At 57.2% G+C, this 57671-nt stretch carries 48 protein-coding genes and 1 pseudogene (2 of these 49 running past the window's edge); 35 read left to right on the top strand and 14 right to left on the bottom strand.

Annotation, left to right across the window (positions count from 1 at the left end; genetic code table 11):
- The 9 genes from AC1DFB_RS05150 to AC1DFB_RS05110 form a co-directional block, all read left to right on the top strand.
- Positions 1–120 carry the 3' portion of a hypothetical protein gene (locus AC1DFB_RS05150; RefSeq protein ID WP_170393309.1) on the top strand. It extends 30 nt beyond the left edge of the window, so only the last 120 of its 150 coding nucleotides appear in the window; the start codon falls outside the window, past its left edge; the stop codon is at positions 118–120.
- A complete protein-coding gene (locus AC1DFB_RS05145; RefSeq protein WP_170635616.1) occupies positions 110–1636 on the top strand; it encodes a hypothetical protein in 1527 nt (508 codons plus the stop codon). Before AC1DFB_RS05150 ends, AC1DFB_RS05145 begins: the two co-directional genes overlap by 11 nt.
- A 2-nt stretch (positions 1637–1638) precedes the next feature.
- A complete protein-coding gene (locus tag AC1DFB_RS05140) occupies positions 1639–2595 on the top strand; it encodes a site-specific tyrosine recombinase XerD (protein ID WP_480922259.1) in 957 nt (318 codons plus the stop codon).
- Positions 2596–2658: 63 nt separating this feature from the next.
- Positions 2659–3966 (top strand): HlyC/CorC family transporter, encoded by a 1308-nt coding sequence (locus tag AC1DFB_RS05135; protein ID WP_170393312.1) that lies wholly within the window; start codon positions 2659–2661, stop codon positions 3964–3966.
- A gap of 105 nt (positions 3967–4071) precedes the next feature.
- Positions 4072–6489 (top strand): GcvT family protein, encoded by a 2418-nt coding sequence (locus tag AC1DFB_RS05130; RefSeq protein WP_480922258.1) that lies wholly within the window; start codon positions 4072–4074, stop codon positions 6487–6489.
- A 31-nt stretch (positions 6490–6520) separates the two neighbouring features.
- Positions 6521–7135, top strand: coding sequence for a nucleotidyltransferase family protein (locus AC1DFB_RS05125; protein ID WP_480866672.1), 615 nt, complete (start codon positions 6521–6523; stop codon positions 7133–7135).
- Between the two features lie 747 nt (positions 7136–7882).
- A complete protein-coding gene (locus tag AC1DFB_RS05120) occupies positions 7883–9319 on the top strand; it encodes a Do family serine endopeptidase (protein WP_480922257.1) in 1437 nt (478 codons plus the stop codon).
- Between the two features lie 163 nt (positions 9320–9482).
- Entirely contained in the window at positions 9483–10163 is a 681-nt protein-coding gene (locus AC1DFB_RS05115) for a response regulator transcription factor (RefSeq protein ID WP_170393316.1), read from the top strand.
- Positions 10120–11526: a sensor histidine kinase gene (locus tag AC1DFB_RS05110; RefSeq protein WP_480922256.1), complete on the top strand. Its 1407-nt coding sequence runs from the start codon at positions 10120–10122 to the stop codon at positions 11524–11526. Before AC1DFB_RS05115 ends, AC1DFB_RS05110 begins: the two co-directional genes overlap by 44 nt.
- Positions 11527–11561: 35 nt before the next feature.
- On the opposite strand, the gene AC1DFB_RS05105 is transcribed toward AC1DFB_RS05110, so the two are convergent.
- Complete coding sequence (locus AC1DFB_RS05105; protein ID WP_480922255.1) at positions 11562–12785, bottom strand: cytochrome P450; 1224 nt, start codon at positions 12783–12785, stop codon at positions 11562–11564.
- Positions 12786–12877: 92 nt separating this feature from the next.
- On the opposite strand from AC1DFB_RS05105, the gene AC1DFB_RS05100 reads away from it, so the two are divergent.
- Positions 12878–13225: a TfoX/Sxy family protein gene (locus AC1DFB_RS05100; protein WP_480922254.1), complete on the top strand. Its 348-nt coding sequence runs from the start codon at positions 12878–12880 to the stop codon at positions 13223–13225.
- Here the strand turns inward: AC1DFB_RS05100 and rpiB are convergent.
- From rpiB to AC1DFB_RS05085, 3 genes are all read right to left on the bottom strand, one after another.
- The gene (gene rpiB, locus AC1DFB_RS05095; RefSeq protein ID WP_480922253.1) at positions 13222–13671 is read right to left on the bottom strand and encodes a ribose 5-phosphate isomerase B; all 450 of its coding nucleotides are present in this window, start codon (positions 13669–13671) and stop codon (positions 13222–13224) included. The two genes, AC1DFB_RS05100 and rpiB, sit on opposite strands and share 4 nt — an antisense overlap.
- Positions 13672–13789: 118 nt before the next feature.
- Positions 13790–14212: a nucleoside-diphosphate kinase gene (gene ndk / locus AC1DFB_RS05090; protein WP_008757405.1), complete on the bottom strand. Its 423-nt coding sequence runs from the start codon at positions 14210–14212 to the stop codon at positions 13790–13792.
- Between the two features lie 104 nt (positions 14213–14316).
- Entirely contained in the window at positions 14317–15519 is a 1203-nt protein-coding gene (locus AC1DFB_RS05085) for a multidrug effflux MFS transporter (RefSeq protein WP_480922252.1), read from the bottom strand.
- A gap of 105 nt (positions 15520–15624) precedes the next feature.
- On the opposite strand from AC1DFB_RS05085, the gene AC1DFB_RS05080 reads away from it, so the two are divergent.
- From AC1DFB_RS05080 to AC1DFB_RS05050, 7 genes are all read left to right on the top strand, one after another.
- Complete coding sequence (locus AC1DFB_RS05080) at positions 15625–17478, top strand: ABC-F family ATP-binding cassette domain-containing protein (RefSeq protein ID WP_480922251.1); 1854 nt, start codon at positions 15625–15627, stop codon at positions 17476–17478.
- Positions 17475–18095: a MarC family protein gene (locus AC1DFB_RS05075; RefSeq protein ID WP_170393323.1), complete on the top strand. Its 621-nt coding sequence runs from the start codon at positions 17475–17477 to the stop codon at positions 18093–18095. The genes AC1DFB_RS05080 and AC1DFB_RS05075 overlap by 4 nt, the downstream gene beginning before the upstream one ends.
- Positions 18096–18136: 41 nt before the next feature.
- Positions 18137–18718, top strand: coding sequence for a TIGR02281 family clan AA aspartic protease (locus AC1DFB_RS05070; protein ID WP_170405245.1), 582 nt, complete (start codon positions 18137–18139; stop codon positions 18716–18718).
- A 49-nt stretch (positions 18719–18767) separates the two neighbouring features.
- Entirely contained in the window at positions 18768–19394 is a 627-nt protein-coding gene (locus tag AC1DFB_RS05065; protein WP_170405242.1) for a hypothetical protein, read from the top strand.
- 43 nt (positions 19395–19437) lie between these two features.
- A complete protein-coding gene (locus AC1DFB_RS05060) occupies positions 19438–20652 on the top strand; it encodes an MFS transporter (RefSeq protein ID WP_170510367.1) in 1215 nt (404 codons plus the stop codon).
- Positions 20649–21245 (top strand): YceI family protein, encoded by a 597-nt coding sequence (locus tag AC1DFB_RS05055; RefSeq protein ID WP_480922250.1) that lies wholly within the window; start codon positions 20649–20651, stop codon positions 21243–21245. The genes AC1DFB_RS05060 and AC1DFB_RS05055 overlap by 4 nt, the downstream gene beginning before the upstream one ends.
- Positions 21246–21325: 80 nt before the next feature.
- Positions 21326–22549 carry an MFS transporter gene (locus AC1DFB_RS05050; protein ID WP_480922249.1) on the top strand — a complete coding sequence of 408 codons (1224 nt, stop codon included), beginning with the start codon at positions 21326–21328 and terminating at the stop codon, positions 22547–22549.
- A 31-nt stretch (positions 22550–22580) separates the two neighbouring features.
- Here AC1DFB_RS05050 and AC1DFB_RS05045 read toward each other — a convergent pair whose 3' ends face one another.
- The 3 genes from AC1DFB_RS05045 to AC1DFB_RS05035 form a co-directional block, all read right to left on the bottom strand.
- Complete coding sequence (locus tag AC1DFB_RS05045) at positions 22581–24254, bottom strand: flotillin family protein (protein ID WP_480922248.1); 1674 nt, start codon at positions 24252–24254, stop codon at positions 22581–22583.
- 35 nt (positions 24255–24289) lie between these two features.
- Complete coding sequence (locus tag AC1DFB_RS05040) at positions 24290–25006, bottom strand: OB-fold-containig protein (RefSeq protein ID WP_170393710.1); 717 nt, start codon at positions 25004–25006, stop codon at positions 24290–24292.
- A gap of 206 nt (positions 25007–25212) precedes the next feature.
- Positions 25213–26139, bottom strand: coding sequence for a hypothetical protein (locus tag AC1DFB_RS05035; protein WP_480922247.1), 927 nt, complete (start codon positions 26137–26139; stop codon positions 25213–25215).
- A gap of 210 nt (positions 26140–26349) precedes the next feature.
- Between AC1DFB_RS05035 and metG the strand changes: the two genes are divergently transcribed.
- From metG to AC1DFB_RS05020, 3 genes are all read left to right on the top strand, one after another.
- Positions 26350–28068, top strand: a complete 1719-nt coding sequence (gene metG / locus AC1DFB_RS05030; RefSeq protein WP_480922246.1) for a methionine--tRNA ligase — start codon at positions 26350–26352, stop codon at positions 28066–28068.
- A 291-nt stretch (positions 28069–28359) separates the two neighbouring features.
- Entirely contained in the window at positions 28360–29541 is a 1182-nt protein-coding gene (locus AC1DFB_RS05025; protein ID WP_170393332.1) for an efflux RND transporter periplasmic adaptor subunit, read from the top strand.
- A complete protein-coding gene (locus tag AC1DFB_RS05020) occupies positions 29541–32678 on the top strand; it encodes an efflux RND transporter permease subunit (protein WP_170626018.1) in 3138 nt (1045 codons plus the stop codon). Before AC1DFB_RS05025 ends, AC1DFB_RS05020 begins: the two co-directional genes overlap by 1 nt.
- Positions 32679–32756: 78 nt before the next feature.
- Here the strand turns inward: AC1DFB_RS05020 and glpD are convergent, their stop codons facing one another.
- Entirely contained in the window at positions 32757–34334 is a 1578-nt protein-coding gene (gene glpD / locus AC1DFB_RS05015) for a glycerol-3-phosphate dehydrogenase (RefSeq protein ID WP_480922588.1), read from the bottom strand.
- A 190-nt stretch (positions 34335–34524) separates the two neighbouring features.
- Between glpD and AC1DFB_RS05010 the strand changes: the two genes are divergently transcribed.
- The 4 genes from AC1DFB_RS05010 to AC1DFB_RS04995 all read left to right on the top strand — a co-directional run bounded on the left by AC1DFB_RS05010 (position 34525) and on the right by AC1DFB_RS04995 (position 38464).
- A complete protein-coding gene (locus AC1DFB_RS05010; RefSeq protein ID WP_170421208.1) occupies positions 34525–35283 on the top strand; it encodes a DeoR/GlpR family DNA-binding transcription regulator in 759 nt (252 codons plus the stop codon).
- A gap of 89 nt (positions 35284–35372) precedes the next feature.
- Positions 35373–35735: a DUF3302 domain-containing protein gene (locus AC1DFB_RS05005; RefSeq protein WP_170393336.1), complete on the top strand. Its 363-nt coding sequence runs from the start codon at positions 35373–35375 to the stop codon at positions 35733–35735.
- Positions 35736–35756: 21 nt separating this feature from the next.
- A complete protein-coding gene (locus AC1DFB_RS05000) occupies positions 35757–36902 on the top strand; it encodes an HlyD family secretion protein (protein ID WP_480922245.1) in 1146 nt (381 codons plus the stop codon).
- Between the two features lie 11 nt (positions 36903–36913).
- Positions 36914–38464, top strand: a complete 1551-nt coding sequence (locus AC1DFB_RS04995; RefSeq protein WP_480922244.1) for an efflux transporter outer membrane subunit — start codon at positions 36914–36916, stop codon at positions 38462–38464.
- A gap of 3 nt (positions 38465–38467) precedes the next feature.
- Here AC1DFB_RS04995 and mprF read toward each other — a convergent pair whose 3' ends face one another.
- Entirely contained in the window at positions 38468–41074 is a 2607-nt protein-coding gene (mprF, locus tag AC1DFB_RS04990) for a bifunctional lysylphosphatidylglycerol flippase/synthetase MprF (protein ID WP_170405209.1), read from the bottom strand.
- A gap of 90 nt (positions 41075–41164) precedes the next feature.
- On the bottom strand, positions 41165–41593 hold the full coding sequence (locus tag AC1DFB_RS04985) for an Lrp/AsnC family transcriptional regulator (RefSeq protein WP_170393340.1): 429 nt from the start codon (positions 41591–41593) through the stop codon (positions 41165–41167).
- 86 nt (positions 41594–41679) lie between these two features.
- On the opposite strand from AC1DFB_RS04985, the gene rocF reads away from it, so the two are divergent.
- The 3 genes from rocF to AC1DFB_RS04970 are packed head-to-tail and all read left to right on the top strand — an operon-like array spanning position 41680 to position 44570.
- Entirely contained in the window at positions 41680–42600 is a 921-nt protein-coding gene (gene rocF, locus AC1DFB_RS04980; RefSeq protein ID WP_480922243.1) for an arginase, read from the top strand.
- Entirely contained in the window at positions 42600–43520 is a 921-nt protein-coding gene (gene ctlX, locus AC1DFB_RS04975) for a citrulline utilization hydrolase CtlX (RefSeq protein ID WP_170393342.1), read from the top strand. The genes rocF and ctlX overlap by 1 nt, the downstream gene beginning before the upstream one ends.
- Before the next feature lie 6 nt (positions 43521–43526).
- Complete coding sequence (locus AC1DFB_RS04970; RefSeq protein ID WP_480922242.1) at positions 43527–44570, top strand: ornithine cyclodeaminase; 1044 nt, start codon at positions 43527–43529, stop codon at positions 44568–44570.
- Positions 44571–44620: 50 nt separating this feature from the next.
- Here the strand turns inward: AC1DFB_RS04970 and AC1DFB_RS04965 are convergent, their stop codons facing one another.
- Genes AC1DFB_RS04965 through AC1DFB_RS04955 form a run of 3 tightly spaced genes read right to left on the bottom strand, consistent with a single transcriptional unit; the run spans position 44621 to position 47733 of the window.
- Positions 44621–46024, bottom strand: a complete 1404-nt coding sequence (locus tag AC1DFB_RS04965) for a TRAP transporter large permease (protein ID WP_170393344.1) — start codon at positions 46022–46024, stop codon at positions 44621–44623.
- Positions 46025–46027: 3 nt separating this feature from the next.
- Positions 46028–46657, bottom strand: a complete 630-nt coding sequence (locus AC1DFB_RS04960) for a TRAP transporter small permease subunit (RefSeq protein WP_170393345.1) — start codon at positions 46655–46657, stop codon at positions 46028–46030.
- A gap of 59 nt (positions 46658–46716) precedes the next feature.
- A complete protein-coding gene (locus tag AC1DFB_RS04955) occupies positions 46717–47733 on the bottom strand; it encodes a C4-dicarboxylate TRAP transporter substrate-binding protein (protein ID WP_170405200.1) in 1017 nt (338 codons plus the stop codon).
- 408 nt (positions 47734–48141) lie between these two features.
- Here AC1DFB_RS04955 and acs point away from each other — a divergent pair, with 408 nt between their 5' ends.
- The 8 genes and pseudogenes from acs (at position 48142) to AC1DFB_RS04915 (ending at position 57533) form a co-directional block, all read left to right on the top strand.
- Positions 48142–50106 carry an acetate--CoA ligase gene (gene acs / locus AC1DFB_RS04950; protein WP_480922241.1) on the top strand — a complete coding sequence of 655 codons (1965 nt, stop codon included), beginning with the start codon at positions 48142–48144 and terminating at the stop codon, positions 50104–50106.
- A 7-nt stretch (positions 50107–50113) separates the two neighbouring features.
- Positions 50114–50797, top strand: coding sequence for an adenylate kinase (locus tag AC1DFB_RS04945; protein ID WP_480922240.1), 684 nt, complete (start codon positions 50114–50116; stop codon positions 50795–50797).
- Positions 50798–50979: 182 nt separating this feature from the next.
- The gene (locus tag AC1DFB_RS04940; protein WP_010439512.1) at positions 50980–51264 is read left to right on the top strand and encodes a DUF4212 domain-containing protein; all 285 of its coding nucleotides are present in this window, start codon (positions 50980–50982) and stop codon (positions 51262–51264) included.
- A 5-nt stretch (positions 51265–51269) separates the two neighbouring features.
- The gene (locus AC1DFB_RS04935) at positions 51270–53054 is read left to right on the top strand and encodes a sodium:solute symporter family protein (RefSeq protein ID WP_170393349.1); all 1785 of its coding nucleotides are present in this window, start codon (positions 51270–51272) and stop codon (positions 53052–53054) included.
- A 108-nt stretch (positions 53055–53162) separates the two neighbouring features.
- Positions 53163–54986, top strand: a complete 1824-nt coding sequence (locus AC1DFB_RS04930; protein WP_170405191.1) for a DUF294 nucleotidyltransferase-like domain-containing protein — start codon at positions 53163–53165, stop codon at positions 54984–54986.
- A 27-nt stretch (positions 54987–55013) separates the two neighbouring features.
- Positions 55014–55531: pseudogene (locus AC1DFB_RS04925) on the top strand (hypothetical protein).
- 2 nt (positions 55532–55533) lie between these two features.
- Complete coding sequence (locus tag AC1DFB_RS04920; RefSeq protein ID WP_170405188.1) at positions 55534–56946, top strand: 3'-5' exonuclease; 1413 nt, start codon at positions 55534–55536, stop codon at positions 56944–56946.
- 86 nt (positions 56947–57032) lie between these two features.
- Complete coding sequence (locus AC1DFB_RS04915; RefSeq protein WP_170405186.1) at positions 57033–57533, top strand: flavin reductase family protein; 501 nt, start codon at positions 57033–57035, stop codon at positions 57531–57533.
- Here AC1DFB_RS04915 and AC1DFB_RS04910 read toward each other — a convergent pair.
- A protein-coding gene (locus AC1DFB_RS04910) for a DUF6505 family protein (RefSeq protein WP_170405182.1) crosses the window boundary here: on the bottom strand, positions 57530–57671 show its 3' portion. The gene runs 338 nt beyond the window's last position; the window shows 142 of its 480 coding nt (coding positions 339–480); its start codon lies beyond the right edge, outside the window — the gene reads right to left on this strand; its stop codon occupies positions 57530–57532. The genes AC1DFB_RS04915 and AC1DFB_RS04910 overlap by 4 nt on opposite strands.

Here is a 57671-nt window from a genome sequence, read left to right as displayed (position 1 = left end):
CTCATCTGCCTGTGTTTCATCGGGCTGGTTGGGTATGCCTATGTCGGGCCGTTTTTTGGTGCGGACTTTTCCGCTCCTCAAAGTGAAGTCCGCGAACCGGTCATCTTGAATGCCGACTAGAACCACTCTTCTGGCGTTTTTTCTGGCCGGAACTGCGCAGGCACAATCGACGGAGCCCTTGTCGATCATTGACTGGCTGACCGACCCCCCAGAAAATCTGCCGGGCACAGTGCTGATGGAACCGCCTGTGACCCAGACAGGGTTGCAGCCGGATATTCAGGTCACCCCGCTTGAGGCGCTGTCGCCACCGCTGGGTTTGGTGGCCTCTTCCGTCACGGGTCTGCCGGTCAACTTGTGGCAGAACAGCGATGCAGATCGCTTGGCGGAACTGATCGCGCAGGTGCGGGTCAAGTCCAACCCCGCTATGCAACGGCTGCTGTTCACCCTGCTCCTTTCCGAGGCACGTCCCCCGAGCGGAGGACAGGCAGAAGACAAATTGCTGATGGCGCGACTGGACCGCCTTATGCAATTGGGCGCATCCGATCCGGTACAATCTCTGGTTCAGCTGGCCGGTCCGACCGATACGCAAGCTCGTTTCAAACGCTGGTTCGATGCGACGTTGCTGACGGGTGACGAAGACCGGAGTTGTACGGCGCTGATCGCGCAGCCGAATTTGTCTCGGGATTACGCAGCGCAAATATTCTGCAAGGCCCGTCGTGGAGATTGGGCGTCAGCTGCGCTGACACTCGAAGCCGCTCATGCGCTGCAGGTGCTGCCCGAAGACCAGCTTGCGTTGCTCGATCGCTTTCTCAGCCCGGAATTGTTCGAAGGGGCTGAGTATCTTCCTCAGCCCGACGACCCGAATCCGCTTACGTTCCGTCTGTTCGAAGCCATTGGTGAACGTTTGCCCACGGCTTCGCTGCCACGGGCGTTCGCCAATGCCGATCTGCGCGATGTGGCGGGCTGGAAAGCCCAGGTCGAAGCTGCTGAACGATTGACGCGGATTGGGGCGCTGACACCCAATCAGTTGCTTGGCCTGTATACCGAACGTTCGCCGGCTGCTTCGGGCGCCGTGTGGGATCGCGTGGCAGCCATTCAACGGTTCGAAACCGCATTGGGAACCGGAAATCCCGATGCGGTTTCCAAGACTTTAATTGAGGTTTGGGCCCAGATGAAGTCAGTCGGGCTTGAGGTTCCGTTTGCCGAACTTTTTGCCCCGCGTCTGGCAGCAATGAAACTATCTGGTTCGGCCGCCGAGAATCTGCGGTGGCGTATTCTGCTGTTGTCCGAGCTTTATGAAGACGCGGCGCAAGATGTGCCCGAAGGTTCCGATGCGAATATGTTTCTGGCCGCCCTGGCACAGGGCGATCCGCAACGCGCGCCGTCGCCAACCCCTCTGGCGGATGCCATTTCGCAGGGCTTTGCCTGGTCCGCGCCCATCCCTTCGGATATCGACGGGCTTCTGAGCAACGATCAATTGGGCGAAGCCATTCTGGAAACGATGCAATTGTTCGCCCATGGCGCGCGCGGCAATCTGGTCGACCTGACCGCTGCAATCGCTGCGTTCCGCCGCGTGGGTCTTGAAGACACCGCACGTCGGGCCGCGTTGCAGTTGATGATCTTGAACGGGGCTTGAGCATGACCGCGCCCGCGTCTCAGGAGCTGTGGATTTCCACCTTCCTCGAAGCGCAAGCTGCTGAGCTTGGCGCCGCCACCAACACCCTGCTCGCCTATGGCCGGGATCTGAAAGATTTCTCTGATTGGTTGACGCGTCGGAAATCGGGCTTTTCCGAAGCGGATCGCGATCGGATCGAAGGTTACCTGATCGATTGCGATGCGCAGGGCCTGTCGCGCTCGACAAGGGCACGGCGGTTGTCGGCGATCAAACAATTGTACCGATTTGCTTTCGAAGAAGGCTGGCGCGAAAGCAACCCGGCCATCCAGATCAAGGGACCAGGGCGCCCCAAGCGATTGCCAAAAACACTGGACGTGCCCGAAGTTGACCACCTGCTTGCAGCAGCGCGGCGCACGGGCCGTTCCGACGCAGACAGAATTCGCAACACGTGCCTGATGGAACTGCTCTATGCGACGGGGATGCGGGTGACAGAGCTGGTATCGCTGCCGGTCGGTTCAGCCAGAGGTGATCCCCGCATGCTGCTGGTCCTCGGCAAAGGCGGGAAAGAGCGGATGGTTCCGCTGTCCCCCCCTGCCCGCGAGGCGTTGGCTGACTGGCTGAAAGCCCGCGATACGGCGGAGGAAAAAGCCATTTCCAAAGGGGGGCAAGCGTCACGTTTCCTGTTCCCGTCGCGCGGGAAATCCGGGCACCTGACGCGGCATCGCTTCTTTCTGCTGGTCAAGGAACTGGCCGTCGAAGGCGGTGTTTCGCCTGAAAAAGTCACACCTCACACGCTGCGCCATGCGTTTGCGACGCACCTGCTTGCCAATGGCGCGGATCTGCGCTCGATCCAGACGCTGTTGGGCCATGCAGATGTGGCGACGACCGAGATCTATACGCATGTTCTGGATGAGCGATTGTCGGAACTGGTGTTGGAACACCACCCGCTGGCTAAAGACGACACCACAGATCAGGGCTAACCCCTTGATTGGCCGGGCCCGCACCCCCATAACGAATGCAGCAACACGAACAACCTAGGACCAATGGAACCCACTCCTTCTCTGCTTGATGGCGCATTCTGGATCACGACAGGATCCATTCTTCTTCTCCTTGTCCTATCGGGCTTTTTCTCGGGCTCCGAAACTGCGTTGACCGCATCATCGCGCGGCAAGCTGAGAGCGCAGGCTGACAAAGGCTCGCGCGGGGCGAAAAAAGCGCTGGAAATCACCGATGATAACGAACGTCTGATCGGCTCGGTCCTTCTCGGCAACAACCTTGTCAACATCCTAGCCGCTTCGTTGGCGACTGCCCTGTTTACCCGCCTGTTCGGCGAAAGCGGTGTGGCGCTGGCGACGCTCGTGATGACCCTTCTGGTGCTGATCTTTGCCGAGGTGCTGCCCAAGACCTACGCGATTACCAACGCCGAAAAAGCCGCCGCCTTGGTGGCACCCGTTATCAGCGTCGTCGTAACGGTGTTCTCTCCGGTGGTGGCTGCCGTCCGACTGCTGGTGCGCGGTGTATTGCGCCTGTTCGGCGTACAGATCGACCCTGATAGCAACATCCTTGCGGTCCGTGAAGAAATCGCTGGCGCATTGCAACTGGGCCATTCCGAAGGTGTGGTCGAAAAAGAAGATCGCGACCGTATTCTGGGCGCGCTCGATCTTGGCGACCGCGCAGTGGAAGAGATCATGCTTCATCGCTCGAATATTGAGATGATCGATGCGGATGACGAACCCGAAGCGATATTGAAACAATGTCTGGAAAGCCCGCACACCCGCCTGCCTGTGTTCCGTGAGGAACAGGAAAACATCGTGGGTGTGGTGCACGCCAAAGACCTGTTTCGCGCAATGTATGCGCAGGTAGGTGGCGCGGATGGTGACCCAGAGCGGCTTAAGAATTTCGACATCGCGAAGGTGGCCAACGATCCTTATTTCGTGCCCGAAACCACCACCCTGGACGACCAGATGCGTGAGTTTCTTAGGATGCACAGCCATTTTGCCTTGGTTGTCGACGAATACGGATCGCTGCGCGGACTGATCACGCTGGAAGATATTCTGGAAGAGATCGTGGGCGAGATCGCAGACGAGTTCGACATCGACGAAGATGTCCCCGTTACCCGATCTGACGACGGCCAGTATCTGGTCGAAGGCGCGATGACCATCCGCGACGCAAACCGCGCGCTTGACTGGTCGCTGCCGGATGAAGAAGCCAACACGCTGGCCGGTTTGGTGATCCACGAGGCTCAGATGATCCCCATTGTGGGCCAAGTATTCTCGTTCCACGGTTTCCGGTTTGAGGTCACGGCCCGCGAAGGCAACAGGATCACGGCCCTCAAGGTCCGTCCTCTCTAAGCCCTACAGCGCGCGTATTCAGCAAACGACGCGCGGTGTCGCGAACGGAACAGTAATACGCCAGAGCCCTCGGCAGGCTCGGCCAAAAGCCGAGGGAGAAACATCGTGAAAACCACCACCCGTGTCGCAGTTATCGGAGGCGGCGTTGTCGGATGCTCGGTCCTCTATCACCTGACCAAGCTCGGTTGGTCGGATGTGATGCTGCTGGAACGGTCTGAGCTGACCAGCGGTTCGACCTGGCATGCGGCGGGCGGGTTTCACACCCTGAACGGTGACACAAACATGGCCGCCCTGCAGGGCTATACCATCCGGCTGTACAAAGAGCTGGAAGAGATCACGGGCATGTCGTGCGGCCTGCACCACGTCGGCGGCGTCACGCTGGCCGACAATCAAGACCGGTTCGACATGTTGCTTGCCGAACGCGCCAAGCACCGATTCATGGGTCTTGAGACCGAGATCGTCGGGCCTGAGGAGATCAAAAAAATTGCTCCGATCACCAACACCGATGGCATCCTTGGTGCGCTGTATGATCCGCTGGACGGGCACCTTGATCCGTCGGGTACAACACACGCATACGCCAAGGCCGCGCGTATGGGCGGGGCTACGATCGAAACACATTGCATGGTGCGCGAGACCAACCAGCGCCCGGACGGAACTTGGGACGTGGTGACCGACAAGGGTACAATTCACGCCGAACATATCGTCAATGCGGGCGGATTGTGGGCGCGCGAGGTCGGTGCGATGGCCGGGATCTATTTCCCGTTGCATCCGATGGAGCATCAATATCTGGTCACCGATAACATACCCGAGATCGAGGCCATCATCGACGCAGGTAGCGAACACCCGCATGTGATGGACCCCGCTGGCGAAAGCTATCTGCGGCAGGAAGGGCGTGGACTGTGCATCGGCTTCTACGAACAGCCCTGCAAGCCTTGGGCGGTCGACGGCACCCCGTGGGAGTTTGGCCATGAATTGCTGCCCGATGACTTCGACAAGATCACCGATAGCATCGAATTCGCCTACAAACGCTTCCCTGTTCTCGCTGAGGCGGGTGTCAAATCCGTCATCCATGGGCCGTTTACCTTTGCCCCGGATGGCAACCCTCTGGTCGGTCCGGTGCCTGGCGTGCGGAACTACTGGTCAGCCTGCGGTGTCATGGCCGGTTTCAGCCAAGGCGGTGGTGTTGGCTTGACCCTTGCTCAATGGATGATCGAAGGCGAACCCGAACGCGATGTGTTTGCCATGGATGTGGCGCGGTTTGGCGATTGGATCAGCCCGGGCTATACGCGCCCCAAGGTGATCGAGAACTATCAGAAGCGGTTCAGCGTCGCTTATCCGAACGAGGAACTGCCTGCAGCGCGTCCCAACCGAACCACACCAATGTACGACATCTTCAGCGATCTCGGTGCCGTTTGGGGGCAGCAATACGGGCTGGAAGTACCAAACTACTTTGCCCAAGGCGATGAACCGGATTTCGAGACACCCTCGTTCCGCCGTTCCAACGCCTTTGAGGCCACCGGCCGCGAAGTTCGTGCCGTGCGTGGAGGTGTTGGGATCAACGAAGTCCACAATTTCGGAAAATACCGCATCACTGGCGCCGGTGCCCGTGCATGGCTGGATCGCATCATGGCGGGGCGCATACCCAAACCGGGGCGCGTCTCACTGACGCCAATGCTCTCGCACAAAGGTAAGCTGATCGGCGATTTCACCGTCTCCTGCTTGGGCGACGACCTGTTTCACCTGACCGCCTCCTACGGCAGTCAGGCATTTCATATGCGCTGGTTCCTGAAAAACCAGGACCATGGCGTGGGCATCGAGAACATCAGCGACCGGTTGAATGGGTTTCAGATCGCAGGCCCCAAGGCCACCGAGGTTTTGTCGGCCTGCACCCGAGAAGCAGTCAACTCGCTCAGGTTCCTCGACGTGCGCGAGATGACACTTGGCATGACGGACTGCATCGTTCAGCGTGTCAGCTATACCGGCGATCTGGGTTATGAGATTTATTGCGACCCAATGGCCCAACGGCAACTCTGGTGGAGTTTGTGGCAAGCGGGTCAAGCTCATGACATGACCCCATTTGGCATGCGCGCAATGATGAGTCTGCGTCTGGACAAGTTCTTTGGCTCGTGGATGCGAGAATTTTCACCCGACTATACAGCGGCAGAAACCGGGTTGGATCGGTTTATCTCATTCTCCAAGAGCAGCGATTTCATAGGCCGAGCAGCGGCCGAGGCCGAGCGCGCATCTGGCGCTGATCGCCGCTTGGTGGCTTTTGAGGTCGACGCGGCAGATGCAGATGTAAACGCGTACGAACCGATCTGGTTAGACGGCGTTGTTGTCGGCTTCTGTACATCTGGTGGGTATTCGCACTTTGCGGGCAAGTCGATTGCCATGGGGTTCCTCCCGACTGAACAGGCCACCGAGGGACGTGCGGTCGAAATTGAAATTCTAGGTCAGATGCGCAAAGCGCGTGTCATCACGACCCCACTTTTCGATCCCGATGGCGCAAGAATGCGGGGATGACTTATTAATCCACCGACGGCATGCTTGCGAAATGACCCAGATTCCCATCATCCTGCTCGCTGCCGGGCAATCCAGCCGCATGGGTGGTGCTGATAAGTTAATGCAACCGATTGAAGGCGTGCCGCTTCTGCGCCGAGTGGCTCAGCGGGCGCTTGCCGCAGGTCAAGTTATCATCGCCCTGCCCCCGGCCCCACATCCCCGATATACGGTGCTACAGGGCCTCGATGTTCAACTGGTCGAAATCCCAAATGCGCAAGAAGGCATGAATGCCAGTTTGAGAGGCGCAATGGCCTCCGTTCCAGCAAATGCACCTGCGGTCATGATCCTGTTATCGGACCTTCCGGACCTCACAACCCAAGACCTGAACAGTGTTCTCCGATCAGTCAAAACCCACCCTGACAATCTGATATGGCGTGGGGCTACTGACGAAGGCGCTCCCGGCCATCCTGTCGTGTTTGATCGCTCTCTATTTTCAGAGCTTTCGGAACTGAACGGTGACAGCGGCGCGCAGATTGTCGTGCAACGCTACAAGGGCAAGGTTCATCTGCATCGCCTGCCCGCCCAGAATGCGCTGCTTGATTTGGATACACCCGCCGATTGGACCCGTTGGAATGCGGGCCGACCGCAAAAGCAGCCCCTCAAATAAACGCGACCCGGTCAATAATGACCGGGTCGCATGCCCAAAAACAGGACTACCACTTTCACCAATCTCTAAAGCGCGGTCAGATCGCCAATCAGGCTTCCCGACGTTGTGCTGCTGAACCTAAACAAGACCCCCTCGTTAACATGCCGCTCAGCGCTATGGAGACTGAGATGCGCCTTTGACACCCCCTAGTGCCTAAGGCCCCCCTCACTTGGGCAACTCCAATGTCGCTGATCCGATGCGTTCAAACAATGTAAAATTGGATGAAATGGTAAATTTCAGCGCAGGCGCACTGGCTTTTGAGCAACATTGCAACACTCTGGATTCTACCAATGGTTGCATCGACTTATACTTTTTCCAGAAGTTTCCGTCAGTTGCGCACTTAGAATACGGCTAACTTACCTATTTCAAAGGCATCGACGGGCGTGTTCGAAATTTGAACACTCCATCTCACGCAACTTTTAGGAGAAGTATTTTTGAGACCGCAAAAGCGTCGTTTCTTTGTTAACAAAAATGAATCAATTCAATGCTTTTTCGAAATTATTGACTTTATCGGCAACAATCCACCGATTCTGCCACATAGCACCCAAGCTGATTCTTGCTACCCGAGCACGTTGAACGGAGTCATTAAAGCGGCGAAACGTGGCGAAATTAAGGTTTCTTAATATTTCTCTCAGGATATCCCAAGGTTGCCAGTGCATCTCCTGTCTCAATGCGCGGGATCAACCGCCGAAATAGACAGGAGTCAAAATGAGCATCCGTAAATCCTCACTGCTTATTCCACGCACATCCAGCTGGATGGGAGCTACCGCACTGGGCGCGGCCATGATGGCCACTACCGCCCTGCCCGCAATGGCAGACGAGGCTCTGGCCGATCTGGTCGAAACCGTCTCGCCTTCGGTGGTCACGATCACCGCCAAGCAAGATGCCAAACCACGCCCCACACAAGGTCAGGAGTTTGACCTCGAAAACCATCCCTTTGGCGAGTTCTTTAAACGGTTCGGCGGTCCTGAAGGATTTGACATGCCGCAGCGAGGCCCCAGCCAGGGTTTGGGATCAGGCTTTGTACTTGATAAGGCGGGATACATCGTCACCAACCACCACGTTGTCGACAACGCCAGCGAAGTGACCGTACGTCTGAGCGATAACCGCACATTCGAAGCTGAAATCGTTGGTACAGATCCGCTTACGGACATCGCCGTGCTTAAAATCGACGCAGGAGAAGACCTGCAAGCCGTTCAAATGGGTGACAGCGATGTCATTCGCGTAGGCGAAGACGTCGTCGCCATCGGCAACCCGTTTGGCCTGAATGCAACCGTTACGACCGGTATTGTTTCCGCGAAGGGGCGCAATATTTCGGAAGGCCCCTACGCCGAATTCATCCAGACCGACGCTGCTATCAACAAAGGCAACTCGGGTGGTCCGCTATTCAACATGGATGGTGAGGTGATCGGTGTGAACTCGGCGATCTATTCGCCCAGCGGCGGCTCAGTCGGACTCGGCTTTGCGGTGACTTCGAATATTGTAGATCACATCACGGCTGATCTGCGCGATGACGGCGAGGTCAGCCGCGGTTGGTTGGGAGTGTCGATCCAGAATGTCAGCCCCGAACTGGCTGCTGCGATGGGTATCGATACGGCAACAGGTGCGCTGGTATCGGATGTTGTACCTGACAGCCCGGCCGATGGCGTACTGCAGCAAGGTGACGTGATCCTGACCTTCAATAACGAAGCCGTTGATTCCAGTAGCGATCTTCCGATCCTGGTTGGCACGACCAAGGTAGGTACTGATAGCACGCTGACTGTTCTTCGAAATGGCAAAGAAGAACAGATCGAACTGACAATCGGTCAGCATCAGTCAGCCTCGGCGGCGACCGATAGCGTGGTTGAAGACAAGTTCGAAGGTACGTCGCTGGGCGTAACCGTGGCACCGCTGACCGAAACCGCCCGCGCCGAGATTGGCGTGGCCGAGAACGTCGATGGTGTTGTTGTCACCGATCTGGAGCCCGAAAGCCCTGCGGCCAAGGCCGGATTGCAACGTGGTGATGTGATCGTTCGACTGGGCAATCTGGATACCGTTACGCCAGACGCTTTGAAAGAAGCGCTGGAGAACGAAAAGACGGATCCAGCTCTGGTTTTGATCAATCGCGGTGGCAACCAGATCTTCGTCGCGGTCGAAATCGCCTAACCCTACACCTAAGCGCGCCACATGATGGGGAAATCTGGAGCGCTTATTCTGGCAGGCACGGATTGTCCACGTGCCGCCGGAACAGCCGGGTGCACCTTTGCACCCGGCATGTTTTTTTCAAAGAGTATGTGTGTTTAAATCCCATTGGGAAGGAGCCCTGACCATGAGCAGACGCTTGTTGATCGTTGAAGATGACCAAGACACACGGGACTTCATTGCCAAGGGATTTGGTGAAGAAGGCTATGTTGTCGAAGTCGCATCAGATGGCCGCGAAGGCCTGTACCACGCAACTGACGGCGGATTTGATGCGGTCGTACTGGACCGAATGCTTCCCGGGCTGGACGGGTTATCACTGATTAAGTCAATGCGTGCGGCTGGGTTGAAAACACCTGTTCTGATGTTAACCGCCATGAGTGCAGTGGACGAGCGAGTCAAAGGCCTCCGCGCGGGCGCAGACGATTATCTGGTCAAACCATTTTCATTCCAGGAACTTCATGCCCGGATCGAAGCCCTGTTGCGTCGACCGCAAGAAGCCGAAGAAACGCCGACCCTTGCCTGCCGCGATCTCGAAATGGATCTGTTGACCCGCAAGGTCACACGCAACGGTCGTGAAATCACCCTGACTCCGCGCGAATTTCAAATTCTGGAGTTCTTTCTGCGCCGAAAAAACCGCGTCGTCTCGCGCACGATGTTGCTTGAAGGTGTGTGGGATTACCACTTTGACCCGAACACCAACGTGGTCGACGTCCATATTTCGAAACTGCGCCGCCAACTTGATGAAGACGGAGCTGACCCGGTGATTGAAACAGTCCGAGGCGCCGGATACATGGTTTCGGATGGATAACCTGCGCCTGTCGCTGAAAAACTCTCGTACTCGGTTGGTTCTGGCCAGCATGGTGCTTAGCACTTTGCTGACGGCGACCGTTCTGACGATGGTGTATTTTACGGCCAATCGCACGATTTCAGGCGAGACGCGTTCGGTCGTTCAGGCCGAGCTTACGGGCCTCGCAGATGAATATGAACGGCGTGGCATGATCGGGTTGATCTCTGCCATCGACCGCCGTTTGCCGACAGCGGCTGAGCGGGATGCCTTGTACCTGCTGACAGGTCGGCAAGGCACGAAACTGGCGGGCAACCTGACGCATTGGCCGGAAGGGATAACTCCGGGCAGCGGCTGGGTCGATCTTCAGCTTCGCAAAGAAGATACGGATCAATATGTCCCGATCTCTGCCGCTTCAGTCCGGCTGCCGGGTGGTGAGAGGCTGCTTGTCGGGCGTGATTCATTGGCCAGACAGCAATTCGACCGGGTTCTGTTCCGGTCTGTCGCGCTGGCACTTGCCACGGCGTTGGCGCTGAGTTTGTTGACCGGCTGGCTGCTGACCCGGCTGGTGTTTTCACGACTGAAAGACATCGCCAATACAGCCGACAATATCGTTTCCGGCGATTTGGCTCTGCGCATGCCACTACGTGGTACAGGCGATGAATTCGATCAGGTCGCGGGCACATTGAACAACATGCTGGATCGTATTGAAGAACTGATCAGCAACCTGCGCACAACCTCCAATTCGATTGCCCATGACCTGCGCTCCCCGCTGTCGCGACTGCGGCAACGGGTCGAATCCCTGGCCGAGCCCGGCAAAAGCGATCAAGATCGCGAAATCGACATGGCGCGCGCGACCGGAGAGATTGATCACTTGTTGCGCGTTCTCAGCCAACTGACCGAGATTTCGCGCGCCGAGGCCGGTCTAGGTCGCGAACAATTTGAGCCGGTGAAACTACTGCAACTGGTCGGTGATGTGGTTGAGCTATACGAACCCGTCGCGTCTGATCAGAACATCAGACTTGAGGTCGTTGGCAACGCGGACCCTATCCAAGGCCATCGCCCACTGCTGTCTCAAGCGCTGTCGAACCTTCTTGAAAACGCTATGCGCTACGCCCCGCCCGGCACGGTGATCACCATCGAAATTCGAGACGACGGCGACTATGCGTTACTGAGCGTTCGTGACCGAGGCCCCGGCGTACCTGAAAGCGATCTGCCCCGATTGCAGATGCCATTTGTCACGCTCGATCCCGCCCGAACCGAACGCAATGCGGGGCTTGGGCTCGCGCTTGTGGCGGCAATTTCGCATATGCACGGCGGCTCTTTTCTGGCGCGTAACCGGAAACCAGGGCTTGAGGCAATTCTGAAGCTGTCACGCAATTCCTGATTACATAAAGATCATCCAGTAGTAGGTTGAATATATTATACTAATGCAGGCAACGAGGCGTATCCGTGAAAGCGAATGCGACCACCCTGCACCCGCTTCCCCTGAATTTGGTAATCAGGAAACCGATTCAGCAACCGCCCCAGTGCAACGCGACCTTCAAGACGCGCCAAGGTCAGGCCAACGCAGACATGCGGTCCGCCCGCGAAGGCCAGATGCCTGTTCGGCTTGCGCGTGATGTCAAACCGCGCCGGGTCGGCAAACACCTCGGGATCACGGTTCGCTGCCCCGATACAGAGATGCAGGTTCGTTCCCTTAGCGATTTGATGTCCTCGGATTTCGACGTCCGCCGTGGTTTCCCGGTTGCCAAATTGGTTGGGTGATCGAAAGCGCAAGACTTCTTCGACCGCAGGAGCAATCAATTCGCCATCGTCCAACAGACTTTGGCGCTGTTCTGGATAGTCATGAAGCAGCGCCAGCCCATTGCCGATCAGATTGGTGGTCGTTTCGTGACCCGCATTCAGGATAAAGATGCAGTTTTGCAGAAGCTCAATCTCGCTCAGCATCTCGTCCGCGCCTTCGCCTCGGATCAGACGCGTCAGAACATCTGTTTCCGGATCTCCCGGATTTGCGCGACGACGGGCAACAAGATCCTGAAGATAGGTTTTGAATTCTCGAACCGCAGTGTGGCCCTTTTCCAGCTGAGTTTCTGTCAAAGCGGGTTCCAAAGCACCAAGGATGGCCAGTGACCAATCGCGCAGAGGCGCGCGTTCATCCATCGGTACATCCAGCAGATTGCCGATGATCTGGATCGGAATGGTCGAAGCAAAATCCGCGATCAGGTCAACCTGCCCCCTGCCCGCCATGTCATCCAGCAGTGCATCGACTGTTTCGATCAGACCCGGCTCCATCCGCGCGATTGCTCGGGGCGTCAGGGCTGAGGTCATGATCTTGCGCACGCGTGTGTGCAGCGGTGGGTCGGAGAACACCAATGACGTTGTATGATGTTCGAACAGCGGCGAGCCAACACCAAATTTAGGGCCAAACGCCGCCTCCTTATCCGAGGAATAAAGCGTCGTGTTGCGATAAATGGCATCCAGATCCGCATGGCGCGACAACAGCACGGATCCGTCCAGCTGGCGCAGAACTGGCGCATGCTCAAGCAGTGCATCGTAAAAGGGGAACGGGTCATCGACAAACCCCTCGGGCGGGTTCATCAGGTCCAGATTTTGCGCGACATTCTCTAGGCTTAGATCGTTCATTCTTGACCCCTCCAACGCTTGGGTAGCGGAAAGGGAAGCTGCAAACAACCTAGAGCAGGTGACAGGCCGCATCGGGCGGGATAAGACAAGGCATGTCTGATCCAATCTCCTCCATCCGCAATCTTGGCCCGGCATTCGAGCAAGCCTGCGCACGTGCGGGCATTATGACAGCTCAGGAGTTGCGAGCGTTGGGAGCAGACGAGGCTTATACGCGCCTGCTACAGGCCGGAACGCGCCCTCATTTCATCGGCTATTATGTACTGGTCATGGGCTTGCAAGGCCGACCCTGGAATGACTGCAAGGGCGAGGAAAAGAAGGCCTTGCGCGAACGGTTCGATGCGATCAAAGCCGGAGTCAGCATAGCGCCAAAGCATCAGATGATTGTCGATCTTGATGCTTTGGGCGTGCGAATTTCAGCCAAAGATTTGGCGGCAGACTAGGCTTCGAGCGCCCCGATCATGTCGACCCGCGTTGCGTGGCGACCACCTTCGAATTCGGATGTCAGGAAAGCAGCCGCGATTTCCAGTGCTTGCTTTTCATCGATAACACGCGCTCCCAGCGAGAGCATGTTTGCGTCATTGTGCTGGCGGATCATCTGGGCCGAAAAGACATCACTGCAAACGCCACATCTGACGCCGTTGATTTTGTTCGCCGCCATCATGATGCCCTGCCCGGTGCCACACAGGATGATACCAAAGCGACAATCACCCGAAGCCACGAGGCGCGCGGCGGCGGCTCCGTGTTCGGGATAATGCGTACTTTCCGAAGTCGTCGGGCCGATATCTACGGCCTCCCAACCTTGGGCTTCAACGTAAGCAGAGATAGCCTGCCTGAGGTCGATTGCAGCGTGATCACTGGAAAGAACTATGCGTTTGTTCGTGCTCATGACGGCATTTCGCTCCTGTCGACTAAAGCAATGCGGACAAACACTCTTGAGCCCTGCCCTCATAAGAAAGGCCGCACCCGATATGGGGTACGGCCCAAAGCTAGGATCTGACGGCCGATTAGCCGACCAGTTCGATGCCCGAGAAGAAATAGGCGATCTCAACCGCGGCAGTTTCCGGTGCGTCCGAACCGTGGACCGAGTTTTCACCGACCGATTCTGCGAACTCGGCGCGGATGGTGCCAGGTGCTGCGTCTGCAGGGTTGGTTGCGCCCATGACTTCGCGGTTCTTTGCAATGGCGCCTTCGCCTTCGAGAACCTGAACAACAACAGGGGCCGACGACATGAATTCGCACAGTTCGTCATAGAACGGACGCTCGGCGTGCACGTCATAGAACTTGCCAGCTTGAGCTTTGGTCATGTGAATGCGCTTTTGCGCGACGATGCGTAGGCCAGCTTCTTCGAACTTGGCATTGATTTTGCCAGTCAGGTTGCGGCGGGTTGCATCGGGTTTGATGATCGAGAATGTGCGTTCCAGTGCCATATTGGCCTCTCCTTGACTTAAGGGCGCGATACCCGCGCCGAAATCCATCGCGCGCCGCCTAACATGGTATTTGCCTCATGAAAAGCGTTATGATTGTTTATCACTCAGATCGCCTCGGGCAGCGGGTCGGTACGGTCAAGCCTTCGGACGTAGAGCACCGCCACAAGGCCTGCGAAGCTGCTGCCGCACATCATGCTCAGCACCAGATATGGCCCGTTTTCAGGGCTTACAAACGTCCCGGTCATCATGGTCAAGACAGCCCCCAGTGCCACGATCAAGGCGCCTGATAATCCAGCCGCGCTGCCGGCCAATTTCGGGCGCACCGACATCACCCCGGCCGAGGCATTTGCATTGGTCAAACCATTTCCGAAACCAACGCAGATGGCGGATCCAAAAAACACCCAGACCGAGCCCATATTGCCGATGAACAGCAGCAGCCCGCAAAATGGCCCAACCGAGGCCACGACCCGACCGAACAAGATCATTGTCGTCAGCTGGGTACGCTTTGCGATGCGCCCGGTAACAAAGTTGCCGACCATAAACCCGCCCGTGATGATACCGATGCCCAGACCCAGCATTGCTGGGCTCAGGTCGAACCAGGCTGCGGCGACCAGAGGCGCGCCGGTGATAAAACTAAAAAAACCGCCGATGGAGAACGCGGCGCATAAGGCGTAACCCCAGAACCTACGCGCGCGGAACAAATGCGGGTATTCCCGCATCTGCGCCGCGAAAGTCGACGAGCGGTTGGTGTTGGTTTCACCCATGTCAGCCCAAAGCAGCAACAGCACCCCTGCCCCAAGCAGCGAATACAGCACGAACCCGGCCCGCCAACCAAAAAGCATATCCAGCGCGCCACCTAGCATTGGCCCAAGCATCGGTGCCAGTGCCATGGCCATTGCGACATAGCCCAGCTTGCTGGCGGCCTCGTTTGGTGGATATCGGTCGCGGATCGAAGCACTCGACAGCACCGGCCCGGCCACCACCGCCGCCTGAATCATCCGAAACGAAAGGAAAACCCAGATTGACTCGGCTAAGACGCATCCAATTGAAGCGGCGACAAATATGACCATCGCGATCAACAAGACAGGTCTTCGCCCGTAGCGATCCGACAGCGGCCCGACGATCAACTGCAAGACCGCCGAGACAAATAGGTACCCTGCGACGGCCACGTTCATCAGGCCATAATCCACGCCGAAATCTTCGCTCATATGCGCCAGCGACGGCAGGAACATGTTCAGTGTCAGAACCGAGAGCGCCGTTGCAAAGATCAGCGTTATCAGGGTCGGAGGAGATTGAGCCGCACGCATAGCGAAACCAATTGGAGGACGAACCGGAACAGCGCTAACACATCGCTTCTGAATTGAACATGGCGACCTCTGGCGGCGGTTTGGATGCTCTGGTAAGAGCGCCTCATGCTACGGATCGATAACATCACATACGCCGTTGAAGGGCGTCCTCTGTTCGACGGGGCCAGTGCGACCATTCCCGATGGCCACAAGGTCGGCCTTGTCGGGCGCAATGGTACCGGAAAGACGACGCTCTTTCGGTTGATCCGGGGCGAGCTGTCGCTTGAATCAGGCAATATATCCCAGCCAAAACGCGCGCGGATCGGGGGCGTGGCGCAGGAAGTGCCATCCTCGGATGTCTCGCTAATCAACACGGTTCTGGCCGCGGATGTGGAACGCAGCACATTGATGGCCGAAGCAGACAGCGCAATAGATCCGGACCGCATTGCTGAAATCCAGACACGGCTGGCTGATATCGATGCTTGGTCGGCTGAGGCTCGGGCAGCCTCGATCCTCAAAGGACTGGGTTTTGACGATGAGGATCAGCTGAAACCCTGTTCGGATTTCTCGGGCGGATGGCGCATGAGGGTAGCGCTGGCGGCCGTACTGTTTTCGCAGCCTGACCTGTTGCTGTTGGACGAACCGACCAACTATCTGGACCTTGAAGGTGCGTTGTGGCTTGAAAGCTATCTGGCCAAATACCCTCACACCGTCATCATCATCAGCCACGACCGGGGGTTGTTGAACCGCGCCGTCGGATCAATTCTGCATCTCGAAGATCGCAAACTGACTTATTACGCGGTTCCCTACGACAAGTTTGCCGAACGTCGCGCTGAACGTCTGGCACAAGCAGAGTCGGAAAACGCCAAGGCCAAGGCCCGCATCGCACATCTGCAAAGTTTCGTGGATCGTTTCCGCTATAAGGCGTCAAAGGCCGTACAGGCCCAGTCGCGTTTGAAGATGATCGAGCGCATCCAACTGGTTTCAACTCCGCAAGAGGCGGCTTTGCGCGCCTTTTCATTCCCCGAGCCAGAAGAGCTGTCGCCACCGATCATTCAGCTTGAAGGAGGCGTGACCGGTTATGGTGAGACCGAGGTTTTGCGACGACTGAACCTGCGCATTGATCAGGATGATCGCATCGCTCTGCTGGGCAAGAATGGTCAGGGCAAGTCAACCCTTTCAAAACTGCTATCTGACCGCCTACCCCTGATGGCAGGTAAAATGACCCGAAGCTCCAAGCTGCGCATCGGCTATTTCGCGCAGCATCAGGTGGATGAGTTGCATGTTGACGAAACACCTTTGGATCACCTGCGCCGCCTACGCCCCAATGAGGCGCCCGGCAAGTGGCGCTCGCGTCTGGCGGGGTTCGGATTGAACGCGGATCAGGCGGAAACGTTAGTCGGGCGTCTTTCTGGCGGACAAAAGGCGCGCTTGTCGCTACTGATCGCTACCATCGACGCGCCGCATATGCTGATCCTTGACGAACCGACGAACCATCTGGACATCGAAAGCCGCGAAGCGCTGGTCGAAGCGCTGACTGCCTATTCCGGCGCGGTCATCTTGGTCAGCCACGACATGCACCTACTGTCGCTTGTCGCTGATCGGCTATGGCTGGTCTCGGATGGCACCGTGAAGCCATTCGATGGCGATCTTGAGGCCTATCGCGCTCTTTTGCTGGCCCGCGAGAAACCGGTCAAAGATAAACTACAGGCGCCCAAACCCAAACGTGCGTCACGCGAGACCGTATTGGCCCTGCGTGCGGATCTGCGCAAATGCGAAGACCGGGTCGAGAAACTGACCGATATGCACGACAAGCTTTCTGCCAAGCTGGCCGATCCGGCGCTTTATGAAGATGACCGGATCAACGATCTGGAAACCTGGAACCGCAAATTCGCCGAGGTGGTCGAAGCCATGCAAAAGGCTGAAGCCCTATGGGTCGCCGCCGCAGAACGGTTGGAACAGGCAGAGAGCGCAGCATGATCGACATGGCCTTTTTCATAACGGCTTTCACCACGATGTTTGTGGTGATCGACCCTTTCGGCACCACGCCAATTTTCGTTGCCTTGACGCAGGACATGGATGCGGCCACACGCCGTAAGATTGCCATTCGCAGCTGCCTGACCGCGGTTTTCATCCTGATCGCCTTTGCCGCTTTTGGTGAAGCGGTTCTTGGATTCGTCGGCATCTCGATGGAAGCCTTCCGCGTTGCAGGTGGCGCGCTTTTGTTTCTGACTGCGCTGGACATGCTGTTCGACCGCCGTACCAAACGCCGCGAGGACCGCGCCGAGGAAGAAGATCATTCTGACCCTTCGGTGTTCCCCTTGGCCATACCCCTGATCGCGGGCCCCGGATCGATCGCAACAATCATTCTTTTGGCCGGACAAAACCCGGGCGTCCCTGGGATCGCAGCGGCCTGCGCTGTTATGCTTGCCGTCATGTTGGTTGTATTTGTGTTCTTTCTGGCCGGAGGCATGATCGCCCGTATTCTCGGTAAGACTGGGCTGAACGTGCTGACACGGCTGCTGGGTATGCTGCTGGCTGCACTGTCGGTTCAGTTCATTCTTGATGGCCTCAAAGCCTTTGGTTTCGCCTCTTGAAACACCATATTGGTATGAGAAAACTGATTTCGGGTGATTGAATGGACGGCTACGATATTGGGCGATTGACCTATCTGGTTTTGCTGGGTGCGGCCCTGTTGATGTGGTTTATCACTCAGAACCGTCAGTCTTTGGGCAAAACCATGCAGCAGGTCGCGGCTTGGGTGTTTATCTTTATCGGTGTCATTGCCGTTGTCGGATTGTGGGATGACATCCGTTCAACCGTCAGCCCGACCCCGCAACTGACCGTGACCGATCAGCGGATTGAAGTGCCCCGCTCTTATGATGGACACTACTATTTACCAATGCTGGTGAATGGCACAGCGGTGACCTTTCTGGTCGATACCGGGGCCAGCAATATCGTCATCAGCCCGAAAGATGCCGAACGAATTGGAATCGATACGGATCAATTGAACTATCTCGGCCGCGCCTCGACGGCCAATGGCATTGTGCGTACAGCGCCGGTTCGGCTGGACAGCCTGTCTTTGGGCCCCATCACCGATCGCGATATCCTGGCCTCAGTCAATGAAGGCGATCTGGGTCAATCCTTGCTAGGGATGGCGTATCTGCACCGCTTTTCGAACATCCAGTTCGCAGATGGGCGTCTAATCCTGTCGCGTTGACCGCATTCCTCAATTGAGAACAAAATGAGAACATGCTAATTTGATCAGCATGTCCACCAATCTTCTTGGCCGCAAGCCCGCGCGCACCCCACCCGGGGTGGCCCTGCACCCACAGATCAGTCTGCAACTGGCCCGTGTACACGAAGCCTGCGGCCCTGCCCGGCGTAGCTTTGCTCTGTGGGTGGCGGCGCAGACTCAAGGGCCAGTGATGTGGATTGCCCCGGCTTGGGAGGTGGCGCAGCTGCATCCCGAGGGCATGCTGCCTTTTGCCGATCCGTCCCGGTTTCTGCTGATCCGCCCTGACAAACCCGAAGACCTGTTGTGGTGCATGGAAGAAGCCTTGCGCAGCGGTGCCGCCCCGTTGGTCATTGGCGATTTGCCCGGCCCGCCGGGTCTGACCCCGGTCCGGCGGATGCATCTGGCTGCCGAACAGGGCGGCATATCGGGACAGGCTCCGCTGGGGCTATTGCTGACGCCTGACGATGGTGGCGCACAGGGGATTGAGACGCGCTGGCATATGGCGCCCACCTATCGGGACGAGGCCTGCAGTTGGTGTCTGACCCGCCGCCGCGCCCGCGCCCTGCCCCCGGCCAGTTGGCACGTGACGCGGGCCGCTCCTCATTCCGGACTGCAGTTAAAGCAGATCAAATCCGAAGACGCCCCGATGATCACATAACTTGTGACTGGCCAAAACCGGACTTGCCCCCTAGCGTGCCGGCATGACACACCCGATCCATGACAGCCGATATTCCTGGCTTCGCCTGCTGATCACCCTGGCCATCGCAACCGTGGTCAATGTGGGCATGTGGGCTGTGATCGTCGTCATGCCCGCCATCGAGACCGAGTTTGGCGCAGACCGAGCCGCGGCGTCGATGCCCTATACGCTCGCCATGATCGGCTTTGCCTTCGGCAACATGTGGCTGGGCAAGCTGGTGGACCGACTGGGCGTGACAATGGCGTTGATCGGCGCCGCTGTGCTGAGCGCGGTAAGCTATCTGCTGGCAACCCTTGCGCCGAATATTGCGCTGCTGTCGGTTGCGCATCTTCTGCTGGGGCTCGGCACGTCAATCGGATTTGGACCACTGATCGCCGATATCTCGCATTGGTTCATGCGCAGGCGAGGGATTGCCGTGGCACTGGTGGCCAGTGGCAACTACCTGTCGGGCGCGATCTGGCCCACGCTGCTGTCGGGCATTCTGCAGCGCGACGGGTGGCAGCAGGTTTATCTGAGCCTCGCCGTCATCACCCTGGTCGCCGTCATTCCTCTGTCCCTGCTTTTGCGCAGACAGGTCCCCATCGAGGCGCACGGCACGGCAGCGGCGGCAGCACAGGTCAAAGCACAAAGCGTCGGCTTTTCACCCCGCGCCCTGCAGTACATCCTTGGGCTGGCTGGCATCGGCTGCTGCGTGGCCATGTCGATGCCCCAGGTCCATATTGTCTCCTATTGTGTGGGCTTGGGCTATGGCCCAGCCGTTGGGGCCGAGATGCTGTCTCTGATGCTGTTGGGCGGCGTGGTTAGCCGCATCATCTCGGGGCTTGTCGCGGACCGGTTGGGAGGGCTTTCAACACTGCTGATTGGCTCGGTCCTGCAATGTATCGCTCTGTTCCTGTTTCTCCCTTATGATGGGATGGTTTCGCTTTATGTCGTCAGCATGCTATTCGGGCTGGCCCAAGGTGGTATCGTCCCCAGCTACGCGCTGATTGTACGCGAATATATGCCCCCGCAAGAGGCCGGCGCGCGCGTGGGTTTTGTCATGATGATGACTATCCTCGGCATGGCTCTGGGTGGTTGGATGTCGGGCTGGATCTATGACGTGACTGGCAGTTATCAGCTTGCTTTCATCAATGGCATCCTTTGGAACGGGCTGAACATCGCAATCGTGCTGATGCTCATGAAACGCTCGCGCCCGCGTGGACGCACGGCGATGGCATGAGGAACCTTACCCGACGCAGCCTGATTGCAAGCCTTTGCGCGTTACCAATGGCACGGGCAGCGATGGCCGCCCTCACCCCATATGCGCTGGCAGCATCGCGCAGTTCCGTTGGCTTCACCTATGATTTGTCCGGCGCGCTTCAGACGGGCACGATGCCAGTACAGTCGGCCCAAATTCTGATTGATACCAATCGCTTGCAAAACAGCCGGGTCGATGTCGTGCTGGACGTGGCCCGGGCGCGGACGAACCTACCATTTGCCCGAGGTCCGATGTTGGGAAAAAGTGTGTTGAACGCTGCCCAATACCCCACCATCCGTTTCATCACGACCAAGATTCAGTTGGGACCCACTGGCCGTATCTCGGAAGGTGCAACCGTGACCGGCGATCTCACAGTGCGCGGTATCACGCGTCCGGTGACTTTGAGCGCCAACCTGTATCGGAGACCGGGAAGCGCGGTGGATGAACTGGACACCCTGTCCATCCGGCTAGAGGGGGCGATCAATCGAAATGAGTTTGGCGCGTCTGGATATCCTGATCTTGTACAACCCACGATCGGCCTGGACATCCACGCCGAAATCATCCGGCAGGATTAACCACAAAAAGGCAAAAAACGACGTCAGAGCGTCGATTAGGCGCGCGCATTTCGTGGCGACAAGGTCAAGTTGCACCTATCATGCGTACGATCATTTCATTTGCCGCCCTCTTTCTTTCGGTCATTCTGCTGCAGCTCTCAACGGGCGGTGTCGGTCCGCTGGATGCAATCTCGGGGCTGACGCTTGATTTTTCGACCGAACAGATCGGTCTGCTGGGGTCATCGCACTTTATTGGGTTCTTTGTTGGTTGCTGGTGGGCTCCGCGGCTTATGGGCAGTGTCGGGCACTCGCGCGCATTTGCGGTCTGCACCGCCTTGGGCGCGATGGGGTTGCTGGGGCATACGCTGACTGAAAACCCTTATGTCTGGGCCGCGCTGCGTATCGCGTCGGGCACCTGTGTCGCAGGTTGTTACACCGTGATCGAGGCTTGGCTGAACGCCAAGGTCACCAACGAAACCCGTGGGCGCGCGATGGGTACCTACCGTATCGCCGATATGGGGGCCTCGCTTTGTGCACAGCTTATCATTGCTGTTCTGCCACCCGCCTCTTACGTTTCATACAACCTGCTTGCGATCCTATGCTGTGCATCGATCTTGCCGCTGGCCCTAACTCGCGCCAGCCAACCCAAGACACCGGACACCCCGCGCCTGCGTCCCAAGCTGGCCTGGCACAGCTCACCACTAGCTGTGGCGGGCGTTATCGTGGCTGCGCTTAGCTCGGCATCATTTCGCATGGTCGGCCCGGTATACGGTCAGGAGGTCGGACTGGGCATAGATCAGATTGCATTCTTTCTGGCCTCTTTCGTTCTGGGCGGCGCACTGGCCCAGTACCCCTTGGGTTGGCTCGCAGACAAGTATGATCGACGCTGGGTGCTGATCTGGCTATCCGTGGCAGCGGTGCTAAGCTGCGGTGTCACGATGTTGGCTAGCGGAACTGGAACGGTCGGCGTTATGCTGGCCGCCGGGTTCTTTGGCCTGACCACGTTTCCGATTTTCTCGGTTTCCTCGGCCCATGCGAATGATTTTGCCACGACCGAACAACGCGTTGAATTGGCAGCAGCGTTGATGTTCTGGTATGCATTGGGGGCAATTGCCTCGCCCTACATCTCATCCACGTTGATCCAGCAATTCGGCCCCGGAGCCCTGTTTGCTTTTGTTGCATTGGGTCATGTGTTTCTTATTGTCTTTGGCCTCGCCCGTATGCGTTCGCGCCCGACGCCCGAGAAACGGACGAATTATGTCTATGCACCGCGCACATCCTTTATCATCGGCAGGCTGCTCAAGGGTTCTCGCGAAAAGCAATGAAAAAGGGCCGGGAAATCCCGGCCCTTCTGTTTTACTGCTGGACCGCTGGCCCATGGCCCTCGACCGCTTCGACCACCTCATCTGGGTCCACGGTGCTCTCAAGCGCACCGTTCACCACGCCCCCGACGCCGTTCTCCATGGACAAGCCAAGCTCTTCGCCCAGTTTCTTGAGCGCTGGCATCTGCACGGCCATTCCCATGATCGAATCCAACGCCTGATTGACAACCGGCTTTTCACCGCTTGAAACACCACCACAATTGGCAGCTCCGATCCCACCAACCTGATGGATTTTGATCGAGTCGATTTTTTCGGCAGGCTTGACCATTTCCGAGATGATCGAGGGCATGGTTTCAATGCGGGTCAAGTCGACCTTCATCCGGATCTGCTCAGGTGACAGGGCGTTGTCCGCCTCTACGATCGCACGCTTACCTTCCGCCTCGGCCAGCATGTCGTTCTTCTTGGCCTCGGCGCGAATGTTCAGCGCGTCTGCTTCGGCCTGCGCTTCCTCGCGGCGGGCTTCGGCGCGGTCTGCGGCGGCCTCTTTCTCGGCCTGCGCTGACAAACGGATCGCGGTGGCCTGGCGTTCGGCCTCACGGGTGGCTTCAATCAGAACAATCTGCTTCTGACGCTCGGCCTCGGCCACTTCGCGCGCCGTAGCCACGGCTTCGGTTGCTTTGGTCGCCTCGGCTCGAGCCAGATCGGCGGATGCGCGCGCGCGGCTTTCCTCTTCGGATTTCTGCGCGATGATGATCTGGCGTTCCTGTTCCGCCACTTCGATCTCACGCTCTTTGGCGATCTCGGCATCGCGGATTTTGCGCTCGCGCTCAATCTCGGCCGAACGAATGGCCTCTTCACGGGCAATCCGAGCGCGTTCGGTTTCGCGTACCGAGTCTTCAGTTCGCGCAGCGATCTCTGCCTCTTGCGCCACACGAAGAGTTTCCACCTTCTGCGCCTGCTCGATGCGCGCCTGCTGTTCGTCCTGTTCGATCAGCAACTTCTGACGCTCCGCTTCCATCGCCGCACGACGCACCTCAACCTCGGCCTCGGCGTCGATCTGCGCGCGTTCTTTTTTGGATATGGCGATCACCTCGGCCAGCTTACGCATACCCACGGCGTTAAAGGCGTTGTTCTCGTCCAGCGCTTCAAACGGCGTCTGGTCGAGCGCAGTCAGTGAGACCGATTCCAGCGACAAACCGTTCTTCAGCAAGTCTTCGGACACCGCATTCTGCACTTCCTGCACAAAGTCGGCGCGGTTTTCATGAAGACCATCCATAGTCATCTGAGCGGCCACGGCACGCAGACCGTCGATCAGCTTGCCTTCGATCATCTCACGCAGTTGCTCGACGTCAAAGGTGCGATCACCCAGCGTTTGCGCGGCGCGTGCGATGCCCTCTTCAGTCGCCATCACCGAGACGTAGAATTCGACACCCACGTCGACACGCATCCGGTCTTTGGTGATGAGCGCGGCCTCACCGCTGCGCTGCACCTCAAGGCGCAGAGTCTTCATGTTGACCGGGCTGACTTCGTGCAGCAACGGTACGATGATGACGCCGCCATCCATAATGACCTTTTTGCCGCCCGCGCCGGTTTTCACCAGGCTGATCTCGCGCGTGGCGCGTCGATAAAGGCGGCCAAGTACAAGGCCTATGAACAAGAGTACGGCTAAAATAGTCACAACTGTAACGGCCAGGAATGATAGTTCCATGCAATATCCTCCGGATTGGGGTTAAGATTTTTTGCTTAAACTGACATGCGAACCAGAACGAACCGGTCGCGCCGTCGATCACGCAGAACAAGGACTTCTGTTCCCTGCTCCAGCGCATCTTTGTCCTGCAACGGCTCTGCGCGAAGGTAGTGCGTGTTGCCAAAGCGATCCATAACGCGGACTTCGGCTGGACGGCCTCGCGATGCGATACCCTGAGTGATCACGCCACGGCGGCGGGCCAGCATCCGTTCCGACATCGCTTCGGTTTCGGTTTTGGGCAGGAGGCGAGCGAAGACACCACCAAAGCCACGTGCGAACCATAGGCCGAATACTCCGGCCGGAATCGCGGCCAACCATGCAGGTAAGTCAAAGCCCAGCAGATCACGCAGCGCCAGTTGCAGGCCTATGCCACTCAGGCCGAAACCAGCCAGCAGCACAACGAGCCAGATCATGAATGGCATCTTGCCAATGCCCAACCAGCCAAACGGGCCGACGGGCGTAGCCGCAGGCACATCGGTTTCAATTTCGGCCAGTTCCAAGTCACTCAGATCGATGTCGGCGTCGATATCCAGATCAAAGTCGACGACGTCCAGATCGGGCGCGTCGACCATGTCCAGATCAACCTCGCCCTCGCCTGCCAGAAGACTTCCCCCGAAAACCAATGCGATCAGTTCAAGGCCCAGAAGACCGAACAGAAGCGCAAGCGCCAAGGTAAAGGGCACAAATGCGCCCTCTAGTAAAAAGTCAAACATCAGCAGATTGCCCTCGTTATTGTATACCTTTGTATACATTTTAAATGGGAAGTCATTGCTACAATTTCAAGAGGTTGTGATTCTGTGTTTCAACCTGAGGTTATTTACATCCAAATGTCAGGTACAATCTGCAACCACGACATTAAGCTCAATTTCTTTCGCCCGTGCGAAACGTATCACCTGTTCACACCTGCTGGAGTAATTCTCTAATCGGTGGGCTTTGGCGGTGGTGCCGGGATCATTTCATCCAGGATCGATCCCGCCTCATATCCCAGCAGGTCAACCCGCATCCGTTCAGGGTCCCCGAACACCCATGCACCAACATGCTTCTGCATTCGAACGTATCCGGCGTATCCGGCCAACGCGTCGTTCCCGTGTGCGTTCTCAGCGAACAGAACCTGCCCGGCAGCAACCTTTTCCGGCATCACGCGCTGTAGGTACAGAAGCACGACATTGACGTCTTTGACGCTGGAGCCGCCGTGATGCACCACATACATCTTGGCCCACTCCTCTTCGCTTATGGCTGCGCGTGCATCGGACACGGCGGTATGAAGTGCGTTCAACTCCGCACGTGCAGATTTCTCCATATTCTCTGCCCAGATGGGCCGCATGTCGTTGATCACCTGCGAAACCGTTTCACGTGTGATCTGATCCTTGTCGAGTGCACCTTGAGCAAATGCCCGGGCTGTTTCGAGCATTTTGCGCTGGCTCGCCAAGTCGTCCTTGGCTATGTCCAGTTCGTCCAATGCCGCAAGAAATACATCTATCTCATTGATGATAATTGCAAACTCCGCCTTCCAGCGCTCATCATCGGTATTTTCATCAGGCCATGGAGTCACAGCCCCGATCAATCCCAACACAACATGCGACGTGGACTTCAGATGTTGATAGGTTGGCGCATCCCTTGGATAGCTCGCCTCTCCGTCTTCGGTCATGACTGTGACATCACGTGCGATAATCATGACGGGCCGGGTTTCAGCCGTCAGCGCATCCTGGCCACGGTGAAAGATCGAGAGCATAGCGTGGTCAAAAGCATACACCGGATCATCTGTGGCGCTCTGGTCGGCGATGGCGCTGGCGGTAAATACAATAGCTGCAACGGCGGCACAGCAGCCCATCCATAAACTCTGCATAATGAAATTCCCCCTAAGCTGGGTTCTCCTGATCATCATACACCATTGGTACGCACGGGGCGAAATCGCTGACGAACGCGACACAAACTCGCGGGAATGCACGAAGTCGCGTAGTAGTACCCGTTAAATTCAAGCGGGTATGAATGCGGGCTTTTGCTTACTGGCCACATAAGGTAGACGGGCGCGCAGACAGATACGTGGAAGCGCATTATGGCCCGAATTCTCATCACCTCGGCGATCCCTTACATCAACGGGATCAAACATCTCGGCAACCTGATCGGCTCGCAATTGCCTGCCGATCTGTACGCTCGCTATCAGCGCGGCCGGGGCAATGAGGTCATGTTCCTGTGTGCAACCGACGAGCACGGCACCCCGGCCGAGCTGGCCGCCGCCAAAGCGGGCAAACCTGTGGCTGAATATTGCGCTGACATGTACGCAGTACAGGCCGATATCGCCAAGCGCTTTGGCCTGAGCTTTGATCACTTTGGCCGCTCGTCCAGCGATCAGAACCGTAAACTGACCCAGCATTTCGCTGGCAAACTGGATGAGGCCGGGCTGATCCGGGAAGTCAGCGAAAAGCAGGTTTATTCCAACGCCGATGGCCGTTTTCTGCCCGACCGCTATATCGAAGGCACTTGCCCCAATTGCGGTTATGAGCGCGCGCGCGGTGATCAGTGCGAAAATTGTACCAAGCAGCTAGACCCGACCGACCTGATCGAGCCCCGCAGCGCGATCAGCGGCTCGACCGATCTTGAGGTGCGTGAGACCAAGCATCTGTATTTGCGTCAATCCGCAATGAAAGATCAGTTGGACGCGTGGATCGACAGCAAGACAGACTGGCCGATCCTGACAACCTCGATCGCCAAGAAATGGTTGCATGATGGCGACGGCCTGCAGGATCGCGGCATTACCCGCGATCTGGATTGGGGTGTACCAGTCAAGAAAGGTGATCAAGATTGGCCCGGCATGGAAGGCAAAGTCTTCTATGTCTGGTTCGATGCCCCCATTGAATACCTCGCCTGCGCCAAGGAATGGGCCGACGCCAATGGTAAGTCTGATGCCGATTGGGAACGTTGGTGGCGCACCGACAAAGGCGCAGAAGATGTGCGTTACGTTCAGTTCATGGGCAAGGACAATGTGCCCTTCCACACCCTGTCTTTCCCGGCCACCATTCTGGGATCGGGCGAGCCCTGGAAGATGGTCGACCACCTGAAATCATTCAACTACCTGAACTATGACGGTGGCCAATTCTCGACCTCACAGGGCCGTGGAGTGTTCATGGATCAGGCGCTGGACATTCTGCCCGCCGATTACTGGCGCTGGTGGCTGTTGAGCCATGCGCCAGAAAGCAGCGACAGCGAGTTCACATGGGAGAACTTCCAGCAGTCGGTAAACAAAGATCTTGCGGATGTTCTGGGTAACTTTGTCAGCCGGATCACTAAGTTCTGCCGCTCGAAATTCGGTGAAGCAGTGCCCGAAGGTGGTGCGTATGGCGAACGTGAACAGACCCTGATTGCTGAGCTTACTAGCCGAGTACGTGCCTACGAAGGCCACATGGAAGCGATGGAAGTGCGCAAATCCGCGCAAGAGCTGCGTGCGATCTGGGTCGCGGGCAACGAGTATCTGCAGGCTGCCGCACCATGGTCAACCTTTAAGGAAGATCCTGCGCAGGCTGCGGCGCAGGTGCGGCTGGGGCTGAACCTGATCCGCCTCTATGCAGTTCTGAGCGCGCCGTTCATTCCCGATGCGTCTGCAAAAATGCTTAGTGCGATGAACACACTCAATACCAGCTGGCCCGAAGATATCGATGCCGCGCTGTGCGCCCTGCCCGCTGGCCATGAATTTTCGGTTCCCGACGTGCTGTTTGCCAAAATCACGGACGAACAGCGCGAAGACTGGCAGAATCGGTTTGCGGGAACGCGTGAATAACAACAAAATTCGATTTATGAATGCCGCAGCGGAGCCCTGAAGCCTCTCCGCTGCTGGTTTTTGGCAGAGAAAATTCGCCCGTCCCTATTGTCATCGGGCAGGTAAACGCCTGCGGATGCAGGCTAAGTCTGCAGACTGGAAAGAAATTTCGGGTCGATTCTTGCCAACGCATCACCTCAACGCGCTTGAGAAACCGCGTCAAACCCGCCATCCTGCCTATAAAACCAATCGACTCATCCGGGGGTTTCTGTTGCCCGGTTGTGCAATCTTTACTTTGAACGAGGCGCCAACATGTCCCTTGCATTTAAGAAGCCAGCACTCCGCCCACGCGGCTATTTCAGGGCACTCGGCGTTTCTGCCGCTTTGTTTGCATGTTCCAGCCTGCCTCAGATAGCGGTCGCGCAGGATCAGGGCGATGCCCCTGCGCCCAAGGTGTCGATCGCCGCAGCTTATACCGAAGAGATCACCGATCAGGCCACCTTCATTGGACGGGCCGAGGCAATCGACAAGGTCGATATTATCGCGCGCGTCAGTGGTTTCCTGGACAGCCAGAACGTCGACGATGGCTCTCCGGTGAATGAGGATGACCTGCTGTTCACGATCGAACCGGATCTTTACGAAGCCACGCTTGAGGCACGTAAAGCCGATCTGGACCGGGCGCAGGCAAACCTTGAACTGGCCAAAGTCGATCTCGCCCGCAAGGAAGAGCTGTACAAGCGCGACGCTACACCGGAATCAGAACGTGACATTGCCCGAGCCAATGAACTGGTCGCCGAGGCCGAGGTCAAAGCCGCCAATGCAGCGATCCAACAGGCCGAGCTTGATCTCAGCTACACACAGATCCACGCCCCGTTTTCGGGCCGCATCGGCCGCGTGGAAACCAGTGTCGGTGATGTTGTGGGCCCCAACAATCCGCCGCTTGTCACCCTGGTCAGCGAAGCCCCCATCTATGTGAATTTTTCGTTGAATGAGAAGCAGTTCACGTCGGTTCTTGAACAATTTGGTGAAGACCCGGCCACGCTAGCTGAAAGCAGCCAAAGCCCGAATGTTCATGTGACTCTGCCGAACGGTACTGAGCTGGATGAAACCGGCGAAATCATTTTTGTCGACAACCGCATTGATCCGCTGACCGGCGCCATTACGATCACGGCTCAATTCGACAATGCCAAGCGTCTGCTCGTTGATGGTGCCTTCGTGAACGTTCAGATCGAAGCGCTTGAGCCGACGCTGCAGGTATTAATCCCTCAAGCAGCGCTGCAGCGTGATCAGCGCGGCGAATTCGTTCTGGTCGTCAATGACAAGCAGATGGTTGAACAGCGCTACATCACAACCGGAGATACCGTGGATTCGGCGATTATCGTCACAGATGGCCTGCGCGAAGGCGAAAGCGTCATCGTCGAAGGCCTGCAACGCGTGCGCCCCGGCGTCGCCGTTGATGCAGTCGTTGCGTCCGAGCAGCCGGAGAATAACTGATGTTCTCAGCCCTGTTTATCAGCCGGCCCAAGCTGGCGCTTGTCATTTCGCTGGTCCTGACCATTTTGGGCGGGATCGGTTATCTGGTTCTGCCGGTTGCGCAGTTTCCCGATATCACGCCGCCGGTGGTCAGCGTAACGGCCACCTATACAGGTGCAAATGCCGAAACCGTGGAAAACACCGTGGCCGCCCCGATCGAGGCGCAGGTCAACGGTGTGGACGACATGATCTACATGACGTCGACCTCATCGGATAACGGCTCGTATTCGTTGAACGTTACGTTCGAGGTGGGCACCGACCCCGATATCGCCTCGGTCAACGTACAGAACCGTGTGGCACAGGCGATGGCATCGCTGCCGTCCGAAGTGACTTCATCCGGTGTTGTCACGCAAAAAGCGTCAACCAACATGTTGTTGCTGGTCACGCTGACCTCGCCCAATGGCACATATGACAGTGTGTTCCTGTCGAACTATGCCTCAATCAACTTGAAAGACGCTCTGGCGCGGGTTCAGGGCGTGGGTAAAGCGGATGTTCTGACCAATCTGGAATACGCCATGCGGATCTGGATGGATCCGGACAAGATGGCCGCGCTGTCAATCACTCCGGGTGATGTGATCAATGCCATCCGCGAACAGAATATCGAAGTCTCTGCGGGCTCAATCGGGTCGCCTCCTGTGCCTGAAGGACAAACCTTTCAGTACACGATCAAGACCAAAGGCCGCCTGACCTCGGCCGATGAATTCGGAGATATTGTAATCCGTACAGGCGAAGCCGGTGCGATTGTGCGCGTCAAAGACATTGCGCGGGTTGAATTGGGGGCGCAGTTCTATTCCGCCTCGGGCTATTTCGAAAGCGTTCCTGCGACCGTTATCGGCATCTATCAGGCCCCCGGCGCAAACGCCCTTGCGGTGTCCGAACGTGTTGAGGCCGAACTTGAGCGCCTGTCACGATCCTTTCCCACTGATGTCGAATACGATGTTCCATTCAATACGACGGATTTCGTGGAACAGTCGCTCAATGACGTGGTCTCGACCCTCATCCTGACATTCATATTGGTGATCACAGTTGTGTTCATCTTCCTTGGCAGTTGGCGGGCGACGATCATTCCAGCGGTGGCCATTCCGGTTTCATTGATCGGGACATTTGCCTTCCTGCTGGCTTTTGGCATGTCGCTGAACACGATCTCTCTGTTCGCGCTTGTGCTGGCCATCGGGATCGTTGTGGATGACGCGATCGTTGTGGTGGAAAACGTCGAGCGTATCATCGCCGACGAAGGCCTTTCCCCTGCCGAGGCAACCCGCAAGGCCATGGGCCAGATCACCGGCCCTGTCATCGCAACCACGCTGGTGCTTCTGGCCGTGTTCGTGCCGGTGACGTTCATGCCCGGCATATCCGGGCGATTGTATTCGCAGTTTGCCGTCACGATCTCGACCGCTGTTGTGATCTCGTCGATCAACGCTCTGACGCTTTCACCGGCCCTTTGCGGGCTGGTGCTGCGGGCGCGTTCAGGACCGCCCAAGGGGCTGCTGGCCGTGTTCGAGGGATTTATCGGCGGCATGCGCAGCGGCTATGTCGCCATTGTGCGGAAGCTACTGATCCTGCCGGTCATTTCGCTTGGGATCATTGCGGCCTTCGCGGCGGGCACCGGGACCATCATGGGCAACACGTCCAAAGGGTTTATTCCGCTGGAAGACAACGGATATCTGTTCGTTGATATCCAGCTTCCCGATGCGGCGACGCTTGAACGGACCGAGGCGGTTTCTGCGCGGATCGATGAACAGATTCAACAGATCTCCGGCGTATCCAGTACCGTTCTGGTCAATGGGTTCTCGCTGTTGAACGGGACCACTACCAATGGCGCAGCCATCTTTGTCAACCTGACCAACTGGGAAGAGCGGCAGGAACCCGAGCTCAGTGCGGATGCGATCCTGAACCAGGTTCTGGCAATTGCATATGGTGAGTCTGCCGCATCGATTGTTGCGTTCAACCCGCCACCCATTCAGGGCCTTGGTATGTCTGCAGGGGTTGAAATGGAAGTGCAGCAGACCGGTGGCGGCTCGCCGCAGGATCTGGCCTCGGCCGTTGGGTCGTATGTCTATGCCGCAAACCAGCGTCCTGAGATCGCGCAGGCCTACACCACCTTCCGCGCGAACGTGCCGCAATTGTTTGTCGATCTGGATCGGGAAAAGGCCAAAACCCTGCAAGTCTCGGTGGCCGAGATTTTCCAGACCATGCAGGCGCAGCTTGGCTCGTATTACGTGAATGATTTCAACCTGTTTGGTCGTGTCTACCGCGTAATGATCCAGGCCGAAGGCTCGTATCGGAATAAGGTCGATGATATCTCAGAGCTTTATGTACGTTCCACCAAAGGTGAGATGGTACCGCTTGGCACGCTGATCGATATCGAGAACGTGCTGGGTCCGGTCCTGCTAAAGCGGCATAACCTGTTCCGCTCGGCCACTGTAACAGCGGTTCCGGCACCGGGGCTCTCCACCGGGGACGCCATCAATGTCATGACCGAGGAGTCGGCGACCGCCCTGCCCCCCGGCTATGCCTATGAATGGACCGGAACGGCGCAGCAGCAGCTGGCCTCGGGCGGTCTGGTCGTGGTGATCCTTGGGTTGGCGATCCTGTTTGGGTACCTGTTCCTTGTCGGCCAATATGAAAGTTGGACGATGCCCGTTTCGATCCTAATGTCGGTGACCGTGGCCTTGTTCGGTGCCGTCGCAGCGGTGGCAATCGTTGGCAGCGACATCAACCTCTACACGCAGATCGGGATGATCATGCTTGTCGGGCTTGCGTCAAAGAACGGGATTCTGATCGTCGAATTCGCGATGGAGCAAAGGGCCAAGGGGCTGTCAATCAAGGAGGCCGCGGCCGAAGCCGCATATCAGCGTTTCCGCGCTGTGATGATGACCGCCCTGTCCTTCCTTTTGGGCGTGGTTCCCCTGCTGGCCGCGAACGGGGCCGGAGCTGCCAGCCAGAAGGCCATCGGCGTCGCCGTGTTCGGCGGCATGCTGGCTGCGACGCTGTTCGGGGTGATTCTGGTTCCCGTGCTCTACGCCGTGATGCAAAGCCTGCGCGAGTGGGTCAAAGGCAGCAAGAACGATCCGGAACCGTCAGAGGAAGCTGCGTAGGGCCGGCATTGAAATCGAAATACGCCCCGCACATCTGCGGGGCGTTTCTTTTTTTGCACGGATCAACCGATCCGCGCGCTAGTCAGTTGACCGTTTGACCATCCAGTCGTCTATCCGGCCGATCTGCTCGAGGCTGAGCCTTAGACCCAGCTTATTGCGCCGCCACACGACATCCTGAGCGGTGCGCGCGTATTCCTTGTCCATCAGCCAAACCAGTTCGGCCTCGGTCAACGTCGCGCCAAAATCGTCACCCAGATCGCTCTGATCCTTTGCCGGACCCAGAAGGTCCCAGGTCTCGGTGCCATAGGCCCGGATCAATCGACGAGCCCAAAAATCGGTCAGGAACGGGTACTCAGCTATCAGTTTCCCGATCAAATCCTGCACGCCGTCGACCGGAAAATCCCCGCCGGGCAATGGGACGCCTGCGGTCCATGGTCCGCCAAGATCCGGGAAATGCTCTCCAATCTTCTCCAGCGCGCTTTCCGCGAGGCGTCTGTAGGTGGTGATTTTACCACCAAAGACATTCAACACCGGAGCCCCGCTCTCGGCATCAACTTTCAGCGTGTAATCGCGGGTAGCCGCCGTGGCACTGCTGGCGCCGTCATCATATAGCGGACGGACGCCTGAATAGGTCCAGACAATATCTTCACGGGTAACGGGCTTCGCGAAGTAATTCGATGCGAAAGCGCACAGATACTCCTGCTCGGCCTCGGTACAAACCGGAGGCTCAGAGGGGTCAGAATGATCCTGATCTGTGGTTCCGATCAAGGTAAAATCCTGCTCGTACGGGATCGCAAAGATGATGCGCCCGTCTTCGCCCTGAAAGAAATAGCACTTGTCATGGTCAAACAGCTTGGGTGTCACGATATGGCTGCCACGCACCAGACGGACGCCTTCTCGGGAATTGACCCGGATCTTGGTCTGGATGATGTCACCGACCCAAGGTCCGCCCGCATTGATCAACATCTTCGCAAGGACGGTTTCGGTCTTGCCGCTATCCCGATCCCGGGTCGTGACTTGCCATACTTGATCGATCCGCTCAGCCGAAAGAACCTCGGTCCTGACCATGATCTTAGCCCCGCGTGCCTCGGCATCGCGGGCGTTCAGGACCACCAGCCGCGAATCCTCGACCCAGCAGTCCGAGTATTCATAGGCGGTTTCAAATTTGTCTTGCAGCGGAGCCCCCTCGGGTGCCGCGCGCAGGTTCAGCGAACGTGTACCCGGCAGGATTTTGCGACCGCCCAGATTGTCATACAAAAAAAGGCCAAGCCGTATTAGCCACGCAGGACGACGCCCGCGCATCCATGGCATCACCGTACTGAGCAACCGTGAGGTCGGCGTTTCAGAGTCAAAACGCATATCGGCGTGATAGGGCAGCACGAAACGCATGGGCCAACTGATATGGGGCATAGCGCGCAGTAAGGTCTCGCGTTCGACCAGCGCTTCACGCACCAAACGAAATTCAAAAAATTCCAGGTACCGTAGCCCGCCATGAAACAGTTTGGTCGAGGCTGACGACGTCGCCGAGGCCAGATCGTTCATTTCAGCCAAGGTGACCGATAGGCCCCGACCTGCCGCATCACGTGCGATACCGCACCCATTTATACCCCCGCCGATCACAAAAAGATCGGTAACTTGGCTGCTGTCCGATGACATATCCAATTGATTCCCCAACGTGGCAGTTTCAAGCGCATTAGCAGTATGATGGTTCGTATCGTCAACTTTATTTTTCGATAATGTTCGTTTTTAGCTGAAACAACGAGTATTAATAAGTGCAACTAACGAATTCCCTTGCTTAACCGCAAAATTAGAACAAAAACGAAAACACCGGAGCTCAGGACCGCCCATGTCACTATCATTTCGCCAATCGGACATTCTATTAGTCGCCGAGCAAGAGGGCCGCGTTACTGTCGAAGGACTGGCCGAGCGCTTTCAGGTGACGGTTCAAACCATTCGCCGTGACCTGACTGAACTGTCAGAAGCTGGTAAGTTGGATCGGGTTCACGGGGGTGCCGTTCTGCGTTCTGGCGTGTCTAATATTGGATACGAAGACCGGCGCGCCCTGAACCATGAAGCCAAGACACGCATCGCTGAACGCTGCGCGGCCGACATCCCCGAGGGCAGCTCGATCTTTATGAACATAGGCACCTCGACCGAGGCCGTTGCCCGCCAATTGCTGAAACACAAAAACCTAATGGTCGTGACCAACAATATGAACGTTGCCAATATCCTGGCCGATAACCCCGATTGCCAGATCGTCGTTGCAGGCGGTGTGCTGCGCAGATCAGATAGTGGGTTGGTCGGGAATCTTGCGGTCTCGACCATCCGCCAGTTCAAATTCGATCACGCGATTATCGGCTGTTCCGCATTGGATGCGGATGGGGATCTAATGGATTTCGATCTCCAAGAAGTACTGGTCAGTCAAACTATCATTGAACAAGCCCGGCAGATCAGCCTAGTTGCGGATGCTTCAAAGTTTCAGCGCACCGCGCCCGCACGCATCGCCTCATTATCCGATGTTGATATGGTTTATACTGATCTACCGCTGCCCGGCGACCTCCATCAGAAGTGCATAGACTGGAACACCAAAATTATTGAATGCTGATGCATCCTTCCGATCAGCCAGAAAGTGATTGATTAGCTGGACAACAGCGCCCGAGGATGGAACAGTTTCCAACAACAGGAGGCGCGAGCATGGGACTTTTGGGGCAGCCGCTGGGCTACTATGACTATCTGACATTTGTGGCACTTATCTTGCTGCTGGCAGCGGTGATGGCGTTGTTTCTATTCATAATGGGCCTGCCCGGACGTATCGCGATCAAACGCAATCACCCCCATGCCGAAGCGGTCAAGATCATGGGATGGATGGGATTTTTAGCGATTGTCCCTTGGGTGCATGCCTTTATCTGGGCGTTTCACGACGGCGTCACCGTCGACATGCGCCGCGGTCCTGATGAAGAACGCAAGGCGATCAGGGATGAGATCAAGCGTCTGGGCGGTACAGTCAAACCGGAATACCAGGACCCACTTGATACCGACGAAACAAAGCAAGCCTAAGGCCAAAGGAATTCAGCACTCATGTTCGTCGCCCTAGGCATCACGCTTTTCTACATTATTTTTGTCTGGTTCATCTTCTTCAAGGTGCAATGGCTGAAATTCAACATCATGTGGGGGATCGTCTCATTCTGGGTCGGCGCTCATCTGCTGCTGATCTTTTTGGTCGCGCTGCGCTTCTTTCAGCCCTTTTCCGTCGACAGCCACGTCGTGCGCTCCACCATCCAGATCGTCCCGCGTCTGACTCAGCCCACAATCCTGTCCGAGGTTTTGGTCGAGCCCAACACCTGGGTCACTAAGGGCGATCCGCTGTATAAGTTCGACGACACGGTGTTTTCGCTGGCCGTGGACAAGGCGAATGCACAGCTGGTGGCGGCGCAGCAAAACGCGAAGATCCTTGAACAGGATGTCATCGCCGCTGGTGAAGCGGTCGAACGCGCAAACGCGCAGTTGGCCTATGCGCTGACCGAACAAGCGCGATACGAGAATCTCGTTCCCGCCGGAGGTGCCCGTCAGGACGAACTTGACCGCTGGAACGAACAAGTCGCGGAAGATCAGGCGAAGATTAAGGAAGCTCAGGCCAATCTTGAGAAGGCCAACCTTGCGCTGGATTCACAGATCGACGGCGTGAGTACGGGCATTATTGAGGCTGAGGCGCAGCTGGCCGAGGCCGAGTATTTTCTCGACAACACAACGATCTATGCCCCCGAAAATGGCATGATCGTTTCGCAACAGGCCCGCCCAGGGATGGTTGTGGGGGAAATTCGTCTGGGTGCCATTGCCAGCTTTGTCACCGAAGAAGACCCCTATATTCTAGCCACCTTCCGCCAGCAGAACCTGAAATTTGTCGAGGTCGGCCAACCGGTCGAAGTTGCTCTGGACCTCTATCCCGGAGAAATTCTGACCGGCAAGGTTGAGGCGGTCTGGTGGGCTACACGTCAGGGCCAATACTTGCCCTCAGGCCGCCTGCCCGGCTTTGAGCTGCCAAAACTGCCCGGTCGGATCGCTGTTCAGATCTCGGTCGATGTGCCTGAGGGGCATACTTTTCCTGCAGGTGGCCACGCTGCGGTGGCGATTTACACCGGCATGGGAAAAAGCTTTGAATTTCTGAGGCGCATCAACATTCGCCTCTATTCCTTCGCCAACTTCATCCGGCCACTGGATATCTGAGGATGCGTACGATGACACTCCGCCGGTTGTTAGGCACTGCCCTTTGCGCCGCTACCCTCACCGCCTGTACGCCGGTGGGGCCTGATTTTGTGCGCCCCAACTCTCCGGTCGTGAAGCAATGGATGGAGGTCAACAACCCCAGCGCGGGCCAGAGCGGCCTGACCTCACGCAGCGCTCCGGTTGTGCGCTGGTGGGAAACGTTTAATGATCCGACGCTGAACAAGCTGATCGCCGAAGCCTATGCGCAGAACCTGACCTTACAGGTCGCAGGTGCCCGCGTACTTCAGGCCCGCGCGCAGCTTGGTATCGCATTCGGAGAGCTCTACCCGCAATCGCAGGCCGTGGGCGGTTCGCTCCAACGCCGACAGATCAGCGACAACCTTGGGCCGATTTCGGATATCCGGCGGATCATCCCTTTGGACACCGAATTCTCGACCTCGCAGGTTGGGTTTGATGCGCAATGGGAACTGGACGTATGGGGCCAGCAACGGCGCGGCGTACAGGCCGCGCGGTCAAACCTGGCACTGCAGGTTGCCAACTATGACGACGCTCTGGTCACGCTGACTGGCGACGTCGCGGCGCTGTATATCAACATCCGTTCGTTGCAAGAGGCTCTGCGCATCGCGCGGGAAAACATCACGATTCAGCAGGCATCGGCAGACCTCACTCAGCTGCGCTTCAACAACGGCGTTACAACCGAGTTGGATGTGCAGGAATCGACTGCCCTGCTCAACAACACCAAGGCACTCGTGCCCGAGTTGGAAAGCGATATCCAACAAGCCAAGAACGCACTGGCGGTTCTGTTAGGAAAAACGCCGTCTCAGATGGCGGGCTTGATCGGAAACTCGGGTCGCATTCCAACAGGGCTCAGCAACGTAGCTGTGGGAGTCCCCGCCGAATTGCTGCGGCGGCGGCCCGACGTCCGCGCCGCCGAGTTGGCGGCAGCCACCCAATCGGCGCAGGTCGGGATCGCGTTAGCTGATCTCTATCCGCAGTTCATTCTGTCGGGTGCGATCGGTTTGCAGGCCTCGGGTGGGCGCGATCTGTTCAGCACCAACAGCGCCACAGGATTGGCTAGCGCAGGCGTTGTCTGGAATGTCCTGAATTATGGCCGCATTAAGAACAATGTCCGCGCGCAGGATGCCGCCTATCAAGCGTTGATCGCCAATTACCAGAACACTGTGCTGACCGCCTATTCCGAGGTCGAAAGCGCGATGGTTGCTTACGCACAGGCGCGCAAACAGGTCACCTTTTATCAGCGCAGCGTCGAAGCTTCGCGCAAGGCGGCTGAAATCGCGGTCGATCAGTACCGAGACGGCATCGCCAGCTATTCGCGTATCCTGAACACGCAGACCGCGCTATTACGATCGCAGGCGAACCTGATCGAGGCCCGGCAGGAGGTCTCATCCAATCTGGTCGCGATCTACAAAGGTCTGGGTGGTGGTTGGCAGATTCGGCAGAATCAGGAATTCCTACCCGAGACGGTGCTGGCCGAGATGGCCTATCGCACCGATTGGGGTGATCTGTTGGAGAAAACGCCAACACGCGCCAGCTTGAACTAAGGCCTATTTCGTCAACCCGCGCAGGCCACCCGAGATCAGGATGTTAACTTCGTAGAGGATACGTGGCGCGGCCAACCCGCCGGGGCTGGCCAGATAGTTGGGGCTCCATTCCGGATCGAATTTCTGCTTGAAGGCGCGCAGGCCTTCGAAGTGGTAGAATTGTTCGCCATGTTCATAAACGAACCCACCGATCCGATTCCAAAGCGAGGCCAACTGCCGGTTTTCGATCCCTGAAAATGGCGCGGCGCCCAGCGAGAACCAGTGGAATCCCTGCTCGGACCCCCAGACCATCATCTCAGCAAACAGCGCATCCATGACAAAGCTGGGGCTATCCGGTTCATAACGCATCAAATCCAGAGACAGTTCGGATTTGTTTCCGCCTTGAAACAGGTTGGCAAAGGCCATGATCTTGCCCGTCTCATCCCGCAGAACCGCATGGTCGAAATAGGAAAGGTAGGCATCATCAAAGCCGCCCAAGGCAAAACCCTTTTCCTCACCTGCCTTTTGCGCCAACCAATCGTCCGAGATCTGACGAAGTTCGGGCAACACCGGTGCAAGCTGTTCTTTGGGGATAATTTCGAACTTGTACCCCTCACGCTCAGCCCTGTTCTTCGCCTGCCGGAACCGTTTTCGCGATTTTCCGTCCAGCGAAAAATTCTGCAGCGGTACGCGGGCCACTTCTCCGATCTTCAGGATCGACAGGCCGAGGTCCAGGAATGTCGGCAGATATTTGGTCGATACACTGTAGAACGCACAAAGCTTGCCTTCGCGATCGGCCATTTCTCGCAATTGCCAGATCAGTTGCTGCCCCGCTTGCTCATCACCCACAGGCTCTCCTTTGGTGATCAGCGCATTGCCAGTATCTGCATAGGCAAGGAATGCGGTTTCGTCAGGCGAGATCAGGAATTGCTTATCACCCGTCAGTGAAATCTGAGATTCGGTGTCTTCGCTCTCCATCACGAGACGTTCGACAACTTCGGGGATTTCAGTCCTAACCGGCGCGGGGATTTCACGGCCGAACAGCGAGTTCACCGCCACGATGCCAACGATCACGGCCACCACGAGGCTGGACCGCAGGAATCGCGAGGCGTCTCCACTCCAGGCAAAGTCCCACCACAGCGCGTTTTGATATTCGACATGGGAATAAGCGAACAATCCAATCCAGAAAATCACCGCCAGCAACGCGACGACGCTGACCAGCCAAGGGATATTTAGCCGAAAGATAGATGCACCGCTTACCCGGTAAAACGCACCCCGAAACATCGCCAAAAGGCCAATCGTGAACAGCAATGAAAGGGCTTCATGCGTATCAAGCCCTTTGGCGAGCGAGGCGAAGAAACCCGCCACCATCAAAAGCATGGCAACAACCCATGCCCGATAGAGCTTGCGGAATAGGCCACGTGAGACAAGCAGCAGAAGTACACCCACGGCGCTGCCTGCAAGATGAGATGCCTCGACAAATGACAAAGGCAAAACCTCTCGCAGTACGCCAAGGTTCTGCGTACTGGAAGGCAAAGCCCCTGAAACCAACAGGATAACTCCTGCCACAGCCGCGACGCCGGCAGCCACCATCGGGACAATGGGGCGAATTGCGCGATAGACCCAAGTGACAGCGCCCCCGATGCGATGGCGCTGTGTCAGCACCGAAGCGACCGCGATCGACAGGCTGGCGATGGCAAACGGAAGGAAGGTATAGACCAGTCGGTAGAGCAGCAGCGCAGCGATCACATCAGACCGGCCCGATGCCCCTAGACCAGCGATCAGAGTGGCCTCGAACACACCGATTCCACCCGGTGCATGGCTAAGGATACCCACCGCTATTGCGCCTATATAGACCGCGAAGAAATACGGGTAGCCAACCCCCAGATCGTCCGGCATGAGCACATACAGCGCCATTGAAGCGCCGAACAGATCGCCTACCGCCGCGATTGTCAGCAGACTTGCCAGCTTGCCGCCCGGCAGGTTGAACCCAAACCCGCCATAGGCCAATCGCCGCCCTCCGCTTGAAAGCCAGACAAACAAGACCGCAAGCCCCGCCAACATGCTCAGACCGATCACAGTTTCCGTCGTTTCACTGATCGGCAGGACCTTGGAAATGCCATCCGGGTGTATTGTAAGCAACAGGCCCAAAAGCAGGATCAGTCCCATCCAGAACGCCACCCAAGAGGTCGCGATCACCCCGGCCACGCGGCCAAGATCAAGCCCCAGCGACGCATAGATACGGTATCGGATCGCGGTGCCGGTGATATAGGAGAATCCCAGGCAGTTCGATACCGCATAGCCGCTTGCTCCGGCCATCCCTGCGACGGGCAAAGGCACTTTTCCATCGGCGACGCTCTGCACGGCAAGCACATCGTAGAACGAAAGCGACAGAAAACTGAAAGCCGTCCAGCACATCGCAAAAAACATGAATTTCCATGGTTTCGCTGCGATATCGCTTTGGATATCTGACCATTTCACATGCGCAGAGAGGTCATGCAGAACCGCAAGCGCGATTCCTGTAATCAGCAACGGAACCGCAATCTTGACCAGCGGCTTTTCCAACAGCCCTGTCACATACTCGGCCAGACGTACGGCGCGTGTCTCTTCCGTTGTCGGCTGTGTCGTCATTCCGTTCGCCCCTGCCCCGCGATCCTCAGATCAGTGTCAATTCAAAGCTTTGCACGAATTTTCCATCCGGCAAAGGCCTAGGCCAACGCGTCACGAGCGTCCCTTGCGTGTCGAGAGCAACAGATTGGTCTCAGATCGTGTAACGCCCTCCATCCGACGGATCTGGAACAGGACTTCATCAAGCTCATCCAGTGTATCGGTTCCGATCTCTGCGATCAGATCCCAACTTCCATTGGTTGAGTGCACCGCCCGAACCTGACGCATCGCAGCGATCCGCGATCTGATCCGCTCGGTCCCGCGGCCTGCGATCTCAAGCATCATCAATCCACGAACAGGGCTTTCCGATACGCCCTGCCGTGTCACAACGGTAAAGCCGACGATTTCGCCAGACTGCTGAAGCCGCTTTAGTCGGCTGCGCACGGTTGTTCGGGTCACTCCGAGCAGTTCAGCCAGTTCCGACAACGATGCCCGAGCGTCCCTGTGCAGTGCGTTCAATAAGCGATTGTCCAGTTCGTCCATGCGTGATTACCAAATCGGAATTAGCCAATTCACTTTGACCAATTTGATCTCTTTTCTCAACTCATATCGTATCGATAGATAGACTTATGAGCAAAATGAACATCATTCTCGCCGGAGCGCCGATGGATGCCGGCAAACACCGCCAAGGCTGTCGGATGGGTCCAGATGCCTATCGGGTCGCGGGTCTCGCCCAAGCGCTGTCAGATCTCGGGCATTCTGTGTCGGACATCGGTGACACGCGACCAGATGCCGTCGACATTTCGGAAGACACCAATCTGTTCTCTTTACCGGAATGCGTGGGCTGGACACAGGCGCTAAGCCGCACGGCTCAGGAAGTCGCGCTTGAAGGCCTTCCCATTTTCATGGGCGGTGATCACGCCCTGTCGATGGGCACAGTGGCAGGAATGGCGGCACATGCGGACCGTATCGGGCGCCCTCTGTTCGTGCTCTGGTTAGATGCACATAGTGATTTCCATACGCCCAGCAGTACGGCCAGCGGCAATTTGCATGGAACGCCGGTCGCTTATTTCACTGGCCAGTCAGGCTTTGACGCCTTTCCACCGCTGATATCGCCGATCCCAACGGATCGCGTCGGTATGATTGGTTTGCGCTCGGTCGATCCCGCCGAACGCGCGGCATTGGAAAAAGATCACGCGATGCTCGCCGATATGCGTAGCATCGACGAGCACGGGATCAAGGCACCCCTACTGGCCTTCCTTGATAAAGTACGCGCAGCAAACGGCATCCTGCATGTCTCGCTGGATGTAGATTTCCTTGACCCGTCGATCGCACCAGCCGTCGGCACCACTGTCCCCGGCGGTGCCACCGAACGTGAGGCCCATCTGGTCATGGAATTGCTGCATGAAAGCGGTCTCGTTTGTTCGCTGGATCTAGTTGAACTGAACCCATTCCTGGATGAGCGCGGCCGAACCGCAAAACTGATGGTCGATCTTGCAGCCTCGCTGATGGGTCGTCGCATCTTCGATCGCCCAACCCGGAGCTTCTGATGATTTCTCTTCAATCTCCTTCAGCTGTCGTGATGGTGCGCCCCCATGCATTTGCGTCAAATCCAGAGACCCGCGACGACAATGCGTTTCAAACATTGGCAAATCGATCTGCTGCAGCGACGTCTGCTGCCGCGCGGGATGAGCATGACAAAGCAGTAGAACAGCTTCGCGCTGCTGGTGTGACCGTTCATGTGTTTGACGACGAAGGCGAACGTGACACACCCGACAGCGTGTTCCCAAACAACTGGTTTTCGACCCATCCAGGCGGTCATGTCGCTGTTTATCCGATGTTCGTTCCATCGCGCAGACGCGAAAGACGCTCAGATGTAATTGAGTTACTGAAGCGGGAATATCGAGTGCAAGACGTCATCGACTATTCCGGCCTCGAACAGGACGACCTCGCGCTTGAGGGCACTGGCGCAATGGTTCTGGATCACGTGGGCCGTATTGCCTACACTGTTCGATCCAACCGCGCCGATCCGGTGTTGTTGGAGCGTTTCTGTACGCATTTCAACTATGAGCCGATTGCCTTTGATGCAAAGGACGCTGAAGGCCGTGATGTCTATCACACCAATGTCCTGATGGGGATCGGCACGCACTACGCCCTTATCTGTTTGGACATGATTTCCAACCCAGAACGTCGGGCAACAGTTCGGGCACGGCTTGAGGAATCTGGCCGTACTGTCATCGATCTGTCCCATGAGCAGATTGCAGATTTTGCAGGAAACGCGATTGAGCTTAGTGGCAATGATGGTCTTGTCTTGGCGTTGTCCAGCCGAGCGCTACAGGCTCTTACACCTGCTCAAGTCGCGATCATCGAAGCCAGTGCAACTCCGCTGCCGCTCTCGGTTCCCACAATAGAAACAGCCGGTGGATCCGTACGTTGTATGATCGCTGGTATCCATCTTTCCCGCCGATAGGAGTCTTTGATGCAACCTTCTGATAAGGCCCTCGTGCCATTTGTATCCGTCGACAACATGATGCGTCTGGTCCACCACATCGGGGTCGAACAGATGATCACGCAGATTGCCGCGCAGATCGAATCCGAATTTAAACGCTGGGAGAGCTTTGACAAAACGCCCCGCATCCCGGCCCATTCACCACATGGGGTGATCGAACTGATGCCAACCTCGGATGGTGAGGCATACGGGTTCAAATACGTCAATGGGCATCCCAAGAACACGTCTGAGGGCCTGCAGACCGTGACCGCGTTTGGCCTGCTGGCTGATGTCTATACCGGTTACCCGACATTGTTGACCGAAATGACGATGTTGACTGCTTTGCGGACAGCGGCAACCTCTGCGCTGGTCGGCAAATATCTCGCGCCCAAATCCGCGACGACGATGGCGATGATTGGAAACGGCGCGCAATCCGAGTTCCAGTGCCTCGCCTTCAAAGCCATGTGCGGCATCGATACGGTCCGGCTCTACGACACAGACCCGAACGCGACGGCGAAATGTGCAGCCAATCTGCAGGGCAAAGGGCTGACGGTCGTGCCCTGCAAAACGCCGGAGGACGCAATCGAAGGCGCTCAGATCATAACGACCTGCACCGCTGACAAGAAATACGCCACCATCCTGACCGACAACATGGTCGGCCCCGGTGTGCACATCAACGCCATTGGCGGTGATTGCCCCGGCAAAACCGAACTGCACCGCGACATTCTTTTGCGGTCGGAGATCTTTGTAGAGTACCCCGAACAAACGCGGATCGAAGGTGAGATTCAGGCTCTGGAGGATGATCACCCTGTCACCGAGATGTGGGAAGTTATGACCGGCCAAGCCATAGGGCGCACCGATGATCGACAGATCACGTTGTTCGACAGTGTCGGCTTCGCGATCGAGGACTTCTCGGCACTACGTTACATCAAAAGCGCGATTGAAGGCACTGATTTCTATGAGGCATTGGATATGCTGGCAGACCCTGACGACCCGCGGGATCTGTTCGGGATGTTGATGCGGGCAGGATAAAGAACCCGCACTTCTAAAACTGTGCCCCGGCCTTTGGCCGGGGCTTTTTCTTATCCCGCAAGCGATGGCAGGTATAGAACAATCCCTGGAAAGGCCACCAGCAGTGCGATGGTAAGTGCATCGGCAATGAAGAACGGCGTTACCCCTTTGAAGACATCCTGAACACTAAGATCAGGCCTCACGCCTGCGACAACAAAACAGTTTAGACCAATAGGAGGTGTGATCAGGCAGAACTCGGCCATTTTGACCACCAAGATACCAAACCAGATCGCACACATCGGCCCGGACATACCAAAGGCGCTGTCTGCTGCGCTGACGGCCTCGCCTCCGTTCAGGGCCATAACGGCGGGATACACGACCGGAAGTGTCAAAAGCAGCATACCGATCGCATCCATGAACATGCCCAGCACTGCATAGGCCAGCAGTATGCAGATCAGGATCAACATAGGTGACATTTCGAGCGAAGTGATCCAGTCGGAAAACGCCCCCGGCAAATCAGCAAATCCTAGAAACCGCACATAGATCAGAACACCCCAGATGATTGCGAAGATCATGGCGGTCAGTTTGGCGGTTTCAAGCAAAGCCGATTTGAATTCAGGCCAGCGCATGCCGTGGATCAGGGCAAAGCAGAACACGATGAAGGCCCCGATGGCCCCGCCCTCGGTCGGGGTGCCCCAAGCCTTGTCGCCGAAGGGGTTATAGACAAAGCAGATTATGATGAGGATCACCGCCACAATGGGCAGTGCGCCCGGAAGTGCAGCAAATCGTTGTTTCCAGGTAAACCCGGTGACCGGCGGTCCGACGGACTTGAAGATCACGGCGATACCGACGATCAGCAAGCCATAGATCACCGCCGAAAACGCGCCGGGGATGAAGCCTGCGAGCAGCAGTTTTCCCACATCCTGTTCGACAATAATGGCGTAAATCACAAGGATCGCGGATGGGGGGATTAGCGAGGCCAAGGTTCCGCCAGCGGCAACCACACCGGCGGCGAAACGTTTGTTATACCCGACGGCCAGCATTTCAGGGATGGCGATGCGCGCAAAGACGGCTGATGTGGCGACCGATGCACCTGATACGGCGGCGAAACCGGCGGTCGCAAAAATCGTTGAAACGGCCAACCCGCCAGGCACCCATGCCACCCAGCGTTTTGCCGCCTCAAACAAGGCGCGGGTCAGGCCAGCGTAGTAGGCTAGATAGCCGATCAGGATGAATGTTGGGATCAGGCTCAGCGTATGAGACGCCACCTTGGAATGTGGCACCTGGCCAGCCGTTTTGACGGCCACAGTCAGTGCCTTACCAAACCGCTCGGGATCATACCCAAACTTTGCCCAGAATATCCAAACAAGGCCAACCAACCCTGCCAGACCTGCAGCAAATGCCACCCGCATGCCTGTGACGACAAGAACCAACAGTCCGGCAGTGACCCAAAGGCCGATATCAATCGTGTCCATGGGTCAGTTACGTCCTTCGAATTGTTCGGCCTCGGCTGCAGCCTGTGCGGCGGCATCCTGTATCAGCGGTACGGCCACCGGTGCCTCGAGCCCCAGCATGAAGGCTCGTCCATAGCCCCAGACCTGCAAGATTAGCCGGGCGCACAGCACCGAAAAAGCAACGGGCGCCAGCAGCTTGGCTGGCCAAATAGGAATCCCGATATCAATCGAGCTGTCGCGACTCCACATCGGAGCGCCGAAGTCAAAGGACCGGTCAAAGTGGGACCAACTACCCCAAACCAGCGCCAGCATCAGCAGCAGTATCAACAGAACCGAGATCAGCTCGAACAACCACAGCGCCCGCCCTTTCAGGCGCGAGATAACGATATCCATTCGGATGTGCCCGCCATCGCGCTGCACAAACGAAATACCCAGAAACGCGATCAGGGGCATCGCCTGTTCAATCCAGTCAACATATCCGGGCAAAGGCGCGTTTAACGCGTTTCGGCCGCTGACTGACACAACAGCCAGCACCATCAGCCCGAAAACCGCGAAACCGCTGATCAGCGCCATAAAACGCTCTAGACGTAACAAACGGTGATCCAACCGGCTTAGAAGACTGCCATCCTCAAGCACCGTGGCATGTCCTGCCATCTCAGCATTCCTTTGATTGAAGGAAATGCCGGGTGCCTAATGACACCCGGCTGTGGCGATCAGTTACCGCCGCGCTGCTGTTGCAGTGTCGATTGCACAAGATCATAAAGATCCTGCGCAGGTAGACCCTGAGCGGTCATGTCTTCGATCCACTTCGCGCGAATCGGATCAGCGGCTTTGGCGCGAAACTCCTCAAGCACGGCATCGTCAATCTCGACCTTTTCAACGCCTTTCTCTGCCAGCACGCCATCCCACTTTTCAAGCAGTCCACCGTAGTTGGCCAGATAGTGATCGATAGCCTCATCAATCGAGCTGTCCAGCGCTTCGCGATGTTCGGCTGGCAGCGCTTCATAAGCGTCGATATTCACCACCACCGGACAGTTTACCGTTCCAGGATTCAGATTGGCCGTCCACCAGTCAGCTTCGTTGATCGTCCCGAATGACAAATGCGCATGCTGAGCGAAGGCCACGGTATCGACCACGCCAGATTCCATCGCATTATAAGCTTCGGTCGCGGGCACGGACGTAGGTACGCCACCAACCGCTTCAAATGCTTGCCCCAAACCGCCAGTGGCGCGTACGCGCATACCGTCGAACTCGGCAAGCTCATCACGAGGGTCACCGGTACCAACAAGGTTATATTGAGGCATCGGTGAAGTCATGATGATGCGCGCGTTCCACTGCGCCATCTCGTCCTTGACTGCTGGATGATCATAGACTGCGTGGCTGACGGCCACCTCTTCATCCAATGTGTTTACGCCAAGGAAGGGCAGTTCCAAAACGGTGATCGCGCGGTTCTTATCGCGGTGATAGCCCGCACAGAACTGCGCCATCTCGAACGCGCCAATCTCGATACCATCCAGGTTTTCCTTGGGCTTCGACAATCCACCATAGCTAACATTGATGGTGAAATCGCCGCCGGTTTTTTCGTTCACCAGTTCAGCCAGTTTCTCAACATGCTCGGTAAATGCGCGGCGCTTACCCCAGACCGAGGCATTCCATTCGGTCGCAGCTGCTTCAGTGACAAACGCCACACTCAGGGCGGCAAAAGCCGCACCGCTCAACATCTTTTTCATAGTGGTATCTCCCTTAGTTGCGCCCCCTATCGGGATGCTTGATTGTGAAGCTAGCGCCAAGTCTAGAAGCTGCCAACCCCTGCGAGGAGAAGTGGTGTTATCGCCACCAGACTTCGAGATTAAAGTGAAGCTATCGGCCAAAGCCCCAGACACATGCCAATGAGTGCTTATGTCATTACAACTATCTTACTGTTTTAAAATATATTTTACGCACAATTTCAGAGTTGTTTACAATATTAGTGCCGGAAATGAAATTTCTTTACAAAGAAATCCAAGGATTATGGCAATTTATTTATTTCTTTTCTGATCCCCGTATTATTCAACTTGGGGAGGAACCGGATCGACATTGCCTGATCGGCTGGCAAAATCGATCCCATGTAATCCAGTCCAGAGGGAGGAGCCTCAAAGATGACTACCGCTGCCCAGGCAGATGCCAAGACATATCCGCCATCCGCAGAAACTGTCGCCCGTGCGCATGTCGACGCCGACAAATACGCAGATATGTACGCTGCGTCGATCAACAACCCCGAAGCATTCTGGGATGAGCAAGGCAAGCGCGTTGACTGGATCAAGCCTTATACTCAGGTCAAAGACGTCAGCTATGATTTTGGTTCGGTTGGTATCAACTGGTATGCGGACGGCACTCTAAACGTCTCGGCCAACTGCCTTGACCGTCATTTGAATACGCGCGGCGATCAGACAGCGATCATCTGGGAACCGGATGATCCAAACGACGAAGCTCAGCACATTACCTACGCCGAATTGCACCGTCGCACCTGTCGCATGGCCAATATTCTCGAGTCGATGGGCGTGCGCAAAGGTGACCGCGTTGTGATTTATCTGCCGATGATCCCTGAAGCAGCCTATGCGATGCTGGCTTGTGCACGGATCGGAGCAATCCACTCGATTGTATTTGCTGGGTTTTCACCCGATGCGTTGGCAGCCCGAGTCAACGGATGTGATGCCAAGGTCGTCATCACTGCCGATGAGGCACCACGTGGTGGCCGAAAGACTCCGCTGAAGTCCAACGCAGACGCGGCCCTGCTGCACTGCAAAGACAGCGTGAAATGTCTGGTGGTCAAACGCACCGGTGGGCAGACCACTTGGATTGATGGCCGCGACTATGATTACAACGAAATGGCGCTTGAAGCGGATGACTATTGCGCACCCGCCGAGATGTATGCCGAAGATCCGCTGTTCATTCTCTATACTTCCGGTTCGACCGGTCAGCCCAAAGGTGTCGTCCATACGACCGGCGGTTATCTGGTCTATGCCGCGATGACGCATGAGATCACATTCGACTACCATGAAGGCGACGTTTACTGGTGCACCGCCGATGTCGGCTGGGTCACCGGCCACAGCTATATCGTCTATGGCCCGCTGGCCAACGGAGCGACCACACTGATGTTCGAAGGCGTGCCGACCTATCCGGATGCATCACGCTTCTGGCAGGTGTGCGAAAAGCACAAGGTGAACCAGTTCTACACCGCTCCGACGGCAATTCGCGCTCTGATGGGTCAGGGTACCGAGTTCGTCGAGAAATGCGACCTGAGCGATCTCCGGACGCTGGGCACAGTCGGCGAGCCGATCAACCCGGAAGCCTGGAACTGGTACAATGAAGTTGTTGGCAAAGGCAAATGCCCGATTGTTGACACCTGGTGGCAGACCGAAACCGGCGGTCACCTGATGACCCCCCTGCCCGGTGCGCATGCGATGAAGCCGGGCTCGGCGATGAAACCGTTCTTCGGCATCCAGCCGGTGGTTTTGGACCCGCAATCCGGTGTTGAGATCGAGGGAAATGGCGTTGAGGGTGTTCTGTGCATCAAAGACAGCTGGCCCGGTCAGATGCGCACCGTCTGGGGCGATCATGAGCGGTTCGAGAAGACCTATTTCTCGGACTACAAAGGCTACTACTTCACCGGCGATGGCTGCCGTCGCGATGAGGATGGCGATTACTGGATCACTGGCCGCGTCGATGATGTAATCAACGTCTCCGGCCACCGGATGGGCACGGCCGAGGTGGAAAGCGCGCTGGTCGCCCATGCCGCCGTCGCCGAGGCCGCTGTGGTTGGTTACCCCCATGAAATCAAAGGGCAAGGCATCTATTGCTATGTCACTTTGATGAATGACCGCGAGCCGTCGGATGAGTTGCTGAAAGAGCTGCGCACCTGGGTCCGGACCGAGATCGGCCCGATTGCCTCGCCTGATGTGATCCAGTGGGCCCCCGGCCTGCCCAAGACTCGCTCGGGCAAGATCATGCGCCGAATTCTGCGCAAGATTGCCGAGAACGACTTTGGTTCGCTTGGCGATACGTCGACCCTGGCCGATCCGTCAGTGGTCGAAGACCTGATCGAAAACCGGGCAAACAAGTGAGGATGTGATGGACGCTGCCACGACCATATCCCCCGCTGTTCTGATCCTTCTCGGCCCTCCGGGCGCCGGGAAGGGTACGCAGGCTCGTATGCTTGAAGAGAAGTTCGGGCTTGTACAACTCAGCACCGGTGATCTGCTGCGCGACGCGGTCGCCGCAGGTACCGAGGCTGGTAATGCTGCCAAAGCGGTTATGGAGGCAGGCGATCTTGTCAGCGACGGCATCGTCATCGCGATCCTGCGCGACCGCATGGCAGAACCGGACTGCGACAAGGGCGTCATACTGGATGGTTTCCCCCGGACCACAGTCCAGGCCGAGGCTCTTGATGGTCTGCTCGCGTCTTCAGATCAGAAGATCAACGCGGCCATCAGCCTTGAAGTTGAAGACGCCGAGATGGTGACGCGGATTTCGGGTCGTTACACCTGCGCCGGATGCGGTGAGGGCTATCACGACACGTACAAGCAGCCCATCGAAAACGGCAAATGCGACAAGTGCGGTCACACAGAATTCAAACGCCGCGCCGACGACAATGCCGAAACGGTCGCGTCGCGTCTGGCGGCCTATCACGCCCAGACCGCACCGCTGATTGACTACTATCAAGCCCAGGGCGTGCTGAAAGGCATCGATGCCATGGGTCAGATCGACGACATCGCACAAGACCTTCACGGGATTGTCGGCGAGGTCATGAAATAAGGGGAGGAGATAAGCCCTAGGGCTTTGATCCTAAATCAGAATACTTCAATGGACCCGCCTTGGCGGACCAGAGAAGTTATGCCTGACGTCACGGGGCGTTTGGCACAACCGAGAAGCGGCCCACCGCACTGGAGGAGTTGGGCAATGGGCCGCCAATGAGGGAAGCGAAGGAGGAACCCGCGATGGCGGATCATTCAACAAACTCCGCGCAGACTGCCGAAGCCGACAAGGGCTATTGGCAGGCCAACCTGCGCCTCATCTACATCAGCCTCGCGATTTGGGCGCTGGTATCGTTTGGATTCGGCATTCTGCTGCGTCCGCTGCTGTCCGGCATCGCCGTTGGCGGTACAGATCTGGGCTTTTGGTTCGCTCAGCAAGGATCGATCCTGGTCTTTCTGGTGCTGATCTTCAACTACGCCTGGCGCATGAACAAGCTCGACGCTGAGCACGGCGTGGACGAGGAGTAATCGGCATGGATCAGTTTACCATCAACCTGCTGTTTGTGGGCGCGTCTTTTGCGCTTTACATCGGCATCGCGATCTGGGCCCGTGCGGGTTCCACATCGGAATTCTATGCCGCCGGTCGCGGCGTTCACCCGGTCACCAACGGTATGGCGACAGCGGCGGACTGGATGTCTGCGGCCTCGTTCATCTCGATGGCGGGCCTGATTGCCTTTACCGGCTACGACAACTCGACCTTCCTGATGGGTTGGACCGGTGGCTACGTGCTGCTGGCCCTGCTGCTTGCGCCCTACCTGCGTAAGTTCGGCAAGTTCACCGTGTCGGAATTCATCGGCGATCGTTTCTACAGCCAGACCGCACGTATCGTTGCGGTGATCTGTCTGATCGTTGCGTCGGTGACCTACGTGATCGGTCAGATGACCGGTGTTGGCGTGGCCTTTGGCCGCTTCCTCGAAGTGTCCAACACCACTGGTCTGCTGATCGGTGCGGGCGTTGTGTTTGCCTACGCAGTGTTTGGTGGGATGAAGGGCGTGACCTACACTCAGGTCGCTCAGTACTGCGTGCTGATCACCGCTTATACCATCCCGGCCATCTTTATCTCGCTGCAGCTGACCGGCACACCTGTTCCGGCGCTGGGTCTGTTTGGTGACACCGCCAGCGGTGAACCCCTGCTGACCAAGCTGGACGCCATCGTGACCGAGTTGGGCTTCAACGACTACACGGCCCACCACTCGAATACGCTTAACATGGTGCTGTTCACCCTGTCGCTGATGATCGGTACTGCGGGTCTGCCGCACGTCATCATGCGCTTCTTCACCGTTCCCAAAGTGTCTGACGCACGTTGGTCGGCGGGCTGGGCGCTGGTCTTCATCGCTCTGCTGTACCTGACGGCTCCTGCTGTTGGTGCAATGGCGCGCCTGAACATCACCGACATGATGTGGCCCAATGGTGGCATCGAAGGTGGTGCTGTTTCGGTCGAGGAAATCGACAATGATCCGCGTTACGACTGGATGGCCACTTGGCAGAAAACCGGTCTGCTGGATTGGGAAGACAAGAACGGCGACGGCAAGATCCAGTACTACAACGACAAATCCGAGGCGATGACTGCAATCGCCGAAGAAAAAGGCTGGGTCGGTAACGAGCTGACCAAGTTCAACCGCGACATCCTGGTTCTGGCCAATCCTGAGATTGCCAACTTGCCAGGTTGGGTGATTGGTCTGGTCGCTGCTGGCGGTCTTGCGGCTGCTCTGTCAACCGCTGCGGGCCTTTTGCTGGCGATCTCGTCGGCTGTGTCCCATGACCTTGTCAAAGGTGCAATCAACCCGTCGATCTCTGAAAAGGGTGAACTTCTGGCGGCACGGATTGCCATGGCTGTAGCCATCGTGGTTGCAACCTACCTGGGTCTCAACCCTCCGGGCTTTGCGGCACAAACCGTGGCCTTGGCCTTTGGTCTGGCAGCAGCCTCGATCTTCCCGGCGCTGATGATGGGGATCTTCTCGACCCGCATCAACAACACCGGCGCGGTTGCAGGTATGCTGGCTGGTCTGACCGTAACCCTGGTCTACATCTTCCTGCATAAGGGCTGGCTGTTCATTCCGGGCACCAACTCGTTCACCGATGCTGATCCGCTTCTGGGTCCGATCAAGTCGACCTCGTTCGGCGCCATCGGTGCGATGATCAACTTCGGCGTCGCCTACGTCGTTGCCGGTATGACCAAAGAGACTCCGCAGGAGATCAAAGATATGGTCGAAAGCATTCGCATTCCCCGTGGTGCGGGCGCAGCTCAGGATCACTGAGTGTGATGCGGTCGGCGGCTCTTGTCTTCGATCGCATCTTTCGACTTACTGTTCCCGCCCGGCACACCACCGGGCGGGATTTTTTATTCGGAACTCCGGAGAGCGTAAATGCCCCTGTCCCATGACGAAATCACCCGGTTTCTGAAGTCTGTACACCCCTATGACTCGTTGCCCCATGATGCTTTGGACGATCTGGCCAAGCAGATCGAAGTGCGCGAAGTCGATGCCGATGGCAGCATTTACCAGTTGGGCAACGCTCTGCCCGGCGTCTTTGTGATCTATGAGGGACAGGTAGAAATTACCGATGAGAACGGCGCTGTCGTTTCGCATCTGGGATTGCGCAATTCTTTTGGTGAGCGCGGATTGCTGAAGGACGGCAAAGCCGCCACACATGCGCGCGCGCACACGCCGTCAGTGTTGATCGTGTTGCCGCCAGACCTTGTGAAAAACCTGATCGAAGGTCACGATGTGGTGTCCAAGTTCTTTAACCGTTCACGCGGTGGGCGGAGCGGACCGCAAAGCCTGGCTACCAGTGCAATTGATGTGCTGATGGCTCGTGACCCTGCCACCTGCCCGCCCGATACTCCGGTTCAAAACGCCGCGCAGATCATGCGCGACCGCCATATCTCATCGCTTTGCGTGACCGAAGGGGACAGATTGTTGGGTATCGCAACCCTCCGCGATATTTCCGGCAAATACGTCGCCGAGGCGATGCCCGCTGACACCGCGGTTTCGGCGATCATGACCGCCGATCCAATCATTCTTGCCCCGACAGATATCGGCTCGGACGTATTACACGTGATGATGGAACGTGGCATCGGTCATATTCCAATTTCCGAGGCCGGTAAGCTGGTCGGAATCGTAACCCAAACCGACCTCACCCGCTATCAGGCGGTCAATTCTGCCGAGTTGGTAGGACGAATTGCCCGCGCCGACAGCCCGCAAGAGATGGCTCAAGTCACCGCTGAGATACCACAACTGCTGGTCCAACTCGTCGCGGGTGGCAACCGGCACGAGATCGTTACACGGCTGATCACCGACATCGCAGACACTGCGACGCGGCGGTTGCTGGCACTGGCTGAGGCTGAACTGGGTGCGCCGCCAGTGCCCTACTTGTGGCTTGCTTGCGGCTCGCAAGGACGGCAGGAACAGACCGGAGTTTCTGATCAGGACAATTGCCTGATGCTAGATGACAGTGTGGCGGACGGCGATATGGCCTACTTCGCTGCGCTGGCCAAATTCGTCTCAGACGGGCTGGATACCTGCGGTTATTTCTATTGCCCCGGTGACATGATGGCGACCAACCCTCGCTGGTGCCAGCCCGTGCGCGTCTGGCGCGAGTATTTCAATGGCTGGATTGCCAAACCCAACCCCGAGGCGCAAATGCTGGCCTCGGTGATGTTTGACCTGCGGCCCATCGGAGGGTCCTTCGATCTGTTCACCGACCTGCAGGCCGATACGCTGGCGGCAGCCAATGCGAATTCGATCTTTGTCGCGCATATGATTTCGAACTCACTGAAACACACGCCTCCTCTGGGCCTGCTGCGTGGATTCGCCACCATACGTTCGGGTGAGCATCGCAATACGCTCGACCTCAAGCATAATGGCGTGGTGCCTGTCGTGGATCTGGCACGCATCTACAGCCTGCAGGGACAATTAACCGAAGCGAACACCCGCGCCCGTCTTAGCGCCGCCGAGGCTGCGGGTGTGCTCAGCGCGTCTGGCGCACGCGATTTACTGGACGCATATGACCTGATCGCTGAGACCCGATTGGAACATCAAGTGCGTCTGGTCAAATCCGGGGATGCACCGGACAATTACCTGCCACCCGCTGAATTGTCGGACTTTGAGCGAAGTCATCTCCGCGATGCCTTTGTCGTGGTAAAAACCATGCAATCAGCGGTTGGCCATGGCAAAGGAATGCTGGGTTAAGAAACTGGAAATGAACGGAGAAATCACATGTTTCTGGAACTGATCGGCACGATTTTTGCAGGCTTTGCCTTTGCGGGTGTCGTGATGGTGGTGAACAAGCTGACCGGGGGCCGCTTGCCCAAATGGGCCGCGCCGGTTGCGGCAGGTGCGGGGATGATCGGTATGACGATTACCAGCGAGTATTCTTGGTATGACCGTACGCGCGACCAACTGCCCGACAGCCTCACCATCGTGCAGGAGGTGGAAAGCCGCGCCTTTTATCGCCCTTGGACGTACGCCGTGCCCTTTGTCGACCGTTTTGCTGCGATCGACGCCACATCGGTACGCACCAATGCCAATTTGCCGGACGAGCGTCTGGTCGATCTTTATTTTTTGGTCGCTGGGCACCGGTCTCGAAGATGCCGGTCGCTGTAAACTGCGCCGAAAACAGCCGCGCCAACCTGGCAGACGGGGCCGAATTCGCCGATGACGGACGTTTGCTGAACGCCAGCTGGATCAAGATCGACGCTGAAGATCCGGTAATCGAGGCAACCTGCGGGGTCTGACTATGTTGAACCATCTGAGCCTGCGCCTGAGGGTGTTCCTGTTCTTCCTATTACTTGCGGCAGGAGGGCTGATCATCAGCACCCTGGCTTTGTGGGTCGGTTATCAGAGGGCAAGTGATCCCGCTCTTATGGATGCGTTCATCTTCGCAGAGATACTGATCGCGTTTGGAATGTTGGCGCTGGTTGCCGGAGTCTGGCTTCTTTTTGATGATAACGTTGCAAAACCAATCGAGCGGCTCTCGGCCCAACTCCGGGCGCGCGCACACGCCGGGGTCAGCACGGATCTGGACCTTCAGGCGGCGCGCTATTTGGGCGATCTGGCCCCCGCCGCCGCTGGACTGGCCGAACAACTGGCTGCCAACGCCATGACCACGGCTGAGGCCGTGGCCGCGGAAACGGCCCATCTGGCCTCGGAAAAACAACGTCTAACGGCGCTGCTGACCGAGATTCCGGTTGCAATGCTTTTAGCCGGACCGAAGCATCAGATCGTTCTATATGACGCGCAGGCGGCTGAGGTGTTGGCACAGATCGCACATCCTCGGCTAAACGCCTCGCTTTTTGACTACCTCGAAGCGACCGGTCTGACGGATTCCTACGCGAAGCTAATCAAAACCGGGAAAGACGTCCATTGCACACTAACCAGTGTCGATGGGCGGCAATCGTATTCTGCCCGTATGAAACCATTGGGCGATGCCCCCGGTTACATGCTGGTCTTCGATGACAGTGCCGCGCAAATCGATCCCGACGCGGCCCGCCCGCTGGTTTACGATTTCGAACTTCTCGACACACCCGGTGACGACGCGTTTGAAGATAGACCCCTGTTGGACCTCTGCTTCGTAGTCTTTGACACCGAAACCACGGGCCTGCTCCCGCATAAGGATGAGATCGTACAGATCGGTGCGGTGCGCGTCGTAAAGGGTAAGATCGTCGAAGGCGAACGGCTTGATACCCTGGTCGACCCCGGCATCCCGATCCCCCCAGCTTCAACCAAAGTGCATAAGGTCAGCGACCGGATGGTTCAGGGTGCGCCTGATATTGCCGAGGCCGGTCGCAGCTTTCACCAATTTGCCCGGGATGCCGTCATTGTTGCCCACAATGCACCATTCGACATGGCTTTCCTGCGCCGCCATGCCGAGCGTATGGGGGTGGAATGGAGCCACCCCATTCTGGATACGGTCCTGCTGTCGGCGGTGCTGTTCGGGGCAAGCGAAACGCATACGCTGGACGCTGTCTGCGAACGGCTTGGCATAACAATTCCCGAAGCCCTGCGTCACACGGCCTTGGGTGATGCCGTCGCGACCGCCGAAGTGCTGGTTCGGATGCTACCAATGCTTACGGCCCGTAATTTGGTGACCTTTGGCGACGTCATCACCGAGACTCGCAAACACGGACGGTTGCTTGAAGACCTGAACTGACCAGAAATTGCTACCACCACCGCAGCTTTCCGTAGACAATTCTGGCGTCGCGTGGCACCTGAGACAGGCCCATGTACGAGCGCGCGATGACTGAAAAGACCTTCATTCCCAGCCCCGAGCAAAGCCTTGCCTTTCGCGAGGCCCTGAGCTGTTTCGGCACCGGCGTCACCGTTGTGACCACAAATACCTCCGAGGGCCCTGCAGCAATCACGGTGAACTCATTTGCGTCTGTATCGCTGGACCCGCCGCTGGTCCTGTGGTGTCTTGATCGGGATTCGAACCGGTACGACGCGTTCCACAACTGCGAATATTACGCGATCCACGTAATGGCGCAGGACCAGCACGACCAAGCATTGCAATTCGCGCGAAACGGGTTCGATTTTTCCCATGCGGATTGGCAGGAGGATGACGCCGGGCGTCCCCGACTTGCGGAATGCCTCGCCCGCTTCGATTGCCGTCTTTCGGCCCGTCATGAGGCAGGTGACCACCTGATCCTTGTTGGTCATGTTGAACAGGTCATGCATCGCCCAGGTCAGGGGCTGATCTTCAAGCGCGGACAATTCGGCGGCTTCGCCGATCTGATCTAATCGTCCAGCGAGCCGTGGACGGCCAACGCTTCAAGTTGCGCCTCTTGCGGGGCGATCACGCGGAATGCCTCGTGCACGCCTGCACCCGTCAGCTCTCGGGCGACGGTCAGCAATGTGTTCGGGGCATGATCTTCGCAC

This window comes from Ruegeria sp. S84 (genome assembly GCF_056583445.1).
Note: the sequence above shows the minus strand (reverse complement) of the source record. Positions and strands in the feature narration are given on the sequence as shown.

Bases quoted from the DNA above. Each gene is read 5' to 3' on its own strand.
- AC1DFB_RS05145 (WP_170635616.1), top strand. From the start codon at position 110: ATGCCGACTAGAACCACTCTTCTGGCGTTTTTTCTGGCCGGAACTGCG.
- AC1DFB_RS05140 (WP_480922259.1), top strand. From the start codon at position 1,639: ATGACCGCGCCCGCGTCTCAGGAGCTGTGGATTTCCACCTTCCTCGAA.
- AC1DFB_RS05135 (WP_170393312.1), top strand. From the start codon at position 2,659: ATGGAACCCACTCCTTCTCTGCTTGATGGCGCATTCTGGATCACGACA.
- AC1DFB_RS05125 (WP_480866672.1), top strand. From the start codon at position 6,521: ATGACCCAGATTCCCATCATCCTGCTCGCTGCCGGGCAATCCAGCCGC.
- AC1DFB_RS05120 (WP_480922257.1), top strand. From the start codon at position 7,883: ATGAGCATCCGTAAATCCTCACTGCTTATTCCACGCACATCCAGCTGG.
- AC1DFB_RS05115 (WP_170393316.1), top strand. From the start codon at position 9,483: ATGAGCAGACGCTTGTTGATCGTTGAAGATGACCAAGACACACGGGAC.
- AC1DFB_RS05105 (WP_480922255.1), bottom strand. From the start codon at position 12,785: ATGAACGATCTAAGCCTAGAGAATGTCGCGCAAAATCTGGACCTGATG.
- AC1DFB_RS05100 (WP_480922254.1), top strand. From the start codon at position 12,878: ATGTCTGATCCAATCTCCTCCATCCGCAATCTTGGCCCGGCATTCGAG.
- rpiB (WP_480922253.1), bottom strand. From the start codon at position 13,671: ATGAGCACGAACAAACGCATAGTTCTTTCCAGTGATCACGCTGCAATC.
- ndk (WP_008757405.1), bottom strand. From the start codon at position 14,212: ATGGCACTGGAACGCACATTCTCGATCATCAAACCCGATGCAACCCGC.
- AC1DFB_RS05085 (WP_480922252.1), bottom strand. From the start codon at position 15,519: ATGCGTGCGGCTCAATCTCCTCCGACCCTGATAACGCTGATCTTTGCA.
- AC1DFB_RS05080 (WP_480922251.1), top strand. From the start codon at position 15,625: ATGCTACGGATCGATAACATCACATACGCCGTTGAAGGGCGTCCTCTG.
- AC1DFB_RS05075 (WP_170393323.1), top strand. From the start codon at position 17,475: ATGATCGACATGGCCTTTTTCATAACGGCTTTCACCACGATGTTTGTG.
- AC1DFB_RS05070 (WP_170405245.1), top strand. From the start codon at position 18,137: ATGGACGGCTACGATATTGGGCGATTGACCTATCTGGTTTTGCTGGGT.
- AC1DFB_RS05065 (WP_170405242.1), top strand. From the start codon at position 18,768: ATGTCCACCAATCTTCTTGGCCGCAAGCCCGCGCGCACCCCACCCGGG.
- AC1DFB_RS05060 (WP_170510367.1), top strand. From the start codon at position 19,438: ATGACACACCCGATCCATGACAGCCGATATTCCTGGCTTCGCCTGCTG.
- AC1DFB_RS05055 (WP_480922250.1), top strand. From the start codon at position 20,649: ATGAGGAACCTTACCCGACGCAGCCTGATTGCAAGCCTTTGCGCGTTA.
- AC1DFB_RS05050 (WP_480922249.1), top strand. From the start codon at position 21,326: ATGCGTACGATCATTTCATTTGCCGCCCTCTTTCTTTCGGTCATTCTG.
- AC1DFB_RS05045 (WP_480922248.1), bottom strand. From the start codon at position 24,254: ATGGAACTATCATTCCTGGCCGTTACAGTTGTGACTATTTTAGCCGTA.
- AC1DFB_RS05040 (WP_170393710.1), bottom strand. From the start codon at position 25,006: ATGTTTGACTTTTTACTAGAGGGCGCATTTGTGCCCTTTACCTTGGCG.
- AC1DFB_RS05035 (WP_480922247.1), bottom strand. From the start codon at position 26,139: ATGCAGAGTTTATGGATGGGCTGCTGTGCCGCCGTTGCAGCTATTGTA.
- metG (WP_480922246.1), top strand. From the start codon at position 26,350: ATGGCCCGAATTCTCATCACCTCGGCGATCCCTTACATCAACGGGATC.
- AC1DFB_RS05025 (WP_170393332.1), top strand. From the start codon at position 28,360: ATGTCCCTTGCATTTAAGAAGCCAGCACTCCGCCCACGCGGCTATTTC.
- AC1DFB_RS05020 (WP_170626018.1), top strand. From the start codon at position 29,541: ATGTTCTCAGCCCTGTTTATCAGCCGGCCCAAGCTGGCGCTTGTCATT.
- glpD (WP_480922588.1), bottom strand. From the start codon at position 34,334: ATGTCATCGGACAGCAGCCAAGTTACCGATCTTTTTGTGATCGGCGGG.
- AC1DFB_RS05010 (WP_170421208.1), top strand. From the start codon at position 34,525: ATGTCACTATCATTTCGCCAATCGGACATTCTATTAGTCGCCGAGCAA.
- AC1DFB_RS05005 (WP_170393336.1), top strand. From the start codon at position 35,373: ATGGGACTTTTGGGGCAGCCGCTGGGCTACTATGACTATCTGACATTT.
- AC1DFB_RS05000 (WP_480922245.1), top strand. From the start codon at position 35,757: ATGTTCGTCGCCCTAGGCATCACGCTTTTCTACATTATTTTTGTCTGG.
- AC1DFB_RS04995 (WP_480922244.1), top strand. From the start codon at position 36,914: ATGACACTCCGCCGGTTGTTAGGCACTGCCCTTTGCGCCGCTACCCTC.
- mprF (WP_170405209.1), bottom strand. From the start codon at position 41,074: ATGACGACACAGCCGACAACGGAAGAGACACGCGCCGTACGTCTGGCC.
- AC1DFB_RS04985 (WP_170393340.1), bottom strand. From the start codon at position 41,593: ATGGACGAACTGGACAATCGCTTATTGAACGCACTGCACAGGGACGCT.
- rocF (WP_480922243.1), top strand. From the start codon at position 41,680: ATGAGCAAAATGAACATCATTCTCGCCGGAGCGCCGATGGATGCCGGC.
- ctlX (WP_170393342.1), top strand. From the start codon at position 42,600: ATGATTTCTCTTCAATCTCCTTCAGCTGTCGTGATGGTGCGCCCCCAT.
- AC1DFB_RS04965 (WP_170393344.1), bottom strand. From the start codon at position 46,024: ATGGACACGATTGATATCGGCCTTTGGGTCACTGCCGGACTGTTGGTT.
- AC1DFB_RS04960 (WP_170393345.1), bottom strand. From the start codon at position 46,657: ATGGCAGGACATGCCACGGTGCTTGAGGATGGCAGTCTTCTAAGCCGG.
- AC1DFB_RS04955 (WP_170405200.1), bottom strand. From the start codon at position 47,733: ATGAAAAAGATGTTGAGCGGTGCGGCTTTTGCCGCCCTGAGTGTGGCG.
- acs (WP_480922241.1), top strand. From the start codon at position 48,142: ATGACTACCGCTGCCCAGGCAGATGCCAAGACATATCCGCCATCCGCA.
- AC1DFB_RS04945 (WP_480922240.1), top strand. From the start codon at position 50,114: ATGGACGCTGCCACGACCATATCCCCCGCTGTTCTGATCCTTCTCGGC.
- AC1DFB_RS04940 (WP_010439512.1), top strand. From the start codon at position 50,980: ATGGCGGATCATTCAACAAACTCCGCGCAGACTGCCGAAGCCGACAAG.
- AC1DFB_RS04935 (WP_170393349.1), top strand. From the start codon at position 51,270: ATGGATCAGTTTACCATCAACCTGCTGTTTGTGGGCGCGTCTTTTGCG.
- AC1DFB_RS04930 (WP_170405191.1), top strand. From the start codon at position 53,163: ATGCCCCTGTCCCATGACGAAATCACCCGGTTTCTGAAGTCTGTACAC.
- AC1DFB_RS04920 (WP_170405188.1), top strand. From the start codon at position 55,534: ATGTTGAACCATCTGAGCCTGCGCCTGAGGGTGTTCCTGTTCTTCCTA.
- AC1DFB_RS04915 (WP_170405186.1), top strand. From the start codon at position 57,033: ATGACTGAAAAGACCTTCATTCCCAGCCCCGAGCAAAGCCTTGCCTTT.